Source organism: Nocardioides sp. Z24_21, assembly GCF_058134345.1.
Window position 1 is genome coordinate 615,509 of record NZ_JBYTTH010000001.1, and the last position, 55,911, is coordinate 671,419.

The 55,911-nt window shown below is 72.2% G+C and carries 53 protein-coding genes and 1 pseudogene (2 of these 54 only partly in view); 21 read left to right on the forward strand and 33 right to left on the reverse strand.

Annotation, left to right across the window (positions count from 1 at the left end; translation table 11 throughout):
- Together dapD and AC3X7Z_RS03010 are read left to right on the forward strand one after the other, a co-directional pair.
- A protein-coding gene (dapD, locus tag AC3X7Z_RS03005; RefSeq protein ID WP_489975379.1) for a 2,3,4,5-tetrahydropyridine-2,6-dicarboxylate N-succinyltransferase crosses the window boundary here: on the forward strand, window positions 1–697 show its 3' portion. It extends 242 nt beyond the left edge of the window; the window shows 697 of its 939 coding nt (coding positions 243–939); its start codon lies beyond the left edge, outside the window; its stop codon occupies window positions 695–697.
- Window positions 698–707: 10 nt separating this feature from the next.
- On the forward strand, window positions 708–1,673 hold the full coding sequence (locus AC3X7Z_RS03010; RefSeq protein WP_489974953.1) for a VldE C-terminal domain-containing protein: 966 nt from the start codon (window positions 708–710) through the stop codon (window positions 1,671–1,673).
- A gap of 126 nt (window positions 1,674–1,799) precedes the next feature.
- Here the strand turns inward: AC3X7Z_RS03010 and dapC are convergent, their stop codons facing one another.
- Window positions 1,800–2,891 (reverse strand): succinyldiaminopimelate transaminase, encoded by a 1,092-nt coding sequence (gene dapC / locus AC3X7Z_RS03015; RefSeq protein WP_489974954.1) that lies wholly within the window; start codon window positions 2,889–2,891, stop codon window positions 1,800–1,802.
- Window positions 2,892–2,933: 42 nt separating this feature from the next.
- A complete protein-coding gene (gene fdxA / locus AC3X7Z_RS03020; protein ID WP_056604759.1) occupies window positions 2,934–3,260 on the reverse strand; it encodes a ferredoxin in 327 nt (108 codons plus the stop codon).
- Between the two features lie 67 nt (window positions 3,261–3,327).
- Between fdxA and AC3X7Z_RS03025 the strand changes: the two genes are divergently transcribed.
- From AC3X7Z_RS03025 to aspS, 3 genes are all read left to right on the forward strand, one after another.
- Window positions 3,328–4,242, forward strand: coding sequence for a GNAT family N-acetyltransferase (locus AC3X7Z_RS03025; RefSeq protein ID WP_489974955.1), 915 nt, complete (start codon window positions 3,328–3,330; stop codon window positions 4,240–4,242).
- A gap of 34 nt (window positions 4,243–4,276) precedes the next feature.
- The gene (locus tag AC3X7Z_RS03030; RefSeq protein ID WP_489974956.1) at window positions 4,277–5,080 is read left to right on the forward strand and encodes a TspO/MBR family protein; all 804 of its coding nucleotides are present in this window, start codon (window positions 4,277–4,279) and stop codon (window positions 5,078–5,080) included.
- Window positions 5,081–5,347: 267 nt separating this feature from the next.
- Window positions 5,348–6,616, forward strand: a complete 1,269-nt coding sequence (aspS, locus tag AC3X7Z_RS03035; protein WP_489974957.1) for an aspartate--tRNA(Asn) ligase — start codon at window positions 5,348–5,350, stop codon at window positions 6,614–6,616.
- Between the two features lie 11 nt (window positions 6,617–6,627).
- On the opposite strand, the gene AC3X7Z_RS03040 is transcribed toward aspS, so the two are convergent.
- From AC3X7Z_RS03040 to AC3X7Z_RS03055, 4 genes are read right to left on the reverse strand one after another with little or no spacing between them, the layout of a single operon-like run.
- Complete coding sequence (locus AC3X7Z_RS03040; RefSeq protein ID WP_489974958.1) at window positions 6,628–8,379, reverse strand: VanW family protein; 1,752 nt, start codon at window positions 8,377–8,379, stop codon at window positions 6,628–6,630.
- 9 nt (window positions 8,380–8,388) lie between these two features.
- Window positions 8,389–8,751 carry a hypothetical protein gene (locus AC3X7Z_RS03045; protein ID WP_489974959.1) on the reverse strand — a complete coding sequence of 121 codons (363 nt, stop codon included), beginning with the start codon at window positions 8,749–8,751 and terminating at the stop codon, window positions 8,389–8,391.
- Window positions 8,748–9,650 carry an N-acetyl-1-D-myo-inositol-2-amino-2-deoxy-alpha-D-glucopyranoside deacetylase gene (mshB, locus tag AC3X7Z_RS03050; RefSeq protein WP_186340581.1) on the reverse strand — a complete coding sequence of 301 codons (903 nt, stop codon included), beginning with the start codon at window positions 9,648–9,650 and terminating at the stop codon, window positions 8,748–8,750. The genes AC3X7Z_RS03045 and mshB overlap by 4 nt, the downstream gene beginning before the upstream one ends.
- Window positions 9,647–9,934, reverse strand: a complete 288-nt coding sequence (locus AC3X7Z_RS03055) for a hypothetical protein (protein ID WP_489974960.1) — start codon at window positions 9,932–9,934, stop codon at window positions 9,647–9,649. Before AC3X7Z_RS03055 ends, mshB begins: the two co-directional genes overlap by 4 nt.
- A 41-nt stretch (window positions 9,935–9,975) precedes the next feature.
- On the opposite strand from AC3X7Z_RS03055, the gene AC3X7Z_RS03060 reads away from it, so the two are divergent.
- Complete coding sequence (locus AC3X7Z_RS03060) at window positions 9,976–11,082, forward strand: hypothetical protein (protein ID WP_489974961.1); 1,107 nt, start codon at window positions 9,976–9,978, stop codon at window positions 11,080–11,082.
- 192 nt (window positions 11,083–11,274) lie between these two features.
- Here the strand turns inward: AC3X7Z_RS03060 and AC3X7Z_RS03065 are convergent, their stop codons facing one another.
- The 3 genes from AC3X7Z_RS03065 to AC3X7Z_RS03075 are packed head-to-tail and all read right to left on the reverse strand — an operon-like array spanning window position 11,275 to window position 14,558.
- Window positions 11,275–12,081, reverse strand: a complete 807-nt coding sequence (locus AC3X7Z_RS03065; RefSeq protein ID WP_489974962.1) for an acyl-CoA thioesterase — start codon at window positions 12,079–12,081, stop codon at window positions 11,275–11,277.
- 25 nt (window positions 12,082–12,106) lie between these two features.
- A complete protein-coding gene (locus AC3X7Z_RS03070; protein WP_489974963.1) occupies window positions 12,107–13,180 on the reverse strand; it encodes a family 43 glycosylhydrolase in 1,074 nt (357 codons plus the stop codon).
- A gap of 28 nt (window positions 13,181–13,208) precedes the next feature.
- Complete coding sequence (locus tag AC3X7Z_RS03075) at window positions 13,209–14,558, reverse strand: cytochrome P450 (protein ID WP_489974964.1); 1,350 nt, start codon at window positions 14,556–14,558, stop codon at window positions 13,209–13,211.
- 32 nt (window positions 14,559–14,590) lie between these two features.
- Between AC3X7Z_RS03075 and AC3X7Z_RS03080 the strand changes: the two genes are divergently transcribed.
- The 4 genes from AC3X7Z_RS03080 to AC3X7Z_RS03095 are packed head-to-tail and all read left to right on the forward strand — an operon-like array spanning window position 14,591 to window position 17,968.
- Window positions 14,591–14,923, forward strand: a complete 333-nt coding sequence (locus AC3X7Z_RS03080) for a DUF3054 domain-containing protein (protein WP_186340575.1) — start codon at window positions 14,591–14,593, stop codon at window positions 14,921–14,923.
- Window positions 14,910–16,139 carry an MFS transporter gene (locus AC3X7Z_RS03085; RefSeq protein WP_489974965.1) on the forward strand — a complete coding sequence of 410 codons (1,230 nt, stop codon included), beginning with the start codon at window positions 14,910–14,912 and terminating at the stop codon, window positions 16,137–16,139. Before AC3X7Z_RS03080 ends, AC3X7Z_RS03085 begins: the two co-directional genes overlap by 14 nt.
- 30 nt (window positions 16,140–16,169) lie before the next feature.
- Window positions 16,170–17,066 (forward strand): carbohydrate kinase family protein, encoded by an 897-nt coding sequence (locus AC3X7Z_RS03090; RefSeq protein ID WP_489974966.1) that lies wholly within the window; start codon window positions 16,170–16,172, stop codon window positions 17,064–17,066.
- A complete protein-coding gene (locus AC3X7Z_RS03095; RefSeq protein ID WP_489974967.1) occupies window positions 17,060–17,968 on the forward strand; it encodes a pseudouridine-5'-phosphate glycosidase in 909 nt (302 codons plus the stop codon). The genes AC3X7Z_RS03090 and AC3X7Z_RS03095 overlap by 7 nt, the downstream gene beginning before the upstream one ends.
- Here the strand turns inward: AC3X7Z_RS03095 and AC3X7Z_RS03100 are convergent.
- Window positions 17,959–18,357, reverse strand: coding sequence for a YccF domain-containing protein (locus AC3X7Z_RS03100; protein WP_186340572.1), 399 nt, complete (start codon window positions 18,355–18,357; stop codon window positions 17,959–17,961). The two genes, AC3X7Z_RS03095 and AC3X7Z_RS03100, sit on opposite strands and share 10 nt — an antisense overlap.
- A 45-nt stretch (window positions 18,358–18,402) precedes the next feature.
- Between AC3X7Z_RS03100 and AC3X7Z_RS03105 the strand changes: the two genes are divergently transcribed.
- The 3 genes from AC3X7Z_RS03105 (at window position 18,403) to AC3X7Z_RS03115 (ending at window position 20,249) form a co-directional block, all read left to right on the forward strand.
- Entirely contained in the window at window positions 18,403–18,819 is a 417-nt protein-coding gene (locus AC3X7Z_RS03105; RefSeq protein WP_186340571.1) for a VOC family protein, read from the forward strand.
- Entirely contained in the window at window positions 18,816–19,394 is a 579-nt protein-coding gene (locus AC3X7Z_RS03110; RefSeq protein ID WP_241005182.1) for a GNAT family N-acetyltransferase, read from the forward strand. Before AC3X7Z_RS03105 ends, AC3X7Z_RS03110 begins: the two co-directional genes overlap by 4 nt.
- 87 nt (window positions 19,395–19,481) lie before the next feature.
- A complete protein-coding gene (locus AC3X7Z_RS03115; RefSeq protein ID WP_489974968.1) occupies window positions 19,482–20,249 on the forward strand; it encodes an NIPSNAP family protein in 768 nt (255 codons plus the stop codon).
- A gap of 61 nt (window positions 20,250–20,310) precedes the next feature.
- On the opposite strand, the gene AC3X7Z_RS03120 is transcribed toward AC3X7Z_RS03115, so the two are convergent.
- The 9 genes from AC3X7Z_RS03120 to AC3X7Z_RS03160 form a co-directional block, all read right to left on the reverse strand.
- Entirely contained in the window at window positions 20,311–20,757 is a 447-nt protein-coding gene (locus AC3X7Z_RS03120; protein WP_186340569.1) for an Rrf2 family transcriptional regulator, read from the reverse strand.
- A 53-nt stretch (window positions 20,758–20,810) separates the two neighbouring features.
- Window positions 20,811–21,680 (reverse strand): alpha/beta fold hydrolase, encoded by an 870-nt coding sequence (locus AC3X7Z_RS03125; RefSeq protein WP_186340568.1) that lies wholly within the window; start codon window positions 21,678–21,680, stop codon window positions 20,811–20,813.
- A gap of 92 nt (window positions 21,681–21,772) precedes the next feature.
- Window positions 21,773–23,464 carry a sugar phosphorylase gene (locus tag AC3X7Z_RS03130; protein WP_489974969.1) on the reverse strand — a complete coding sequence of 564 codons (1,692 nt, stop codon included), beginning with the start codon at window positions 23,462–23,464 and terminating at the stop codon, window positions 21,773–21,775.
- Window positions 23,461–24,825: a glycoside hydrolase family 36 protein gene (locus AC3X7Z_RS03135; RefSeq protein ID WP_489974970.1), complete on the reverse strand. Its 1,365-nt coding sequence runs from the start codon at window positions 24,823–24,825 to the stop codon at window positions 23,461–23,463. Before AC3X7Z_RS03135 ends, AC3X7Z_RS03130 begins: the two co-directional genes overlap by 4 nt.
- A complete protein-coding gene (locus AC3X7Z_RS03140; RefSeq protein WP_489974971.1) occupies window positions 24,822–25,910 on the reverse strand; it encodes a Gfo/Idh/MocA family protein in 1,089 nt (362 codons plus the stop codon). Before AC3X7Z_RS03140 ends, AC3X7Z_RS03135 begins: the two co-directional genes overlap by 4 nt.
- The gene (locus AC3X7Z_RS03145; RefSeq protein ID WP_489974972.1) at window positions 25,907–26,983 is read right to left on the reverse strand and encodes a zinc-dependent alcohol dehydrogenase; all 1,077 of its coding nucleotides are present in this window, start codon (window positions 26,981–26,983) and stop codon (window positions 25,907–25,909) included. Before AC3X7Z_RS03145 ends, AC3X7Z_RS03140 begins: the two co-directional genes overlap by 4 nt.
- A gap of 7 nt (window positions 26,984–26,990) precedes the next feature.
- On the reverse strand, window positions 26,991–27,866 hold the full coding sequence (locus AC3X7Z_RS03150) for a carbohydrate ABC transporter permease (RefSeq protein WP_489974973.1): 876 nt from the start codon (window positions 27,864–27,866) through the stop codon (window positions 26,991–26,993).
- On the reverse strand, window positions 27,863–28,876 hold the full coding sequence (locus AC3X7Z_RS03155) for a carbohydrate ABC transporter permease (protein ID WP_489974974.1): 1,014 nt from the start codon (window positions 28,874–28,876) through the stop codon (window positions 27,863–27,865). The genes AC3X7Z_RS03150 and AC3X7Z_RS03155 overlap by 4 nt, the downstream gene beginning before the upstream one ends.
- Before the next feature lie 2 nt (window positions 28,877–28,878).
- Window positions 28,879–30,276 (reverse strand): ABC transporter substrate-binding protein, encoded by a 1,398-nt coding sequence (locus tag AC3X7Z_RS03160; RefSeq protein ID WP_489974975.1) that lies wholly within the window; start codon window positions 30,274–30,276, stop codon window positions 28,879–28,881.
- A gap of 155 nt (window positions 30,277–30,431) precedes the next feature.
- On the opposite strand from AC3X7Z_RS03160, the gene AC3X7Z_RS03165 reads away from it, so the two are divergent.
- A complete protein-coding gene (locus AC3X7Z_RS03165) occupies window positions 30,432–31,586 on the forward strand; it encodes an ROK family protein (protein ID WP_489974976.1) in 1,155 nt (384 codons plus the stop codon).
- Window positions 31,587–31,956: 370 nt separating this feature from the next.
- On the opposite strand, the gene AC3X7Z_RS03170 is transcribed toward AC3X7Z_RS03165, so the two are convergent.
- From AC3X7Z_RS03170 to AC3X7Z_RS03180, 3 genes are all read right to left on the reverse strand, one after another.
- The gene (locus AC3X7Z_RS03170; protein WP_489974977.1) at window positions 31,957–32,382 is read right to left on the reverse strand and encodes a WhiB family transcriptional regulator; all 426 of its coding nucleotides are present in this window, start codon (window positions 32,380–32,382) and stop codon (window positions 31,957–31,959) included.
- Entirely contained in the window at window positions 32,379–33,497 is a 1,119-nt protein-coding gene (locus AC3X7Z_RS03175) for an aromatic ring-hydroxylating oxygenase subunit alpha (protein ID WP_489974978.1), read from the reverse strand. The genes AC3X7Z_RS03170 and AC3X7Z_RS03175 overlap by 4 nt, the downstream gene beginning before the upstream one ends.
- Window positions 33,498–33,590: 93 nt before the next feature.
- On the reverse strand, window positions 33,591–34,643 hold the full coding sequence (locus AC3X7Z_RS03180) for a PDR/VanB family oxidoreductase (protein ID WP_489974979.1): 1,053 nt from the start codon (window positions 34,641–34,643) through the stop codon (window positions 33,591–33,593).
- A gap of 131 nt (window positions 34,644–34,774) precedes the next feature.
- Between AC3X7Z_RS03180 and AC3X7Z_RS03185 the strand changes: the two genes are divergently transcribed.
- Complete coding sequence (locus AC3X7Z_RS03185; RefSeq protein WP_489974980.1) at window positions 34,775–35,434, forward strand: cupin domain-containing protein; 660 nt, start codon at window positions 34,775–34,777, stop codon at window positions 35,432–35,434.
- 133 nt (window positions 35,435–35,567) lie between these two features.
- Here AC3X7Z_RS03185 and AC3X7Z_RS03190 read toward each other — a convergent pair whose 3' ends face one another.
- Entirely contained in the window at window positions 35,568–35,942 is a 375-nt protein-coding gene (locus AC3X7Z_RS03190; RefSeq protein WP_489974981.1) for a cupin domain-containing protein, read from the reverse strand.
- 57 nt (window positions 35,943–35,999) lie between these two features.
- Window positions 36,000–36,518, reverse strand: coding sequence for a type 1 glutamine amidotransferase domain-containing protein (locus AC3X7Z_RS03195; RefSeq protein ID WP_489974982.1), 519 nt, complete (start codon window positions 36,516–36,518; stop codon window positions 36,000–36,002).
- A 132-nt stretch (window positions 36,519–36,650) separates the two neighbouring features.
- On the opposite strand from AC3X7Z_RS03195, the gene AC3X7Z_RS03200 reads away from it, so the two are divergent.
- Entirely contained in the window at window positions 36,651–38,288 is a 1,638-nt protein-coding gene (locus tag AC3X7Z_RS03200) for a BCCT family transporter (protein WP_489974983.1), read from the forward strand.
- 743 nt (window positions 38,289–39,031) lie between these two features.
- On the opposite strand, the gene AC3X7Z_RS03205 is transcribed toward AC3X7Z_RS03200, so the two are convergent.
- From AC3X7Z_RS03205 to AC3X7Z_RS03215, 3 genes and pseudogenes are all read right to left on the reverse strand, one after another.
- On the reverse strand, window positions 39,032–39,379 hold the full coding sequence (locus AC3X7Z_RS03205) for an imine reductase family protein (protein WP_489975380.1): 348 nt from the start codon (window positions 39,377–39,379) through the stop codon (window positions 39,032–39,034).
- On the reverse strand, window positions 39,361–39,678 hold the full coding sequence (locus tag AC3X7Z_RS03210; RefSeq protein ID WP_489975386.1) for a hypothetical protein: 318 nt from the start codon (window positions 39,676–39,678) through the stop codon (window positions 39,361–39,363). The genes AC3X7Z_RS03205 and AC3X7Z_RS03210 overlap by 19 nt, the downstream gene beginning before the upstream one ends.
- 34 nt (window positions 39,679–39,712) lie before the next feature.
- A pseudogene (locus AC3X7Z_RS03215) lies at window positions 39,713–40,420 on the reverse strand (NAD(P)-binding domain-containing protein); the annotation flags it as partial.
- Here AC3X7Z_RS03215 and AC3X7Z_RS03220 point away from each other — a divergent pair.
- Window positions 40,366–42,426, forward strand: a complete 2,061-nt coding sequence (locus tag AC3X7Z_RS03220; protein WP_489974984.1) for an MDR family MFS transporter — start codon at window positions 40,366–40,368, stop codon at window positions 42,424–42,426. The pseudogene AC3X7Z_RS03215 and the gene AC3X7Z_RS03220 sit on opposite strands and share 55 nt — an antisense overlap.
- Window positions 42,427–42,575: 149 nt before the next feature.
- Here the strand turns inward: AC3X7Z_RS03220 and AC3X7Z_RS03225 are convergent, their stop codons facing one another.
- From AC3X7Z_RS03225 to AC3X7Z_RS03240, 4 genes are all read right to left on the reverse strand, one after another.
- Window positions 42,576–45,182: a family 43 glycosylhydrolase gene (locus AC3X7Z_RS03225; RefSeq protein ID WP_489974985.1), complete on the reverse strand. Its 2,607-nt coding sequence runs from the start codon at window positions 45,180–45,182 to the stop codon at window positions 42,576–42,578.
- A 432-nt stretch (window positions 45,183–45,614) separates the two neighbouring features.
- Window positions 45,615–46,628: a LacI family DNA-binding transcriptional regulator gene (locus tag AC3X7Z_RS03230; RefSeq protein WP_489974986.1), complete on the reverse strand. Its 1,014-nt coding sequence runs from the start codon at window positions 46,626–46,628 to the stop codon at window positions 45,615–45,617.
- Window positions 46,629–46,767: 139 nt separating this feature from the next.
- Window positions 46,768–47,844: a redox-regulated ATPase YchF gene (gene ychF / locus AC3X7Z_RS03235; protein WP_186340545.1), complete on the reverse strand. Its 1,077-nt coding sequence runs from the start codon at window positions 47,842–47,844 to the stop codon at window positions 46,768–46,770.
- 109 nt (window positions 47,845–47,953) lie between these two features.
- Complete coding sequence (locus AC3X7Z_RS03240) at window positions 47,954–48,790, reverse strand: M57 family metalloprotease (protein WP_186340544.1); 837 nt, start codon at window positions 48,788–48,790, stop codon at window positions 47,954–47,956.
- Window positions 48,791–48,976: 186 nt separating this feature from the next.
- Between AC3X7Z_RS03240 and AC3X7Z_RS03245 the strand changes: the two genes are divergently transcribed.
- Window positions 48,977–49,480: a PH domain-containing protein gene (locus tag AC3X7Z_RS03245; protein WP_186340543.1), complete on the forward strand. Its 504-nt coding sequence runs from the start codon at window positions 48,977–48,979 to the stop codon at window positions 49,478–49,480.
- Entirely contained in the window at window positions 49,477–51,075 is a 1,599-nt protein-coding gene (locus AC3X7Z_RS03250) for a PH domain-containing protein (RefSeq protein ID WP_489974987.1), read from the forward strand. The genes AC3X7Z_RS03245 and AC3X7Z_RS03250 overlap by 4 nt, the downstream gene beginning before the upstream one ends.
- On the opposite strand, the gene AC3X7Z_RS03255 is transcribed toward AC3X7Z_RS03250, so the two are convergent.
- A complete protein-coding gene (locus AC3X7Z_RS03255) occupies window positions 51,072–52,877 on the reverse strand; it encodes an acyl-CoA dehydrogenase (RefSeq protein ID WP_489974988.1) in 1,806 nt (601 codons plus the stop codon). The two genes, AC3X7Z_RS03250 and AC3X7Z_RS03255, sit on opposite strands and share 4 nt — an antisense overlap.
- A gap of 397 nt (window positions 52,878–53,274) precedes the next feature.
- Between AC3X7Z_RS03255 and AC3X7Z_RS03260 the strand changes: the two genes are divergently transcribed.
- Entirely contained in the window at window positions 53,275–54,054 is a 780-nt protein-coding gene (locus AC3X7Z_RS03260; RefSeq protein WP_186340541.1) for an exodeoxyribonuclease III, read from the forward strand.
- A 13-nt stretch (window positions 54,055–54,067) separates the two neighbouring features.
- On the opposite strand, the gene AC3X7Z_RS03265 is transcribed toward AC3X7Z_RS03260, so the two are convergent.
- Window positions 54,068–55,381, reverse strand: a complete 1,314-nt coding sequence (locus AC3X7Z_RS03265; protein WP_489974989.1) for an MFS transporter — start codon at window positions 55,379–55,381, stop codon at window positions 54,068–54,070.
- 72 nt (window positions 55,382–55,453) lie between these two features.
- Between AC3X7Z_RS03265 and AC3X7Z_RS03270 the strand changes: the two genes are divergently transcribed.
- Window positions 55,454–55,911, forward strand: the 5' end (the start) of a protein-coding gene (locus AC3X7Z_RS03270) for a GlxA family transcriptional regulator (protein WP_489974990.1). 541 nt of this gene lie beyond the right edge of the window; the window shows 458 of its 999 coding nt (coding positions 1–458); its start codon is at window positions 55,454–55,456; the stop codon falls past the right edge of the window.

Below are 55,911 nucleotides of genomic sequence, written 5' to 3' on the forward strand. Positions count from 1 at the left end.
GCTCTCCACCCGGCTGGTCCGTCCCCACGGCACGTCGCTGGAAGGCGTGTTCGGCCTGCTCACCAACGTCGTGTGGACCTCGGCCGGCCCCTGCGCCGTCGAGGGCTTCGAGGCCACCCGCGCCCGGCTGCGCGCCGGCGGCCGGCACGTCACCGTCCTCGGGGTCGACAAGTTCCCCCGCCTCGTCGACTACGTGATGCCCAGCGGCGTACGCATCGCCGACGCCGACCGCGTACGCCTGGGCGCGCACCTCGCCGAGGGCACGACCGTCATGCACGAGGGCTTCGTCAACTTCAACGCCGGCACGCTCGGGGCGTCGATGGTCGAGGGCCGCATCTCCGCGGGCGTCGTCGTCGGCGACGGCTCCGACGTGGGCGGCGGCGCCTCGATCATGGGCACGCTGTCGGGTGGCGGCAAGGAGGTCATCTCGGTGGGCGAGCGCTGCCTGATCGGCGCCAACGCCGGCATCGGCATCTCCCTCGGCGACGACTGCGTCGTGGAGGCCGGCTGCTACGTCACCGCCGGCACCAAGGTCACCGTCACCGACATGGACGGCAAGCCGCAGGTCGTCAAGGCGGCGAGCCTCTCGGGCGTCGACAACATCCTGTTCCGCCGCAACTCGGTCAGCGGCGCCGTCGAGGCCGTGCCGTGGAAGGGCGACGGCGTCGCCCTCAACGCGGCGCTGCACGCCAACTAGCCCTCCGCCCGTGCCCGCCTCCCTCCGTACGGCCGCCATCGGCGTGGTGGTGGCCGTGGGCGCCGTCGCGACCGCCGTGGTGCTCGTGGACCGCGGCGCGGTGCCCCCGCTCCTCGACTCCAGCGGGTGCACCGCCGAGGTCGACGGCCACACCGTCGAGGTCGACCTCGAGCAGGCCGAGAACGCCGCCCTCATCACGGCCGTCTCCATCGAGCGTGGCATGCCCGCGCGGGCGGCGAGCATCGCGCTGGCGACGGCCTACCAGGAGTCCAAGCTCTACAACATCGACTACGGCGACCGCGACTCGGTCGGGCTGTTCCAGCAGCGCCCGTCGCAGGGCTGGGGCAGCGTGGCGCAGCTCACCGACCCGGTCTACGCGACCAACGCGTTCTATGACGCCCTGCAGAAGGTCGAGGGCTACGACTCGATGGAGATCACCGTCGCGGCGCAGGAGGTGCAGCGCTCGGGCTTCCCCGACGCCTACGCCGACCACGAGAAGGACGGCCGCGCGCTCGCCTCGGCCCTCACCGGCAACTCGCCCGGCGCCCTGTGGTGCGACGTCCCGGGCGACGCCGAGGAGGTCGACGACGCGCTCGACGAGTCGGGGCTGGTCTCGCGCGCGACGTCCGTGCGCCGTGCGCTGGAGGCGCGCTTCGGGACGCTGTCGCTGGGCGGGTTCGAGCCCGGCGGGGTCTCCAGCGGCCACATGGAGGACTCGGCCCACTACGACGGCCGGGCGATCGACGTCTTCTTCCGCCCCATCAACGCCGACAACACCAAGCGCGGCTGGGCGGTGGCGTCCTACCTCGTCGCCAACGCCGACCGGCTCGACATCAAGACCGTCATCTTCGACGGCCGCATCTGGCGCGCCGGGACGGACGACGGGTGGCGCGACTACCGCGTGCCGTCCTCCTCCCGCGGCGACCGCGCGATCCTCGAGCACCGCGACCACGTGCACGTCGACGTCTTCGACTGACGTCCTCGGCGGCGGCGGCGGCCGGGCGACTGCCGGCTGTCGGAGTCCCCGCTCGAGCGGGGACTCCGACACCTGGAGGCTGTTGCAACCCCCTCCGAGTGTCGGACTACGCCGACAAGTCGGGGCTCAGCCGGCGAGGCGAGCCACGGCGGCGGCGACCCGCTCGTCGGTGGCGGTGAACGCGACGCGTACGTGCTCGCGCCCCGACGGGCCGTAGAACTCGCCCGGCGCCACCAGGATGCCCTGCTCGGCGAGGTCGGCGACCGTACGCCAGCAGTCCTCGCCCCGGGTCGCCCAGAGGTAGAGCGAGGCCTCGGAGTGGTCGATGCGGAAGCCGGCGACCTGCAGGGCCTCCTTGAGCAGCGCCCGGCGGGGGGCGTAGGTCGCGTGCTGCTCGGCGACGTGCGCATCGTCGTCGAGGGCCGCGATCATCGCGTGCTGCTGAGGGCCGGGCATCTGGAGGCCGAGGTTCTTGCGGACCGCCAGCAGCTCGCCGACGAGGGCGGGGTCGCCGGCGACGAAGGCACACCGGTAGCCGGCGAGGTTGGAGCGCTTGGACAGCGAGTGGACCGCAAGGACGCCGTCGAGCGAGCCGCCGTTGACCTGCGGGTCGAGGATCGAGAGAGGCTTGTCGCCCTCCCACGCGCACTCGATGTAGCACTCGTCGGAGACGAGCACGGTGCCGCGCTCGCGGCACCAGTCGACGACCTTGCGCAGGTGGTCGAGGGGCAGCACGCGCCCGCTCGGGTTGGCCGGGCTGTTGAGCCACAGCAGGCTCGGGACCCGCGGTCCGAACGCGGTCAGCGAGTCGGTCGCCAGGCTCTCCGCGCCGGCCAGCGCCGCGCCGACCTCGTAGGTCGGGTAGGCGAGCGCCGGGTAGCCGACGAGGTCGCCGGGCCCGATGCCCAGGTGCAGCGCGAGGTCGGCGATCAGCTCCTTGGATCCGGTCACCGGCAGCACGCCGTCGAGCCCGAGGCCGCTCACCCCGTGACGTCGGGCGAGCCAGTCGATCGCGGCCCGGCGGGTGTCCTCGAGGCCGATCGTCGTCGGGTAGCCCGGGGAGTCGGCTGCAGAACGCAGCGCGTCCTGCACGACGGCGGGCGTCGGGTCGACGGGCGTGCCGACCGAGAGGTCGCAGATCCCGTCGGGGTGGGCGCGAGCCGTCGCGGCGTACGCCGTCAGCCGGTCCCAGGGGAAGTCCGGGAGGCGCGCGGACACGCGCGGTCGGTGCGCGTGCACCTCAGCCGCCGAGGGGGCAGGTCACTCGTCGTGCTCCTGCGGGGGCAGCGCGGCTACGAGCTCGTGGTCCTTGTCGATGACGCCCATCTTGGCCGCGCCACCGGGCGAGCCGAGGTCGTCGAAGAAGTGGACGTTGGCGTCGTAGTAGCCCTTCCACTCCTCCGGGGTGTCGTCCTCGTAGAAGATCGCCTCGACCGGGCAGACCGGCTCGCAGGCGCCGCAGTCGACGCACTCGTCGGGGTGGATGTAGAGCATCCGCTTGCCCTCGTAGATGCAGTCGACGGGGCACTCGTCGACGCACGCGCGGTCCTTGAGGTCGACGCACGGCTGGGCGATGACGTAGGTCACCTGGTCCTCCTGGAGGCGGGGGTGCTCGGGGTGGGGGAACGTGTCGGTTCACTCTAGTATCCGGCGGGTGTCCGACACGTCAGAACCCCGTGCCGACGAGACGACCACCGGCCGGCACGCCCTCGGCCCGCACGTCGTGGGCCAGCGCGTCGTCGTACGCCATCTCCTGCCGGACGGCCGGGCCACCGACGTGCTCGGCACCTGCACGTCGTGGGACGCCGGCTCGATGACCGTCGATCGGGAGGGGCACGGCCCGGTGGTGATCGCCCTCGCCGACGTCGTCACGGGCAAGCCGGTGCCACCACGCGCGTCGGTGCGCGCCCGGGTGTCCGCACAGGAGGTCGAGGAGCACGTCTCGGCGCTCTGGGACTCGATCACCACCGAGCCGCTCGGTCGGTGGCTCCTGCGGGCCTCGCCGCCGCACGGCGGTCGGCTGCGCCGCCGCGGCAACTCCGCGCTGGCGATGGCCGAGCCGGGCATCGGCTGGGCCGACGCGGCGTTCGGCGTACGCCGGTTCTACGAGGCGCTCGACCAGACGCCGATCGTGCAGGTGCAGCGCGGGTCGGACGTCGAGCGGACCCTCGCCCCGCTGGGCTTCCGGTCGATGGGAGACGGCGACGCGCACGCCCAGCTCGCGTCCGTGGCCCGGGCGCTGCGCTCGGCCCGGGCGGCGGCCCCGGACGTCGCCGCGACGTACGACGAACGGCCGGGCTCCGTGGTGGTGTCGCTCGAGGGCGGCGCCGCGACCGGACGGGGCGTCCTGTCGGGCGACTGGCTGCTGGTCGAGTCGCTCGCCGTCGACGCGGCCCACCGCCGCCGCGGCCTCGCCACGGCGGTCCTCGCGGAGGTCCTCGACTGGGGCGCGTCGTCCGGCGCGACCACCGCCCTGCTGCACGTCGAGACCGACAACGAGGCCGCGATCGCGCTCTACGAGCGGCACGGCTTCGTCACCCACCACACCAACCGCTACCTCGTCGCGTAGCCGGGTCTCACCTGCCGCCCTGTTGGATGGAGGGATGACCGTCACCGAGCGCACCACCGCCCCCGCCCCGACCGGAGCAGACCGCGGACGCCAGGTCGGCGTCACGGTCGCCGAGGTCCTGTGCCTGTACGGCACGCTCGTCGGGGTCGGCGTCGTCGGCACCAGCGTCGAGAGCTCCTCGGGCGGCGCGCTCTCCGCAGACGCCACCCTGCTGGCCCCGCTCGGCCCGGCCTTCTCGATCTGGTCGGTGATCTACGCCGGCCTGGCCGCCTACACGATCTGGCAGTGGCTGCCGTCCTCCGCCACCGACGCCCGTGCCCGCAGCACCGGCTGGCTGGCCGCGGCGTCGATGCTGCTGAACGCCGGCTGGCTGCTCGTCACGCAGCAGGGCTGGCTGTGGGCGAGCGTCGTCGTGATCCTCGCGCTGGTGGTCGTGCTCGGGCTGCTGGTGCAGCGCCTCGCCGACCTCGACCCCGCGCCGTCGCTGCTGCAGCGGGTGGTGGTCGCCGGCACCTTCGGGCTCTACCTGGGCTGGGTCTCGGTGGCCACCTGCGCCAACATCACGGCGACCCTGGTGGCGGAGGGCGTGGACTCCTCGACCCTGGTGGGCGAGCTGGTGGCCGCGCTGGTCATCGCCGTGGTGGTCGGCGTCGCCGCCGTGGTCGTCGCCCGCACCGGGCCGCGCTGGGCCTTCGCCCTCGCGGCGGCCTGGGGCCTGGCCTGGATCGCCGTCGGCCGGCTGACCGACGAGCCCGCCTCGACGCTGGTCGGCATCGTCGCCGCGGTCGCCGCCGCGGCCGTGCTCGCGCTGACCGCCCGCGCCGCCGTCCGCGACTGACCGACTGCGGCCGACCCCACCGGGTCGACCTGGCGGCCGCAGGCGCCGCGAAAATCGGTCGCAGTGGCGGCAGCCCGCGCCCTAGGCTCGCCGCGACGAGCGTGGGGCCTGACGAACCCCCTGCCTGCGGGCAGCGACGCGGTCGTCCGCGCGTCCGGCGTACCCGACGAGAGGCCGGCACCCCACGGGGCCGCCGGCGAAGGTGTGGTGGCACCGCGACCTTGCCCCCGCCCACACCTCCAGGGCCGACACCGACTGGAGGACATCATGAGATCGCTCTGCTCATCGCTCCCGGCCGCCGAGCCCGGCTCGACCGTGACCCTCGAGGGGTGGGTGCACCGTCGCCGCGAGCTGTCGCGCGTGACCTTCCTCGTGCTGCGCGACCGCAGCGGTCTTGCCCAGGTGGTGCTGCCACCGGGGGCGAGCGTGCCTCCTGAGGAGACGACCGTCCGGGTCACCGGCACCGCCACCCGCACGCCCCAGGCGCCGGGCGGGGTCGAGGTCACCGACGCCCGGGTCGAGGCGCTCACCTCGGACGCGGCCACCCCGCCGGCGGAGCTGTGGCGCCCCGCGCTCGACGTGTCGCTGCCGACGCTGCTCGACCACGCGCCCGTCCTCTGGCGCCACCCTGGCCAGCGGGCGCGCTGGCAGCTCGCCGCCGCCTCGCTGCGGGGCTTCCGCTCGACCCTGGACGCGAAGGGCTTCACGGAGGTCGCCACCCCCAAGCTGGTGGCGTCGGCGACCGAGTCGGGTGCGTCCGTCTTCGAGGTGGACTACTTCGGGCGCCCGGCCTACCTCGCCCAGAGCCCGCAGTTCCACAAGCAGCAGCTCGTCGGCGTCTTCGAGCGGGTCTACGAGGTGGGCCCGGTGTTCCGTGCCGAGCCGCACGACACGGTGCGCCACCTCGCGGAGTACCGCTCCCTCGACGTCGAGCTCGGCTTCGTGCGCGACCACCGTGACGTGCTGGCCGTGCTGCGCGACGTGCTCTCCGGGATGGTCGGGGCGCTGGGCCACGAGGACGAAGCGCTCCACCTCACCGGCGCTCGCCTGCCCGTCGTGCCGGCGCAGATCCCGGTCGTGCACTTCGCGGACGCGCTCACGATCGTCGGCGCGCCGGCCGACGAGCCCGACCTGTCACCCGAGCACGAACGGGCGCTGGGTGCGTGGGCGCTGGCCGAGCACGGCTCCGAGCTGCTCGCGGTGGAGGGCTACCCCATGACGAAGCGACCCTTCTACACCCACCCCCAGCCCGGGGACGAGCGCTGGTCCAACAGCTTCGACCTGCTGTTCCGCGGCCTCGAGCTGGTCACGGGCGGCCAGCGGCTGCACCGGCCGGCGGACTACGAGCGGGCCATCCGGGCGCGCGGCGAGGAGCCCGCGGCGTACGACGCCTACCTCCAGGCGTTCCGGCACGGGATGCCGCCGCACGGCGGGTTCGCGATCGGGCTCGAGCGGTGGGTGGCGCGCCTGGTGGAGGCGGCCAACGTCCGCGAGGTCACCCTCTTCCCGAGGGACCTGCACCGGCTGGCGCCCTAGGCGCGGTCCGGCTACTCGTCGACGGCGTCGGGGTTGGTGCAGATCACCGTGTCGCTCGGGATGTAGGTGGTGCTGAAGACCTCGTCCTCGCGCGTCTCGGTGTTGTCGCCGACCGGCTCGAAGCGGCGTACGACGTCGATGTCGAAGCCGCCGAAGCCCTGGTTGGCGTGACACGTCAGGGAGTCGATGCGACGGGTCTCGGGCTGGGTGAGGTTGTGGCGCTCGCCCGTGGTGGACGTGATCTTCCAGTGCTTGGTGGAGTACATCGTCACGGTCACCGCGCCCGAGGAGGACGGCGTGGAGTTGGTGAAGGAGGTGTCGATCAGCACGCCGTAGGGGGTGTCGTTGCGGAAGCGCAGGTCGACCGCACCCCAGGCCACGGTCGCCTCGCGGCCCACCGGGTAGCGGTCGATGTAGAACGAGTGGGGCTTGTGCTCGACGTCCTCGAGGCCGGCGAAGAACATCGCGTTGAAGAGGGTGGTGGCCATCTGCGACACCCCGCCGCCGAGGTCCTGCACGAGGATGCCGTCGTTGATCACGTAGCCCTTGGTGAAGCCGTTGGCCTCGGTGCGCTCGCCGACCGTGTCGTTGAGCGAGAAGGTCTCCCCCGGCTTGAGCAGGGTGCCGTCGATGAGCTCGGCGGCGCGGCCGATGTTGACGTTGCGGTACTCCGCGTAGGGGAAGTAGGTCGTGAAGGTCGAGACCCGCTCGCGGACGCGGAGCGCGCGGGCGTCCTTGGTCGTGAAGTCGGGCTTGGCGACCTTGGCAGTGAGGGCCAGGGTGCGCTCGCCCTGCGGCTTGGCGACGACGTCGAGGAAGCCCGCCTCGAGCTCGGCGGGGTCGAACGTGACGCCCGGCTTGGCCGGGACGACCCGCGGCTTGCCGCCGACCAGCGCGACGGAGGCGTCGACGGGCGCGCCCTGGGTGACCGTGCCCGCGACCACCTCCGACAGCACCGCGGCGTCGAGCGTGGGCACCAGCTCGCCGTCGGTCGGCACGAGCGAGAGGGCGCCGGTGTAGTCGGCCGGGAACACCTTCACGTCGGAGCCCTCGAAGCGCAGGACGACGGGCGCGGCGACGGCCGGCGAGGCGAACCCGTCGAGTGCCTCCTGCACGTCGGAGGCGTCGATGTCGGGCTGCACCTCGACCATCTCGAGGGCGACCACGTCGGGCTCCTCCTCGAGGAAGGCGGACTCGAGCGCCGCCAGCGTGTCGCTGGGGTCGAGCGCGCGACCGGCGCGGGCGTCGGTGGTCTCGAGCCGGTTGCCGGCGAAGGCGATCGCGCCGTCGCGCGGGGCCTCACCGTGCTGCTCGTCGAGCTCGGCGAGGAAGGCGTTGTAGGCGGCCTCGTCGACCTCGACCACCGCCTCGGAGGCGTCACCGCCGGTGAAGTAGTCCCAGAGCCGGACCGGGTCCCAGCTGCGCTCGCCGCCGGACTCGGCGACGGAGGCCTCGTAGTCGACCGACAGCCCGGCCGTGGCCGGGTCGACCGCCACCTGCTCGCCGTCGACGGTCGTGGCGATGTCGCGGGCGACCCGGTCGGCGAGTCCGGCGCGGAGCCGCTCCGCGGCCTCCTCCTGCGGGTGCCCGCCGATGCGCACGCCGGCGACGGTCGTGTTGCGCGGCACCTTGTCGCCGGCGACGTAGTGCGCGGCGGCGTAGAGACCGCCGAACAGCACCACGATCCCGACGAGGAGCCACAGCACGACGGACGCGCCGGCCTTCTCCCGGGGCTGCGCGGCACTGGTCTGGTTCTTCGGCACGCGGCGAGTCTAGGAGGGCAGGCCGCGAACCCCGGGATCGTCGGCGCGAGCCGCGGGCGTACGACGACTCGCCCCGACCGTGGCCAGCGCGACCCCGAGGAGCACCGCCGATCCGGCCAGGAACGACCACCCCGCCGCGTCCGCGGAGATCAGGTGGCCGCCGCCGGGCCCCTCGAGGGCGCCTCGCGCGACCGGTGCGCACCAGCCCAGCGCGAAGGCCACTCGCGGGGCGCCCGCCGGCAGCCAGCCGAGGACGGCCACGGCGGCCCCCAACGCGAGCAGCAGTCCCCACCAGCGCTGGTGCACGAGCGTCCCGGCTGCGCCCGAGACCAGACCGACCAGGAGGGCGACCGGGACGAGGAGCGCCCTCACAGACCCGCGAACAGGTCCTCCTCGAAGCCGTCCGGGCCCGGGGCGCCCGGCGTGCCCTTGGCGATGCGGTAGTACTCGTCGGACCACCACGAGTGCCCGCTCTCCGCGCCCGCGAAGAACCCGCCGTCCTGCTGCACCTGGGTGCGGTGCTGGGCCAGCGCGTCCATCTTGCGCTGCACCGTGGCCGCGCCGTCGACGCGCGCGCTGATCAGCTCGTCCGGGGTCACGAAGGGCGGCAGCTTGCCGTCGGGGTCCATCCCGGCGAAGGTCTCGGTGTCGCCGGACTCGCGCAGCTGGCGCAGGCTCTCGCGCATCCGCGACTCGCTCATCGCGGTCCAGTAGACCTTGGCGATGTCGTGGGGCTCGCCGAGGTCGAGCTTGTAGGACGGCACGGCCGCCAGCTGCGCGCCGTACATCGCGACGCGGTGGGCCTGGATGTGGTCGGGGTGGCCGTAGCCGCCGAACTGGTCGTAGGTGACGAGCACCTGCGGGCGGACCTCGCGGATCACCTTGACCAGCTCGTCGGCGGCCTCGGTGAGGTCGGCGTTCCAGAAGGCGTTGTCGGGCAGCGTGTCCGCGGCGACCGCGTGACCCTCCTCGTGCCAGGCCATGCCGGAGTCGTGGAAGCGGCCGAACCCGCCGAGGAAGCGGTGGTCGGTGACGCCGAGCACCTTCATCGCCTCGTCGAGCTCACCGCGGCGGTGCTCGCCGAGCCCGCCCTGCTCCTCGTAGGCGAGGTGGGAGAGCTCGGGCACGAGCACCTCCCCCATCTCGCCGGCGGTGCAGGTGACGAGGGTGACGCCGACGCCCTCGTCGACGTAGCGCGCCATGGTGGCGCCGTTGTTGATGCACTCGTCGTCGGGGTGGGCGTGGACGAGCAGCATGCGTCGGTCGGTCATGACTCAGAGCCTAGGTCGGGACGCTTGATCCGGCGGGGAGCAGTGGGCAGGTCGAGCGCGGGGGGCGGGGCGTCGTGGCCGTCCTCGTCGAGCCAGCCGTCATGGACGTCGACCAGGACCTCCAGCATGAACGCCGGGGCATCGCTGAGCACCGCCCAGGGATGGTCCTCGTCGTCGTCCTCGCCCGCGAGCCGCTCGCGCTCCACGTGCGCCTCGAAGCCGTCGGCGCGCAGCCGGGCGACGACCGCCTGCGCGTCGTCCTCGTCGAAGAAGATCGCCCTCACGCGAGCATTGTCCACCGCCCGCGGCTGGCTAGGGTCGGAGGATGACCACCGCCTCCGAGCCGCCCGACGTCGTGGGGGTGCACCTGAGGCGCACCGACGAGAACGTCCGCGAGATCGCGGCCCTCGCCGAGGTGCTGGGCGAGCCGGCCGGGCTCGACGGGCTGCTCGACGACCTGAAGTGGGACCTGCGCCGATCCCGGGCGCCGCGCCTGCTCGGCCGGGCGGTGCGCGAGGCGTACCGCTGGGACTCCTACGACGAGCGCGACGTGCAGTGGTACCCCCAGGGCATCTCGACCAGCGCCGACGCCTCCGACACCGAGGACATCGCCGGGCGCCGGGTCCTGGTGACGACCTGGTACTCCACCGGCCGCGACGGCGTGAAGCGCGGCTCGCGGGTCAGCGTCGTCGACCTCGACTCCCGTCGCTACCGCCACGTGCTGCTCGTGGTGCCGGTCCTCGACGAGTCCGGTGCGCTCACGCTGCGCCCGATGAGCATCCACGCCGGCGGCATCGTGTGGGCCGGGCCCTACCTCCATGTCGCCGCGACGGCCCGGGGGTTCGTGACTGCCCGCGTCGACGACATCATGCGGGTGCCCGGCGACGACGACCACCAGGACCGGTTCGGCATCGAGGGCGCCACCCTCCACTCCTACGGCCACCGCTACGTGCTGCCGGTGCGCTTCACCTACCGGGCCTCCGCCGACGAGGGGCACGAGAAGCTGCGCTACTCGTTCATGTCGCTCGACCGCCACTGCGACCCGCCGGCGCTGGTGGCCGGCGAGTACGCGCTGCACCGGGACGCGACGCGGAGGCTGGCCCGCTACGAGCTCGACCCGGAGACGTGGCAGCTCGCGACCGGCGAGGACGGCTCCTCGCGGCCGCTCGCGGTCGACGACGGCGGGGTGCGGCAGATGCAGGGGGCGGTGATGGCCGGTGGGCGCTACCACGTCTCGGTCTCGCGCGGTCGGCTGACGCCCGGCAGCGTGTGGTCCGGGCGCCCCGGCTCGATGCGCGAGCGGCGCTGGGCGCTCCCGATGGGGCCCGAGGACCTGTCCTACTGGCCCTCGACCGACCGGATCTGGTCGGTCACCGAGCATCCCCGCCGCCGCTGGATCGTGGCCATGGACCGGCGGTGGCTCGACCGCTGAGCCGGCCGCCGGTGCCCGGGGTCGCCGGGGTCGCGTTCCCGGGGTGCTGATGGTTCATCAAGGTATGCAGGGAAACCCGCACTTCCCACGGTGAGCTGACCGAGGGAAGTGCGGGTCCAGCGACATACCTTGATGAACCGTCGGTCGCCGGGAGCACCTGAGTCGCTAGGAGACTCAACGGACAGGGCGCGGTCAGCGGCGGGGCTGCATGGCGAGCTGGCGGCTCTGGGCGACGAGCCGGCCGGCGGAGTCCCAGACCTCGCAGTCCTCCTCGAACATCCCGCCCGCCACGTTGCGGGTGCGGTGGGAGACGGTGAGCCAGCCGGGCGCAGGGACGCCCCGGACGTGCACGGTGAGCTCGAGCGTCGGGGCCCAGCCGGGCCGGCCGAGGTCGAAGGTGACCGGCGGGAGGGCGTCGCACACCATCAGCAGACCCACCGGGTCGACGTCGTGGCCGTCGGCCATCCGGAACCACGCCTGGATGTGCCCCTTGCCGCTGGGCTCGCCCATCGCCCAGCCGACGCAGGCCGGGTCGAAGCGCATGTCGAAGCGCTCCATCATCGGCGCCAGGCGTCGTACGTCCTCCGGGGCGGTGGAGGCGGGCACGCACTCCTCGAGCGGCGGGAGCACCGGCTCCTCCGCCGTGGTGTCCACGTCGTCGGGCATCGCCCGGAGGTCGCCGTAGGTCGCCAGCACCGAGATGCGGGTGGTGCCCTCCTGGCCGAGCTCGGCGGCCACCGTCGCGACCGAGCCGCCCTCGCGGAGCACGCGGGTGGACACCTGGGCGGGCCCGGGCCGCGAGGCGGACACGTAGTGGGCGCTCACGGCGAGCGGGTGGGGCTTGGCGGGCACCGTCTCGGCGATGGCGCGGCCCACGACGCCGAGGAGGTAGCCGCCGTTGACCCCGCCCCCGACGATCCAGCCGGGGTCGAGCTCGGCGCCGAACAGGCCGTCGCCGGCGGCGGTCAGGGAGGTGTGCGCGTCCCACTCGGAGGCCATCCGAAGAGCCTAGGGCGGGCCCGCGTCAGCGGGCGCGGAGCCAGGAGGTGACCTGCGGCACACCGTCGGCCCAGCCCAGCCGGGCGGCGTACAGCGCCCGCCGGCCCCGCTGGCGCGGCTTGTGGTCCCACTTGCCCCTGCCGGCGCACGGGAGCGCGGTGCCGCGGCACGTCCAGCCGTGCAGGAACGCGATGAGGCCGCCGCGCCGGCCCTCGACCAGGTCGGCGCCACCTGGACCGCAGAGTCCGGTGGTCGTGGTGTCCAGGAACACCCCGCCCGTGGCGGTCGACCAGTCGAGCAGGGCGGGCGAGCGTCGCCAGGTGGTGCGGTAGCCGCAGCGCGTCCAGTCGCCCTCGGATGCGAACAGCACGTAGCCCTCGGGCCGCAGCGTGAGGACGGGGTTCTCCAGGACCCCCTCGGAGCGCAGCAGCTCCTGGCTCGTCGCGCCGCTCCTGACCGACTGCCCGTCACGGGTGAGCGCGACGATCCGGATGGTGGAGGGGATCCGGTCGGTCTTGTAGAACAGGTAGGACGTGCCGTCGACGTCGCGGAACCAGGACGGGTCGATCACCCCGGCCCGTGGCAGGGTCGGGTCGCGCGGCAGGAGCGGGTCCTGCGCCAGCGGCGTCCCGGCGTACGACGGACACACGAGCGGCGCGCTGCCGACGGGGCGGAACGGCCCGCGGGCCGAGCGTGACCGGGCCACGCCGATGCAGCGGCCGTGCTCGCCCATCCCCTTCACCGGCGTCGCGTAGTAGAGCAGCCACCGTCCGCGCACCCGCGCCACGTCGACCGCCCACACGCCGCCGGCGCGCGACCACGACGGCTTGTGCGTCAGCAGGCTCGGCCCGCGCCGCCACGGGCCGTCGGGCTGCCGCGACCAGGCGTGCGGCACGAGGTCTCCGGTGGCGTACGCGACCAGGCCGCCGGGGGTGGTGACCACCGCGGGGTCGGGGAAGTCGAGGTTGAGCACCGGCCGCGGCACCCACTCCTCCGCGGGGGCGGCGGAGGCCGGACCGGAGGCGGCCGGGCCGACGACGGACAGCAAGGTCGCGGCGAGCAGCAGCACGAGCAGGCGGGCTGCTCCTCGTTTCGGCACCGGGGGAACGTACCCGCCGACGGCCGGGTCAGGGACGCAACGTGGCCGGGAGCCGCTCGAACCCGCGCAGGATGCGGGTCTCGCGACGACCGGCGCCGGGCTCGAGCCGCAGGTCGGGGAACCGCTCCCAGATCGCCCGCAGGCCGACCTCGCCCTCCATCCGGGCGAGCTGCGCGCCGAGGCAGTGGTGCCGGCCGGCGGAGAAGGAGATGTGCTCGCGCGCGTTGGGGCGTGCGACGTCGAAGCGCAGGGGGTCGGTGAAGACGGCAGGGTCGCGGTTGGCGCCGCCCAGGATCGCGGTGACCATCGCGCCGCGGCGCACCGGAGCGCCGCCGACCTCGGTGTCGCGCACCGCCATCCGGCCGGTCAGCAGCACGGGCGGGTCGAGGCGCAGCGCCTCCTCGACCGCGTTGGGCCACAGGGACGGGTCGGCGGCGAGCGCGGCCCGCTGGTCGGGGTGGTCGTGCAGCAGCGAGATGCCGTTGCCCAGCAGGTTGACCGTCGTCTCGAAGCCGGCCGCCAGGACCAGCCCCGCCGTGGCCTTGAGCTCGGTCTCGTCGAGGCCGCGGCCCTCCTCGCGCGCGGCGACGAGCTGGCTGAGCAGGTCGTCGCCCGGGTCTCGGCGCAGCGACTCCAGGTGCTCGCCGAGCCAGTCGTCGAACCGGGCCAGCGCCCGGCTGACCGAGCGGTAGCGCCAGAAGCCCAGCCCGAGGTCGAGGCTCGGGGCAGCGGCCGAGCCGAAGGCGAGCACCTGGCCCCGGTCGCGCTCGGGCACCCCGAGGATCTCGGCGATGACGGTGACCGGCAGGACCGCGCAGTAGGTCTCGACGAGGTCGATCGGGCCGGTCGCGCGGGGCGCCAGGGAGTCGAGCAGGTCGGCGGCGATCTCCTCGGTGCGCGCCCGCAGCCGCTCGACGGCGCGCATGGTGAAGACGCGGGTGACGAGCCGGCGGTAGCGGGTGTGGTCGGGCGGCTCGGTCACCAGCAGCGACGGCGGCTCGACCGGGTGGAGCGAGTCGGGGGCGGCCCAGCGGGTGACCCGGCCGAGCGCACCCTGCGCGGTCGGCAGGCCCGTACGGAAGTCGTCACTGGTGAGCACGTGGCGCACGGCCGCGTGGTCGGTGGTGACGTGGCCGAGCCGGGAGCGGTAGAGCGGTCCGCGCGACCGGATCTCCTCGATGAGGTCGAACACCTCGTCGGCGCCCGTCGCGCCGACCCTGATCAGCCGGGCCTGCAGGTCGCCGCGACCGGCTGCGCGGCGCAGCACGAGGGTGGGCAGCCCGTGGGCCACGCCCCAGTGGACGCCCGACCTCAGCTCGCGTGCGACCCCCGGCCCCCCCGGCGTCCCACGGACTGGGCGGGACGCGGGCGAGGACATGCTCCGAGACTAGTGCTGCCTAGGCTGACGGCATGTGGCTCGTGATCGACCTCGTCCTCGTCGGCGTCTTCGCGGTCGTCGGGCGGCTCAGCCACTACGACACGCTCAGCGTCGCCGGCTGGTGGACCACGGCCTGGCCGTTCCTCGTCGGCACCCTCCTCGCCTGGGCCGCGCTGGCCGCCACCCGGCGACCGCCCTCCGCGATCTCGTCCGGCGTGCTCGTGTGGCTGGGCGCGCTGGCCGGGGGGATGGTGCTCCGTCAGGCCGGCGGCCAGGGCACCGCCCTGCCCTTCGTCGTGGTGGCGACCCTCGTCCTCGGCGCCCTCCTGGTGCTGCCCAGGATCGCTGCCCGTGCCGCGCGCTGACGACCGCGCTGACGACCGCGCCCGCGCTGCCCCGCGCGCCTCGGGGCTCGGGCTCGGCGTGCTCGTCGCCGCCGTCGTCCTCGTCTCGGTCAACCTGAGGCCGGGGGCGTCCTCGATCGGCCCGGTCCTGGAGGAGGTACGCGTCGGGCTCGGCATGGGTGCCGAGGTGGCGGGGGCGCTGACCGGGGTGCCCGGACTGGTCTTCGGCCTCGCCGGCGCCCTCGCGGTCGGCCTCGCCCGCAAGGTCGGTATCAGCGCGGGCATCGCGTTCGGCCTCGCCGTGGCGGCCGCCGGCCTGCTCCTGCGGGTGACCGTGGACGACGCCCCGCTCTTCCTGCTGCTCACCGTCGTCGGCCTGGCCGGGCTGGCCGTCGGCAACGTCCTCGTGCCGGCCTGGATCAAGGCCCGCGGGCACACCGTCGCGCTGATGACCGTCTACGGCACCGGGCTCGTCGTGGGCGCCACGTTCGCCACGCTGGTGACGGCCCCCGTCACCGAGGCCGCCGGCTCGTGGCGCGCCGGTCTCGGCACGTGGGGCGTCCTGGCCGCGGTCGCCCTTCCGCTGTGGGGCTGGCTGGCCCTGCGCGAGCGGCGCTCCCCCGCCGAGCATCGGGTGAGCGGCGACGCGCCGCCCGACGGCCGGATGATCCACTCCCCGACCGCGGTCGCCCTCACCGTCCTGTTCGGCGTGCAGTCGATGCACGCCTACGTGCAGTTCGGCTGGGTGCCGCAGATCTACCGCGACGCGGGCATCTCCGCCTCGCACGCCGGGGCGCTGCAGGCCCTGCTGTCGAGCGTCGGCATCGCCGGCGCGCTGGTGCTCCCCACCGTGATCGACCGCGGGCGGGGGCTCCGGGCGCTCGCCGTGTCCTTCGGCGTGCTCCTCGCCGGCGGCTACACCGGACTCCTCCTCGCCCCGGCCACGACCCCCTGGCTGTGGGCCCTGATGCTCGGCTACGCCGGGCTGGCCTTCCCCACCTCCATCGCGCTCATCACCGCGCGCACCCGCCACCCGTCGGTGACGGCGCAGCTCTCCGGGTTCGTCCAGCCGGTGGGCTACGCGCTCGCCGCGATCGGCCCGTTCCTGGTGGGTCTGGTCCACGACGCGACGGGCGACTGGACGCTCGTGCTGGTGCTGCTGGCGCTCACCGCCGTGCCGCTGACGCTGGCCGGCGTACGCGTGGCGCGGGCGACGTACGTCGACGACGAGCTCTGAGTCGGCCCCGGGCATGTCAGGATCTGCCCCGTGAGCCAGTGGGTGGTGGTCGTCGGCGGGACCAACATGGACGTCGTCGCGCGCACGTCCGCGCCGCTCGTCGCCGCGTCCAGCAACCCCGGCCGGACCCGGATCTCCCCCGGCGGCGTCGGCCGCAACATCGCCGCCTGCCTGGGCCTGCTCGGCGCTCCGGTGCGGCTGGTGTCGGCGGTCGGCGACGACGCGTTCGGCGACGAGGCGCTGCGGGTGACCGCCGCATGTGGCGCCGACGTGGGTGCCGTACGCCGGGTGCCGGGCGCGACCGGCACCTACACGGCCGTCCTCGACGACCGCGGCGAGCTCGTGGCCGCGGTCTCGGACATGGCGATCGTCGACGAGCTGGTGCTCGACACGGTCCACCTCACCGACGCCGCGCTCGTCGTGCTCGACGGCAACCTCGCCCACGCCCAGGCGGCCCGGGTCGTGGCCGCGGCGGCCGCGGCCGGCGTGCCCCTCGCGTTCGAGCCCGTCTCGGTGGCCAAGGCCGCGCGGCTGGCCGACCTGGTGCACGACCTGTTCCTCGTGACCCCCAACGCCGACGAGGTCGCCGCGCTGACCGGTCGCCCGGCCGCCGACTGGCGTGGGTCCGTCGCCGAGCTGCACGACCGCGGTGTCGAGCACGTGTGGCTGCGGCAGGGCTCGGCGGGCTCGTGGATGTGCAGTCGCGGCGCCGAGCCGGTCCACCTCGCGGCCACGCCGGCGACCGTGGTCGACGTGACCGGCGCGGGCGACGCGATGCTCGCCGCGTGGGTGGCGGCGTGGCTGCGCGGCGCCGATCCCGTCACCGCCGCCCGGCTCGGCCACCGTGCCGCCGCCGCCACCGTCGAGAGCCCGTCCACCGTCCGGCCGGACCTGGCCGACGCCCTGAGGGAGGAACCCCGATGCTGACCGTCACCGACGAGGTCCGCGACGCGCTCGCGTCCGGGCAGCCCGTCGTCGCGCTGGAGAGCACGATCATCAGCCACGGCATGCCCTACCCGCAGAACGTCGAGATGGCGCGGACCGTCGAGGGCATCGTCCGCGAGGGCGGGGCCGTGCCGGCGACGATCGCGGTGCTGCACGGCCGGCCGAGGATCGGCCTGTCCCCCGACGACCTCGAGCTGCTCGCCTCCGACGACTCGGTCGTCAAGGTCTCGCTGCGCGACCTGCCCTACGTCGTGTCGCGCGGCCTCCACGGCGCCACGACCGTCGCCTCCACGATGCGGCTCGCGGCCCTGGCCGGCATCAGCGTGTTCGTGACCGGCGGGCTGGGCGGCGTGCACCGCGGCGCCGAGACGTCGTACGACGTGTCGGCCGACCTGACCGAGCTGTCGACCACCTCGGTCGCCGTCGTCTGCGCCGGGGTGAAGAGCATCCTCGACATCGGGCTCACCCTGGAGAAGCTGGAGACCCTCGGCGTGCCGGTGCTGGGCTACGGCACGGACGAGTTCCCGTCGTTCTACTCGCGCTCGTCGGGCTTCGCCGCTCCGATGCGGGTCGACTCGCCCGCCGAGGTCGCGGACCTGGTGCGGGCCAAGTGGGACCTCGGCCTGGCCGGCGGTGTCGTCGTCGCCAACCCGATCCCGGCCGGGTCCGAGATCCCCGCCGACGAGATCGGCGCGATCATCGACCGCGCCCTGGCCGACATGGACTCGCTCGGCATCACCGGCAAGGACGCCACCCCCTACCTGCTGGGACGCATCGTCGAGATCAGCGACGGAGCCTCGCTGACGGCCAACATCGCCCTCGTCGAGCACAACGCGCGCCTGGGCGCGGAGATCGCGACGGCGTACGCCGCCCGTCAGGCGTAGGCGTCGAACTCGCCGCGCTGCGTGGGCACGATGTCCTTGCCGAGCGGTGCCAGCGAGATCGGGACCATCTTGAGGTCGGCGAGAGCGAGCGGGATGCCGACGATCGTCACCGCGAGCGCGACCGCCGACACGATGTGGGCGATGGCGAGCCACCAACCGGCCAGCACGAACCAGATCACGTTGCCCAGGAACGACCCGACGCCCGCCGAGGGCTTCGTGACGACGGTGCGGCCGAACGGCCACAGCGCGTAGACGGCGATGCGGAACGACGCGATCGCCCACGGGATCGTGATGATCGGGATGCAGAGCAGCACGCCGGCGACCAGGTAGCCGACGAACAGCCAGAAGCCGCCGAAGACCAGCCAGACCACGTTGAGGATGAGGCGCACCTCGTCATCAAAGCACGGCCGCCTCTGAGGTGCTTCAATCGCCAGATGGCCTCCCGACTGACCGAGATCTCCCTCGACTGCCACGACCCCGACCGGCTCGCCGACTTCTGGTGCGGCGTGCTCGGCTGGGACGTCCTCCACCGCGAGCCCGGCCTCGTGGAGATCGGCCCCGCGCGGGTCGAGGACCAGGCGCTGCTCGACGCCGTGCGCTCCGGACCGGTCTGCCCGACGATCTTCCTGGCGCAGGTGGAGGAGGACAAGGTGGTCAAGAACCGCTCGCACTTCGACGTCTCGCCGGTGGACGTCTCGCAGGAGGAGGAGGTCGAGCGCATCCTCGCCCTCGGCGCCACCCACGCCGACATCGGGCAGACGGGCGAGGAGTCGTGGACGGTGCTCGCCGACCCCGAGGGCAACGAGTTCTGCGTGCTGCGCAGCCTCGCGCCGGACCACTTCACGCTGTGACGCCTCTGGCCCTCGACCTCCCGGTCGAGACCGAGCGGCTGCTGCTGCGCCCCCACCGGATGGAGGACCTCGACGACCTTGCCGCGTTCCACTCCGACCCCGACGTCGTGCGCCACGTGCCGTGGCCGGTGCGCGACCGGGCCGCCACCGAGGAGACCCTGCGCGTCAAGCTCACCCAGACCGAGCTCCTCGCCCACGGCCAGTGGCTCGTCCTCGCCGTCGAGCTCCGCGAGACGGGGACCGTGATCGGCGAGGTGCTGCTCAAGTGGGCCTCGGACCGCCAGGGAGAGGTCGGCTTCGCGCTCCACGGCGACCACCAGGGTCGCGGCTACGCCGCCGAGGCCGCGACCGCGATGCTGCGCCTGGGCTTCGACGACCTCGGCTTCCACCGGATCACCGCGGTGGTGATCGACGGCAACGACGCCTCCGCCCGCCTGCTGGGGCGCCTCGGCTTCCGACAGGAGGCCCGATTCGTCGACGGTGTGCACTTCAAGGGCGAGTGGGCCACCCAGCTGGTGTTCGCGCTGCTCGCGGACGAGTGGCGGCGCGGCGCCGCCCCGCGCCCGCTCGCCTGAGGTCGCGCCTGGACCTACCCCTGGCGGGCCTTGCGCCGATGGCCACATCAGTGTGTAATCACTTTGGTTACGATCTAGCGAGGACACATGACCAAGCCACCGTCCAGCATGTCGGCCGCCGCCCTCGTCGAGCTCCGCCAGTACACGCTCAAGCCGGGAGCTCGTGGCGACCTGGTCGAGCTCTTCGAGCGGGAGCTCATCGAGCCCCAGGAGGCTGCCGGCATGCGCGTGGGCGGGGTCTTCCTCGACCGCGACGACGCCGAGCGCTTCGTGTGGTTCCGCGGCTTCACCGACATGGCGGCGCGCCGCCAGGCGTTGCAGGGCTTCTACCACGGGCCGACCTGGGCACGCTTCCGCTCCGCGGCGAACGACACCATGCTCGACAGCGACGACGTCCTGCTCCTCCGCCCGACGTCACCGGCGCACCCGTTGCGTGGCCCGGGTGCGCCGCGCTCGGCGCACCCGGGCTCGCCGCCGTCCGACGAGTGGGTGACCGTGTCGGTCTACGGGCACGACCCGGACCCCGAGCTCGCACGATGGCTGGCCACGGACGTCCACGCCGAGCTGGAGGAACGCTTGCAGGTCCCGGTTGCCACGTACCGGTCCGAGCCCGCGGAGAACGACTACCCGGCGCTGCCGGTGCGCGCCGACAACGTGTTCGTGTGGAGCGCGGTCTTCGCCGACGAGACCGCCTGTCGCGACGCGAGGCAGCGGCTCGAACGGAGCGCCACCTGGCGCAACGACATCTCCCCGGCGCTCGAGCGCCGACTCTCGACGAGGCAGCACCTCCGGCTGCAGCCGACGGCACGCTCGCAGCACCCGGCCGCGTCGCCCCACGAGGCGAGGCCGTCCTGACCGTGCCTGCGGCGGAGCGCACACCGAGGCCCGAGCGTCGGCTCGCCCGTCCGGAGGAGGATCACGCCGGGAGCGGCCGCTCCCGCAGGATCCGGTCGAGCACCTCGGCGACCGTGTGCCCCTGCAGCACCTGCGCGACCGCCTCCTCGGCGTCTCGGTAGACGCGGTCGAGCACGTCAGGGATGCCGTGCCCGACGGGGCAGTCCGGCTTGGGCGGGTGGGGGTGCAGGGCGAAGACCGGGTCCTCGCCCAGCACCCGGTGCACCTCGCGCAGCGTGATCTCGCCGGCCGGTCGGGCCAGCTGCCAGCCGGCCCCGGGTCCGCGCCCCACCACCCTCAGGAGGCCCGCGTCCCGCAACGGCGCGAGCGTGCGCCTGATGAGGACCGGGTGCGACTGCAGGCTGTCGGCCACCTGCGCGGACGTCAGCGTCGCGGTGCCGCGTCGCGCCGACAGCTCGAGCCAGCACAGCGCATGGATCGCCGTGGTGAGTCGGCTGTTGCTGCTCACGTGCCCTCCCGGGATCGCGTCCTCGCTGGCACCACGTTATGTAACAACGTCGGTTACGGACCAGGGCTGGTGTCGGCGTCGCCGTCTGCCATGAACTCGCGGAGCGCCCGTGCGAAGCGGTCGGGGTCGTCGAGGTGCGGGAAGTGGCCGGCGCCCTCGAAGAGCTCCACCCGGCAGCCCGGCAGTGCGCGCTGGGCGCTCAGCGCGTGCCAGGCGGGGATCATCCGGTCGCGCGAGCCCCACACGATCAGGGTGGGCGGCGGTGTCACGGCACCCAGGTGGTCGTGGGCACTGATGCTCTGGCCGCCGATGTCGATGACGGCCCGGGTGGTCGCGAGGAAGGACCGGCGGCTCTCGCGGTCGCCGAGCGAGGTGAAGCCGCGCCAGATCGCACCGATGTCGGCCCCGGGCCTCCAGCCGACCTTCCGAGCTCCGCGGCCCAGCGCCTCGACCCGCTCCAGGACGGGTGCGGAGGCGATCACCCCGAGCACCTGCGCGGCGCCGGGGAGCGTGGCCGAGCGCAGCACGAGGTGGACCTCGCGACCGAGGCCGCCGCTCGCCACGAGCACGAGCCTGTCCACGCGCTCGGGGAACAGGTAGTAGAACTGCATCGCGATCCCGCCGCCGAGCGAATGGCCCACGAGCGTGACCCGTTCGATGCCGAGATGGTCGAGCAGGTCGCGCAGCGTCGCGGCGTGCGAGCTGAGCGAGTAGTCGCCCGTCGGCTTGGCGGAGTCGCCGTGCCCGAAGAGGTCGGGCACCACCACACGGTGATCCTCGTCGACCGCGTCGACGAGGTGGGACCACTGGCGCTGCGAGCCCAGGATGCCGTGGATGAAGAGGACCGCGGGCCCCGAGCCACTGTCGACGTACGACAGCTCGTGTCCGTGGAGCACGACCGTCCGCGGAGCCAGGGGGGTCATCGTCGCTCCCGGGGTCGAGAGGGGGTGGGTTACCCCACGGTAACCCCTCGCGCGCGGGCAGCGGCGGGATCGGGCGAAGATCGTCCGTCGGGTCAGCGGTCCGGCCGCACCCACGCGTGGCCCCACGGGCCCAGCTCCAGCGGCTCGAGGCGACGGCCGGTGAGCACGTCGGTGCCGACCACGTCGGCGAGGCGGACGACGTCGGCGCTGACGTTGGTGACGCAGAGGAGCTCGTCGGGGGTACCCCGGCCACGACGGACCGCGAAGACGCGGTCGTCGGGCCGTTCGACGTGCTGGGTGCCGAACGGCGAGAAGGCGGGCTCGCTGCGGCGTACGTCGAGCAGCCGGCGGAGGCCGGTGAACACCGCGCGCCGCCGGGGGTCGTCGGCGAGCTCCGCCAGCAGCCGGTCCGCGTCGAGCACCGCCCGGTTGATCCGCCGGTTGATCCGGCTGGTGACCATCCCCTCGAGGTCGGGCGGGGAGCCGACGAGCGAGTGGAGGTAGATCGCCGGGACACCGAGGAACGCGAGCAGGATGCTGTGCGCGGCCAGCGACTTCCCGGCGAGCACGGACGGGTCGCGCGCCTCCTCGACGGTGCAGAGCGCGTCGAGATAGCTGAGGTTGAGCTCGTAGACGCTCCGTGAGCCGTCGGGCCGCTCCACCCACGAGACCCGGCCGCCGTGGGCGTGGGTCCGGTCGACCAGCGCCCTGCGCTCGGCCTGGTCGAGGATCCCCTCCGTGGCACGCATCCCGATCCCGTCGTGGCTGGCCAGGAAGTTGAACCAGGTGGCCGTGTCGCTGACCGGTCCGATCCCGGCGGCCCAGTCGCTGAGCCGCGACGTCGACCCGGCCACGAAGGAGTGCAGCACCAGCGGCGGGAGGGCGAACTGGTAGACGAGGTGGGCCTCGTCGTGACCGTCGCCGAAGTAGGAGACGTTCTCGGCGTGCGGCACGTTGGTCTCGGTCAGCAGCCGCGCGCCGGGCGCGACGTGGTCGACCAGCGCCCGCCACAGCTTGATCACCGCGTGTGTCTGCGGGAGGTGGAGGCAGCTGGTGCCGGACTCCTTCCAGAGGAAGCCGATCGCGTCGAGCCGGATGGCGCACGCGCCGCGCGCGAGGTAGCCGAGCAGCACGTCGGTCAGCTCCTCCAGGGCTCGCGGCTCCCGGACGTCCACGTCGACCTGGTCCTCACCGAACGTGGTCCAGGCCCGCGCCTCGGTGCCGTCGGGCCGCGCGAAGGCGTGGAACAGGGGCGTCGTCCGCGGTCGCGTCACGCGGGAGGTGTCGAAGTCGGGATCCTCCTCGAGGTAGAACCCGCGGCGGGCCGGGTCGCCCGCCAGCCAGCCGAGGAACCACGGACTGCGGCTGGAGGTGTGGTTGGCGACGAAGTCGAGCATCAGCCCGTGCTCGGCGGACAGGTCGGTGACGTCCTGCCAGTCGCCCAGCGCCGGGTTGACCGCGCGGTGGTCGACGACCGCGAAGCCGTCGTCGGACGTCCACGGGAAGATCGGCAGCAGGTGGACGTCGCTGACCACGTCGCCGACCGCGTCGTGCAGGAACCGGCCGAGCGTGTGCAGCGGCGCCTCCCCGCGCCTGCGGATCCCGTCGCCGTAGGTGATCAGGTAGGTCGTCCGATGGGTCAGCGGCGCGATCTCGCGCCCGGCGAGGAGCTCGGCGTACCGCTGCGCCAGGGCGACCAGGCGGGCGCCGACCTCGTCGGAGCGACCGGGGTAGAGCAGCGTCAGGTGCGGCGAGATCCTGGCCGCGAGGCCGTCGGCGCTCACCTCGTCACCTCGCGCTGCGCCACCTCGGCGCCGGACCGGATGCGCTCGAGCGGGAACGGGGTGCCCGCGTCGACGGTGTCGGCCAGCAGCCACCGCACGATCGCCAGGCCCGAGCCGTCGAGCTCGGCGACCCGGTCGGAGAACGAGCGGAGGCCGCCGTACTCGCGGGCGAGCGCCGCCCACCGCTCGCGGTGCGCGTACGTCGGGCGCGCGACCACGCAGTCGGGGTCGTTGACCCACAGCCGGCCGTGCTGCCACGCCCGCGCGGCCATCGGCATGAGCCCGCGCAGGCCGGTCGAGCCGTCCTCGCCGCCCTCGTGGAAGGTGTCCGGGGAGACTCGCATGGCGTCGACCAGGCCGACGCTCGGCAGCAGGGGTGCGCCGCAGCCGACCAGATAGACGTGCGGGCCGACCGCGTCCCGCACCAGCTCCAGCCCTCTCCGGTAGGCCGTGACGCCGTCGACGTCGTCGTGGCGCCGGCCGGGCACCGCGCCGCCGTAGAGGAAGTCGAGCTTGAGGTAGTCGATGCCGAGGGCGGTCAGTCGTCCGAGCGCGTCGACCAGCAGCTCCTGCACGCCGGGGTGGGTGAGGTCGAGGCCGGCCAGCGCCTGGCCCCAGTTGCGTCCGGCCGGGCCGACCAGCCAGTCGGCGTGGTCGCGGGCGAGGGTGGTCTCGACCCCCACCAGGAAGGGGGCCGCCCAGAGGCCGGCGCGGCGGCCGGTCGAGCGGATCTCCTCGACGAGCGCGGCCAGCGACCCGAACCGCGCGGACGGGAGCAGGCCCTCCCCCAGCCCGGCGCTCCACCCGTCGTCGACCTGGACCACGTCGACCGGCAGGTCGTGGGACTCGATCGCGTGGAGGTTGTCGCGGACGTCGTCGGCGGTGACCTCCTCGAAGTAGCGGTACCAGGAGCACCACACCGTCGGCGGCGCGCCGCTCGGGAGGGGGCCGCGGGCGGCGGCGAGCTCGTCGCCGTACGCCGCCAGGGCGGCCTCACCGCCGTCGACGTGCTCGGTCGTGGCGACGTCGCCGGTGGCGCGGACGACGACCCGGTCGTGCTCGAGGACGGCGTGGACGGTCGGCACGTCGTGGCGGCCGCCCGCAGCGGCGCGGTAGCAGTGGGCCGGATCGCCGGTCCCGGGGTCGACGACCAGCAGGCCCTCGCCCTGGAACGCCTCGCGGTGGACCGGGGTGCCGGGGCGGAAGCGCATCAGGTGCTGCCAGTGGTGCTCGGGACGCCGGGGGCTCGCGGTCACCGGGGACCACGTCGCGGGGCTCCAGCTCTGCCAGCCCTCGGCGTAGACGCGGCCGCGGACCGGGTCGACCGCGAGCTCGCCGACGACCTCGCCGCCCCGCGTCACGGCGCCACCAGGGGGTACGACGGCGCGACCGGGACGCCGCCGCGCTCGGCGGACTCGCGGGCGGCGAGCACCAGCGCCACGGACCGGGAGGCGTCGGCCGCGCTGTTCTCCGGCTGCCGGCCCTCGGCCACGGCGCACATCAGCTCGCCCATCGCGGCCGCGAACCCGTCCACGAACCACGCACCCTGCAGCGGGATCGGACGGCGCGACGAGCCGTCGTCGTGCTCGAGCCGGTCGGAGTCGAGCAGGACGCTGCCGCGCAGGGTGCCGGTCGTGCCGTGCACCCAGAACGGGCACCCGGGCTCGGCCGAGACGGCGTTCCCCGCGATCCGCACGACGGCGGAGGCGCCCGACTGGGCGGCCAGGGACAGCGTCGCCGACCACGGGTTGAGCGCGTCGGCGGGCTGCCCGGGGACCCGCGAGTCCACCGCCTGCACCGAGACCACCTCGCCGGCGCCACCGTCGCGGAGCCAGGTGCGGGTGATGTCCACCCAGTGCAGGAGGTAGTCGGTGAGCAGCATGTGCGGCACGTCGTCGAAGGGCGTCCCCGCCAGTGGGGGAAGCGGCTTGTCGTGCAGGTGGGTGACCCCGACCAGGTCGCCGACCGCACCCGCGCGCAGCAGCAGCGTGGCCGCGCGCCACGGCGGCGCCCAGCGCCCGTTGTGGTTGACCGCGACCCGGACACCGGCCGCGTCGGCGGCAGCGAGCAGGCCCGGCAGGGCGCGCAGGTCGTCGCCGGACAGCGTCAGCGGCTTCTGCGCGAGCACGTGCTTGCCGGCGGCGATCGCGGCCGCGATCCACTCCAGCCGGCCCTCCGGGCCGGTCGCGATGTCGACGAACCGCACGGCGGGGTCGGCGAGCAGGTCGTCGGCCGTGTCGTAGACACGGCCGACGAACGGGAACCGCTCGCGCACGGTCCGCGTGGTGCCGGGGCTGCGGCTCCACACGCCGGCCACCCCCACGCCGTACTGCTCGTAGGCGGGCAGGTGGGCCGACTGCGCGATGGCGCCGCAGCCGAGGATCGCCACGCCGCCGCGGTCGGCGGGGAACCGGGGGCCGGTCTCGCCCGGGGCCGGCGCGCTCATGCGTCGTCCGGGGCGGCCGGGAAGCGCAGCACCGCCTGGAGGATGTCGGGGTCTCCTTGGTCGAGGCGCGCGAAGATCGTGGCCACGTCGGCGGCGTCGACCACGTCGGTCACCAGCGACCGTACGTCGACCCGTCCCCGCCGGACCTGGTCCATGAACGTCCGCACCAGTCGCGGCTGGTCCCACCGCGAGCGCAGCTCCGCCGGCACGCCGGAGATCTGGCTCGCCACGATCCGCACCCGGTTGTGGTGGAACTCCTCGCCGAGCCGCAGGTGGGCCGCACCGCCCTGGTAGAAGCCGGCGGCGACGACTGTCCCGTCGACGACCACCGACCGCACCGCCTCGTGCAGCGCCCGGTCGCTGCCGCTGAGCTCGATCGCGGCGTCGACTCCGCCCCCGGACCACTCGCGGACCACGGCCCCGGCGCCACCGGGGGCGTCGGCCGCCACCACGGCCCCAGCGCCCATGGCGCGGGCCGCGTCGAGCCGCCGGTCGAGGGCGTCGACGGCGGCCACCTGCGCCCCGCTGAGGACGGCGACCCGGGTCGCCAGCAGCCCGATGACACCCTGGCCGAAGACCGCGACCCGGTCGCCGAGGCGCACGTCGGCGGCGAGGACCGCGTTGAGCGCGATCGCCCCGACCCGCGCGAACGTGCCCGACAATGCGTCCTGCCCCGTCCACACCCGGCCACGCACGGCCGCGGCGGGGACGACCGCCTCGCTCCGGTGGCCCCAGATGCCGTGGACGACGTCGCCGACGACCGGACCGCCCACGTCGCCGGGCACGTCGACGGGCACGTCGTCGGCCACCTCGACCACCTCGCCCACCTCGGAGTAGCCCCAGCCCAGGACCGGGTAGGCGAAGGTCGGTGCCCCGTCGACGAACAGTCGGCGCTCGGCGTCCCAGGTGCGCGAGAGATAGGGGTTGGACCCCCGGTAGGCCGTCAGCTCGGTGCCGGCCGAGATCCCGGAGTACCAGGTGCGCACCCGCACCGACCCGGGCACGAGCGGCGCAGCGTCACACGGAACCAGCGCGACGTCCCCCGGCGCGGTGAACGAGACGACCTCGGGCACCCCCGGCTCAGCCCTTCTCCGCGCCCGCGGTCAGCCCGCCCGCCAGCCACCGCTCGCTGAGGAAGAACATGACGACGATCGGGAGGGTCAGGATGACCGAGCCCGCCATCAGCACCGTGGTCGGCACCTCGATGCTCCCGGCCAGCTGGGACAGCCCGAGGGAGACGGTCCAGTTATCCCGACGCTCGACGAGGAAGAGCAGGGCGAAGAGGAACTCGTTCCACGCGATCATGAAGACGAACAACGCGTTGGACGCGATCGCCGGCAGCGCGAGCGGCAGGCTCACGTGCCGCATCGCCTGCAGGCGCGTGCACCCGTCGATGGCGGCCGCCTCCTCGAGGCTGGCCGGGATGGTGTCGAAGTAGTTGCGCAGCATGTAGATCGACACCGCCGCCACCTGGGCGACGTAGACGACGAGCAGTCCGGTGAGGGTGCCGCGCTGCCCGATGCGGGTGAAGAACACGAACAGCGGGATGGCGAGCAGGATCGCGGGGAAGAAGTAGACCGCGAGGAAGACCGCGCTGATCTGGCGCCGGCCGAAGAAGTCGAGCCGACTCACCGCGTACGCACCGGGGATGGCCACCAGCAGGCTCAGCACGACCGTGCCGACGGCGACGAGGGCGCTGTTCCTGATGAAGGTCAAGAAGCCCTGCCCCCCGTCCTGCGTCGAGGCAAGCACGTCGCGGTAGGTGCCGAGGTCGATCTCGCCCGAGGCCGGCCACAGCGCGCCGGGGTCCTGGAGCAGGCTCTCGAGCGGACGGAACGACAGGAGCACCATGTAGTAGAAGGGGAAGAGCGTGATCAGGAGGAGGAACGCGATCGTGAGCGGCCGGAGCACGCCCCACAGCCTGCGCTCGACCGCGTCGCGGCCGGTCGTGCTCATGCCACCTCCTCCGAACGGCCGAAGAGCCTGAGGTAGACGGTCACCAGCACCGCCAGGATCGCGGCCAGCACCAGCGCCTGGGCCGCCGCGGCACCGATGTCGCCGCGGTTGATCAGGTAGTCGTAGACGCGCACCGCGACCACCTGGGTGCCGGCTCCGCCACCGGTGAGCAGGTAGATGTCGTCGAAGTTGTTGAACGTCCAGATGAAGCGCAGCACCGTGAGCACGGCGATGGTCGGGAGCAGCTGCGGCAGCACGACGTGGCGGAACCGCTGGCTCGGGCTCGCGCCGTCCATCATCGCCGCCTCGTCGAGGGTGTCGGGGATGGCCTGGAGCCGCGCGGTGAGGAAGAGGAAGGCGAACGGGAACGAGCGCCACGCCTCGAACAGCACCACGCTGAGCATCGCCTGGCTGACCGGGAGCTCCGCGCCGAACAGCGAGATGGGCTCGCCCGAGCTGAGGAACGCGATCGGCTCGTCCCAGCCCAGCAGGGTGGTGCCGTAGTGGTTGGCCACGCCGAACTGCGGGTTGAGCATCGTGGCCCACACGAAGGTCGCGGCCACCACGGGCGCGACGTAGGGCAGCAGCATGCAGGCCCGCGCGAGCCCGCGCCCCCGGAACGGCCGGCGCAGCGCGAGCGCCGCGACCAGCCCGAGCGCGATGGCGCAGACCGTGCCGCCCACCGAGTAGACGAGGGTGTTGACCAGCGCGTCGAGGAAGCCCGGGGAGGTCAGGACGTTGCGGAAGTTCTCGAGGCTGTAGTCGCCGACCACACCGGTGGTGCTGAGGTTGAGCAGCCGCACCCGCTGGAACGCCAGGGAGATCGTCCAGAGGATCGGCAGCACCACCATCGTCGCGACGATGACGACCGTGGGGGTGATCAGCAGGTAGCCGGTGCGCCGGTCGTCCCGCGCGCGGACCGAGCGCACCCGCCGGTTGCGCCGGCCGGTCGGGGTGCTGCCGCCCGGGTCCGGTGCCGCGACCGTGGCCGGGGCGGCCGGCCCGCTCATCGTCACAGCGAGTCCTGCACCGCTCGGATCGCGTCGGCCGCCTGCTTCGCGGCCTCGTCGGGAGACGTGCCGTTGGCCGCCTCGTTGACGGCGTTGGCCACCGGCTGCTCGCCCTGGATGGCGCCGAGCAGGTCGCCCTGTCCCTGCGGGATCGCCCAGCGCTGGAGGGTGTCGGTGCCGGACGTCAGCGCCTCGAGGACGTCGGGGCCGTAGAAGTCCGAGAGCGGGGCCTTCGTGTCGACGCCGACCTTCATCTTCGCCCAGGCGTCGGCGTAGTCGGTGGCGCCGGCGCTGTCACCGGAGCGGACCGGGATCTTGCCCTCGGGGGCGATCGCGATCCAGGGCTCGTAGCCGTCGGTCATCATGTACTCGACGAACTGCGTGGCCGAGTCGGCCGAGTCGGGCGTGATCGTCCACGACGTGACCTCGCCGTACGTCTTCGGCTCCGAGCCCGACGGCCCCTGGATCGCGGTCACCACGCCGCTGTTCTCGGCCAGGAAGGCCTTGTCGCCCGTGCACTCCTCGCAGGTGGGCAGTGCGTCGTCGCGCAGGCCGGCCAGCTCGTCGAGGATGAAGCTCGACCAGATCAGCATGGCCGCCTGCCCCGCGAAGTAGGAGGCACGCGTGGTGTCGACGTCCTGGGCGCCGTTGACCGAGTAGTCCTGCTGCAGGGTGTTGTAGAACTCCAGCGCCTCGACGCACTCGTCGCTGTCGAGGGTGACCTCGCCGGCGTCGTCGACCATCTCGCAGTCGTTGCCGAGACCGATCTCCTCGAAGGTCTGCGCGGTGAAGGCGTCACCGGCGACGTTGGCGCCCACGAAGCCCGCCACGTCGCTGCTGTCGAGCTCCTCCGCTGCGGCCAGCACGTCGTCGTACGTCTCCGGCGCAGCCAGTCCGGCCTTGTCGAAGAGGTCCTTGCGGTAGACGAGCAGCTGCACCCACGACTCGCTGGGCACCGCGAGCTGCGAGTCGCCGTCGGCCGTCAGCTCGAGGGCGCTCTCGCTGAAGGTGGCGGCGTCGAGGTTGTCGATCACCTCGCCGACCGCGGCGGTGTCGACGAGCTCGTTGGCCGACAGGGTGCGCACCTGCCCCAGCGGGAGGGCGCCGATGACGTCGGGCAGGTCGCCCGCGGCGGCGTTGGAGGTGAGCACCTGGTTGAACTGGTCCTCGGCGACGGCGACCAGCTCGACGTCGACGCCGCTGTCGGCGGCGAAGTCGTCGACGACCGCCTGGGTGGCGGCCACCCGGTCGGGGAGGTCCTCGACGATCCAGACGGTGAGGGCGTCGGCGTCCCCGCCGCCGCCGTCCCCGTCGTCACCGCCGCAGGCCGCCAGCGAGGCGACCAGCGTCGTGGCGAGCACGGCGGCTGCCCGAGATCGGGACCGGCGGAACGTGGACATGGAGCCTCCCGATGTGAGCACGCGCACTTTTGCTCACACAATCGACCTATCATGTCTAGGTGTCAAGCAATTACTGCTGAGCGCTTGCGCATGTGGGATCATGGCCGACGCAACTGCGGCGCTCGCAGACAGTCGCAGGAGGAGGAGACCCGCCCGTGCCCACCGGACCCGGCGACATCCTCGACCTGATCCGGCACGGCCACGCCTCCACCCGGGGCGACGTCCTGGAGGCCACGGGCCTCTCGCGGATGACGGTCGCGCAGCGCGTGGACGCGCTGCTCGCCGCCGGCATGATCGTCGAGGGCACCACCACCGAGTCGACCGGCGGCCGGCACCGCCGCCGGCTCGCGTTCAACACCGACCAGGCCAAGGTGCTGGCCGCGGCGGTGGACACCACCCACACCCGCATCGCCGTCACCGACCTGGGCGGCACGGTGATCGGCGACGCCCACCTCGACGTGGCCGTCGACGCGGGCCCCTCCTCCGTCCTCGACCTCATCGCCGCCCGCGCCGGCGAGCTCCTCGGCGACCTCGGCGTCGACGCGACCGAGCTCTGCGGGCTCGGCCTGAGCCTGCCGGGGCCCATCGACCCGCGCTCGAGTCGTCCCAGCGAGCCGCCGATCATGCCCGGCTGGGACGCCTACCCGGTGGGCGAGCACCTGCAGGCGGGGATCCACGGCGTCCCCGTGCACGTGGCCAACGACGCCGACGCCGCTGCGCTGGGCGAGCTGGCCGCCGGCCACGGCGACGCGCGGGCGCTGTGCCTGGTCAAGGTGTCCACCGGAGTCGGCACCGGGATCGTGATCGGCGGCCGGCTCTACGCCGGCTCCGACGGGGGCGCCGGCGACATCGGCCACATCCGGGTCTCCCCGGCGTCCGACGCCCGCTGCCAGTGCGGGATGCAGGGCTGCCTGGCCGCGGTCGCCAGCGGGCGCGCCGTCGCGCGCCAGCTCCGCGAGCTGGGGGTCGAGGCGGCGTCCGGCCGCGAGGTGGGCGAGTTGCTGCGCGTCGGCAACCCCGACGCGGCCCGCCTCACCCAGGAGGCCGGCCGGCGCATCGGCGAGGTGATGGCCAGCCTGGTCTGCGTCGTCAACCCCGATGTCGTCCTCGTCGGCGGCGACCTGTCCTCTACCGCCCTGCTCGCCGGGATCCGCGAGACCCTCTACGCCATGGCGCTCCCCCGCGCCACCCGCCACATGCGGCTCCAGCGCGGCAGCCTCGGCGAGGACGCGGCGGTGGTCGGCATGACCCGGCTCGTGGTGGACCACGAGTTCTCACCGGGCGCCGTCAACCACAAGCTCCGCCGCTGAGCGTCCGCTCTTCCGGCCGCCGCCTCGGGTCCCCCGGCGCGTCGGGCAGGACGAAGTCGCGCCGGAGTCGGCTGCTCAGGCGTACGCCCGGGCCGGCGCGGCGACTTCGTCCTGTCGGACGCGCCCGTGAAGACCCCGGGGGACGGGCGAGAACCCTCAGACGTTGAAGCGGCACGAGAGCGGATCTCCATCGGTCGCCCCAACTGGTCTCGACTGGCCTTTGGACTGCGCGAACGTCGTTCCCGGTCCTTCGACCGTTCGTCCTCATATTGGGGTCGAATTCGGCTCCGGTGGGGCAAACTGAGGCATCGATGGTCCTCGACACGGGTCACACGACGTCTGACGACCCTCTCCGAGATGTCGCGATGCGCTATCCGCGACATGACCCTCGGTCACGGGTCTGGCTGCACCAGCCCGGCTGGAGGTTCGTATGCTCGGGCGTCGATGGCGAGGAACTTTCGCCGCAGCTTCTTGTGCCACTTGCGGGCCGGACTTGCGCACAGCCACGAACGCGTCTAGCGATCTGTCCCGTGCGGCACACGCTCGAACGTGACCGCGATCGTTGCAGCGCGCGTCCCGACCTCCTGCCACCAGAGGTCGCGACGACCGAGACAGGGCCACCGTCGTCGCGCTTGGGTCGCCAACGCCAGCTCGAGACAGGGTTGGCGACGGGGCAACCGAGGCAGACCAGGCGTGCGCGCTCCATCTGTTCGGAGGCCATGCGGAGGGATCGGGGCGGGAAGAACAGTTCCGGGTCTTCTCCGCGGCATCGCGCCCGTTCCATCCAGTCGGTCATGGCGTGGCCGCGGGCCTGTCGGTCAATGCGTCGAGGACCAATGCTTGGAACTGGCGAAGCAGCGCCTCGTTCTCAGCAAGAAGAACGCCATGGGACAGCATCCCCGAGGACAACCCCACCTGGACTTGCTCGAACATCTGCCAGTCCTCGCGCATGATCTGGTGAATCTCCCCGATCGCATCCTCGATCTGCTGGTCGTCCCAGGTCTCAGGGAAGAAGAAGTCGTTGCGCTGGAGCGTCGTGCCGGCGTCCACCGGGATGTAGCTGTACGTGTAGAAGTAGTCGTTGCCGCGGGCCGAGAGCATGAAGTTCGGCCACGCGTAGCTCAGATGGAAGTCCTCCCATCGGTTCTCGTCCGTGCTGCCGGACTCAGCAGCCTTGGAGGGTGAGATGTGAGAGAACGCCTTGGGGAACGTGGTGATCTCGTAGTTCTCCGCGTCGACGTGGTACTTGCTCGCAAAGGTGGGGTGAACCGTGCTGCAGTGGTAGCACTCGGTGTTGTTGTCCAGAGTGACCTTCCAGTTCGTGGCGATCGTGTACTCCCGGCTGGCCCGGAGTGGGTGCCTGTCGATGTCGAACCCACGCACCTCGGCGAGGTCCACCAAGCCACCGATCGTCTCGCCCAGGGGCGCGGCATCCGGATCGAGGTTGACGAACATGAGCGGACCCCAAGTCTCCAGCCGTAGTGGGCGGAGACCGAGCCCGGTCTTGTCGAATCCGCACTCGCTCTCCGATCGCGGCGCGTGCCGCAGCGACCCGTCGAGGTCGAAGGTCCAGCCGTGGTAGTGGCACTGGAGTACCCGACGTGATCCCTCGCCGTGCGCGACGATGTTCCCGCGGTGGGGGCAGACGTTGAGGTGGGCGCGCAGCTCCCCGCTCTTGGTCCGCGTGACCACCACCGGCACCCTGCCGATCCGGGTCGCGAAGTAGCTCCCAGGGCGCTGGACCTTCGCGGTCGGGCCGACGTACTGCCAGCTTCGCTCGAAGATGCGCCGCTGTTCCAGCTCGAACACCTCAGGGTCCGTGTACCAGTCCGCGGGCAGGGTCCAGGCCTTCTCAAGCGCTTCGCCCGGCTCGACTCGGATGTACTGCGGATGCAACGTCGTCTCGGTCATGGGGAACTCCATCTTCTTCGCGTGGGGTTTGGTGGCGATGCTTGAGCAGGCGGTGCGCCGAGGGCGTCCCGGCACGGGACAGGGAGTACGAGGTCAGAGATCGAGCACGACGTGGTCGCCACGCGCCCGGGAGACGCACGCCATCATGCAGCTGTTCTCAGCTCGCTCCTCCTCGTCGAGGACGCTGTCGCGGTGGTCTACCTCGCCTTCGAGCACACCGACCTCGCACGTGGCACAGGTGCCTTCCCGGCAGGAGAACTCGACAGGCACGTCGTTCTCGAGGAGAACCTCCAGCAACGACCTGCCGATCGGGACGTGCAGCACCTTCTGGCTCTGGGCCAGGGTGACGTCGAAGGGGCTGTCGGCAGCCTCGCTCGACGCTGCGGCCGATGGCGCGAAACGCTCGCAATGGAAGGTCCATGGTTGACCCACGACGAACTCCGTCAGGGCGTCGAGGAGCCCAGCCGGACCGCACGCCATGACGGCCGCGCCGACAGGGACGGGGCCCAGCAGCTCAGGGAGCGGGACCGGCTCGGCCGAGATGACACGCTCGACATCGGCGCCGTGGAGTGCCGGCCAGAGCCCCAGATCGACAGTGCGGTCCTCCGACCGCGCCAGCTGGACCAGCCGGACCGGCCTCCCCACCCGAAGGGCTGCCGCGGCCAAAGAGACGATCGGGGTGACCCCGATGCCCGCGGCCACGAAGACATATGCCGGAGCGTCAACGAGCGGGAAGTGGTTCGCCACCCGGCGAACCTCGATCGTCTGACCCTCGTGCAGCTGCTCGTGAATGGCACGGGAGCCGCCGCGGCCAGCGTGCTCGAGCTGCACTGCGATCTTCCACGTCGGTGAGGCCGCCTCATCCACCAGCGAGTAGTGCCGCAGCAAGGCCTCGCCCTCGGACTCGATCGCGACCTCGACGTGCGCACCGGGCTCCCAGGTCGGTAGCCGGCTACCGACCGGCGCCCCGAGCTCGAACAGTGCGATGTCCCTCGCCAGCTCCGTTCGCCGTAACACACGAGCGCGCAACGGGAGCTGAGCTTCGGCCTCAACGACTACCTCCTGACCGAGGCGGCAGGGGCCGCGTCCCGGCCGGTCGACCAAGGTAGACATCGGCACGCTGGCCGGGTTCGACTGCCTAGTCACGGCGCCTCCTTGTTGTGCGTTGGCAACGCACGTAGTGTGCACTCTTACCGCACGAGGAGTCAATGGGTCCCCGCACGCGGGTACAAGTTGTGGCACACCCTGTGCAGCGTGGCTTGGCGTACTATCGCGGCGTGACTCACTCAGAAGGTTTCGGAGCAGCCGAGACGCCAGGCATCGGCCCACGGATGCGTGCAGCGAGACAGTCGCGCGGCATCAGCGTCCGGGAGCTGGCGAAGCGCGTGGGTTGCTCCCCCAGCAACATCTCAGCCATAGAACGCGGCATCACACAGCCATCGATCAGCACCCTGACCGCTGTGGTGACCCAACTCGAGATTCCGATGGAGTCACTGTTCGGCGAAGGGCCGCTAGCGACGCGAAGCGAGGCCGAGAGCGGCGCTTCGACAGGCATGCCCCGTGGCGCCGAAGTGACGCCTCGACGGCCGCCGCCGCGCCGGCACGGCGTCATGCGGCGCGAACGCCGACCCCAGATCCGGATCGAGTCGGGAGTGGTCTCGGAGTCCCTGGTCCCGACGCACGAGGACGACGTGGACTTCTGCATCTACTCCTACGACCCCGGCGGGGCCTCCGTCGCCGATGCCCAATCAATCCGCCACCCTGGCCGGGAGTACGGTCTGGTCCTCGAGGGCACCTTGCGAGTGCAGATCGGCTTCGACGAGCTCACGCTCGAGGAGGGCGACTCGATCGCATTCGCCTCCACCACGCCGCATCGATTCTGGAACGACACGGACCGGGTCACTCGGGTCGTCTGGTTCTCGGGTGCCTCCCTCTGAATGAGGCGGCCGTCGAGGGTGCTGTGACCATGGCATGTCTTCGTACGACGACAGAGCGGTCGTCGTGCTGCTTGGTGTGCATCACGACGACCGCTCCAGCGGGAGCGTGCCGCTGACCTTGAGCCGTACGGGCTCAGCCCAGCGGCGGCGTTTCCACGTAGAAGAGCTCGGCCGGCTCCGTGCCGTCGTTTCGGATTCGGAAGCGACCCCCTGGAGGGAAGAAGATCGAGTCGCCAGCGCGGAACGAGAACCGCTCAGACTCGGTCTCCACCACGCACTCGCCGCGGGTGAGGTAGAAGATCTCATGGACTGGCCCGAGGTGGTGGTAGTCCCCCGACGGCGGAGGGGTGGTCTCGGTCGACCACCACGCGCTGATGTCGCCGGGGTTCATCCAGCTGACCCCGGCCATCAGCCGCGAACCGTGCTCGGCGTGGGTGATCGTCCGAGCCAAGGACATCCGCACTCGATTGGTCTCTCGAGTGGAGACCTGACAGTCGGCGATGGACACCACAGTGGGCTGGGCCAAGGCCGTGCGCTCAGCAGTCATCGTCTGGGCCGGCTCTCTTCAAGCGGGCTTGATGGCCTCGATCACGGCCTTCATCCAGGGACCCATGTCGGCCGGCACCCGCGCGGTGATGAGGTTGCCGTCGACAACAACGGGCTCGTCGACGAAGGCGACACCCGCGTTGACCATGTCGTCCTTGATGGCGGACACGGCAGTCGCCTTGCGGCCACTGACGATGCCTGCGGAGATCGCAACCCACCCCCCGTGGCAGACCGTCGCAACCGGCTTGCCGGCCTCGTTCATGACGCGGACGACATCCAGGGCCTGGGGGAATCGCCGGACCAGGTCGGGAGCGAAACCACCCGGGATCACGACGGCGTCGAACGCTGCTGCGTCGAGGTCGTCGTACGAAGCATCGACGGGGAAGGGGCTCATGTGGTTCTTCCCGGTCAGCGCTGCACCATCCGGTGAAGCGACGGTCACGTCGGCGTCCTCCTCCTTCAGTCGGTAGACCGCATAGATGAGCTCGGACTCCTCGAAGTAGTTCGCCGTGAGGATCAGGACCTTCTTACCAGTCAACGACATCGTCGACTCCCTTCGTGCAGTGATCGGAAGTTGTGCAGTGTCAACGTACACAGCGGACACTCGGGGCGCAATCGGCGCTCGATACTCGCTCGTTCGCCCAAATAAGTGCATCAATGCTTGACACGTATGTCATGTGGCGCTGAACATTGGCCGCCGACGGTGATCGCCGTCACACCGTGCGTGGCTCCGTCAGCACGGTCGTACACCGAGGAGGTGCTCGTGTCCCTTGCCATCAAGGATCCCGCCCAGCCGGACAGCGCGGAGCTCGAAATTGCGTCAGGCTTCCAGCCGAGGGTCTTCATTCCGTCGGCGGCAATCATCGTCGCCGTCGTGGTGGCCACTGCCTTGGCTCCCGACCGCATGTCGGCCTTCTTCGGGCGCGCACTGGAGGAGGTCGTCCACCTCTTCGGCTGGTGGTACATCCTGTTGGCTGCCGGGTGCATCTTGTTCACCCTCGCCTTCGGGGCGTCCCGGTACGGCAGGCTCACCCTCGGTCCCGACGGTTCCAGGCCCGAGTTCTCGCGGCTCTCCTGGTACACCATGCTCTTCAGCGCGGGCATCGGCATCGGCGTGCTCTTCTACGGCACTGCGGAGGCCGTCACCCACTTCACCTCTCCTCCGCCGCGGGGCATCGAGGCCGGCTCGATGGACGCTGCTCGTTACGGCGTCCACATCACCTGGATGGAGTGGGGGATCGGCGCGTTCGCGATCTACGTCGTGGCGGGACTCGCGATCGCCATGGCCGTTCACCGCAGGGGCCGACCCCTGTCCATCCGATGGGCTCTCGAACCACTCCTGGGCGACCGCGTGCGGGGCTGGATCGGCGACGTCGTCGACGTCATCGCGATCCTCGCTACCGTGTTCGGGCTCTCGACGTCCCTGGGGCTCGGGTCCCTCCAGCTCAACACCGGCCTCGACTTCCTCGGGTGGGCGAGCGTGTCGACGACCACTCAGCTGGTCCTCATCGTGGTGATCGGCGCGGTGGCCGCCGCGTCGGTCCTCTCCGGCGTCGACCGCGGGATCAAGTGGCTGTCCAACGTCAACGTCGGGTTGGCGATGCTGCTGCTGCTGTTCGTGCTGATCGCGGGACCCACCCTCTTCGTCCTCGAGGCCGCGGTGTCCCAGGTCGGGTACTACGCCCAGAACATCGTCCAGACGACCTTCGAGACCGACTTCTCCGAGGGCAACGCGTGGCAGAGCTACTGGACCACGTTCTTCTGGGCCTGGTGGGTCTCGTGGGGTCCCTTCGTCGGCACCTTCCTCGCCCGCATCTCACGAGGGCGTTCGGTCAAGGAGTTCTGCCTCGGCGTCATGTTGATCCCGGCCGGAGGCATCTTCCTGTGGTTCGGCATCATGAGCTGGTCAGCGCTCGAGCGAGAGATGTCCGAGCCCGGCAGCCTCAGCTCGCTGGCGACCGAGCACATCCTCTTCGAGTTCCTCTCTGGCCTGCCCTTTGGCACGATCAGCTCGGTGCTGGCGATCGTCCTCATCGTGACGTTCTTCGTGACCTCGGCCGACTCCGGCGCCCTCGTCATGGCGACCCTCTCCTCGGGTGGCTCGATCACGCCCTCACTGCTGACGCGTGCCGTGTGGATCGTCCTGCTGGTCGGCATGGCGAGCGTGCTCGTCATGGCCGGGGGTCTGAGCGCCCTCCAGACCGCGGCAGTCGTCGGCGGACTCCCCTTCACCATCGTCATGGTCCTGATGGCCGCGTCCGCGGTCCGCGGTGCTCGAGAAGCGAGCGACGACAGAGCAACGCCCTGACAGGCGGGCATTCGAGCGGTTTGCCGCTGGTCCCCCGTTTCGGCCGCACAGGTCCGGCGGGGGACCAGCGTCGTTCTGGGCGCTGTCGCTTCTTACTGGCCCGCATCTGTTGGGCCGCGCCGGCGAGTCGATCAGGCCACCTCGGCTGCGGCGGGCGGGCGTCATCACTTCGGAGAGGTCGGAGAGGACTGACATAGTGTGCATCGCTCCCCCGTCCGGGGCCTCCCATGGCTGAGGGAGTCAGCCGTCGTGGTGATTCGTGGCGGGCTCGGTGTCGCAAAGCGGAGACGGGTCGCCAGCACGAGCGGTCCGTCGATCGCCAGGACGATGCTGTGCTGTAGCGGCGCCAGTGGTTCAACGCGTTGGACCGCGGACGCGGGGATGACCCCAAGCCGGCAAGGTGTCGTTGATTGCTTACGCCGAGGCGTGGGGCGCCGATCAGCTCTGGACGGAGACACGCGGCAGGCGATGCCGTTGGCTGCGAAGTCCACGGCGTTTCGACGAGGTCGGCCTGCGCCCGATTCGACCCGCCCGGGCGCGCCCGCTCGCCCCCGGCGCGTCGGACAGGACGAACGTCGCCGGCGGGCGCGCGCTCAGGCGTACGCCAGGCCCGGAGCCGTGACTTCGTCCTGTCCGACGCGCCTGTGAAGGCCCCCGCCTGATCTTCTGGGCACACCGGCCGACCGGCGTCCCCAGCCGCGTCGCTGGATCGGCGGACCTCACCGCCAGGGCCTGCTCGACCGTCAGGAGCTCGGGTTCCTCAGCTCCTCCACGACACGGGACCCGTCCTCGCCATGGCCGCCGGCGACGGCGGCAGCCGCCAGCCCTTGCATCAGCCTCGGCAGCCGGCTGTCCAGGCCGAGCTCGTCACTGGTGTCCACGATGTGGTTGATCGCGGACAGCTCCATGGCCAGGTTGTCCTCCGTGCCGGGATAGTCGCCCTTGTCGACGTCTCGAGCCAGGCCGGCGAGGGTTGCGGGCAGGATCTCGACCATGATCGTGGCCAACGGCGCGAAGTCGCTCGCCGGGTAGGCCTGCGCCGTCACCATGGCCGACGCGTGCAGGAAGCTCGTCATTCCGGCGAAGAACACCTCGAGCATCCCGGTGTCCAGGAGCGAGGCCAGCCCGTGTCGTCGCCGAGGCAGCGGTTGTCTTCCCCGAGGAGCTTCGTCACGTCGAGGTGGGCCTCCATGGCGGCACGGTTGCCGCCGAAGAGGAACAACGCCTGCACCGCACCGATGAGGGGTGTCGGCACCATGATGGCCCCACGCAGCCAGTCGAGGCCGGCGTCCGTCGCCCTGGCGGCGAGGGTGCGCGCCTCGCGAGGTGTCGAGCTCGCGAAGTTGAGAACGGCTCGTCCCGATGCCACGTCCCGCGGCACCGACGCCATGACACTCCTGGTTGCCGACGGGTCGCGAGAGCACTGCGATCGTGAGGTCGGCGGCCGCGACCGCGGCCGCGGGGGTGTCGGCGATGGTCGCCCCCAGGTCGGCCGGTGGACTGCAGCGCTCCCGCGTTCGGTTCCACACGACGACCTTGGTGTCTCGCCCCAGCAGTGCCTGCGCCACTGCTGCGCCCATGGGCCCCTGGCCCAGGACGGCGATGGTTTCTGCGTCATGACGTCCCTCTCGGTCGGGCAACTCCCCTTGGAGACGACCCTGAGGGGCGCACGGTCGTGGCGACGAGTACGTACCTTCTCGTTCGGCACTTACCTGTGGTGAGGAGGCGCCGTGACCGGCGACAACGGTGGCGAGTTCCTGTGCGGGCTCGATGCGGCCGTCTCGGTGGTGGGCGGGAGTGGAAGCCGCCGATCCTCTGGGCACTGAGCGTCGAGCCGCGACGAACCAGCGAGCTGCGGCGGGACGGGCCCTCGAACGAGCGCTCGCACCCCTCGGTGACTGGAGCGAGGAGAATCTCGAACGCCTGACGGGGGCCCGTCGATCACGGTGAGCAGCCGCGGGGCTTCGCTGTCGCGCACGCCCCCCGGTCGTGGGGCGCAGGGACCCCGGCACAACGGCACTTCCTTGACCGGACGGAGGCTTGAACACTGTGGGTGCCCCGACCCGGAGGAGGCCCCTTGTCCGCCACCACCGCCACCACCGCCACACCGGCGCCCGCGCCGGTCGCCACACGGGCGCTCACCGGCTGGCACCGGATCGCGGCGTTCGCGACCATCGGCCTGGGCATGCTGCTGGCCGCGCTCGACGGGACGATCGTGTCCACGGCACTGCCGACCATCGTCGGCGACCTCGGCGGCGGCACGCACGTGTCCTGGGTGGTCACGTCCTACCTGCTCGCCCAGACCACGGTCACCGTGCTGGCCGGAAAGCTCGGCGACCAGTTCGGCCGCAAGCTCGTCTTCCAGCTCAGCGTCATCGTCTTCATCCTGGGCTCGGCGCTGTGCGGCCTGGCCGACGGCATGGTCTGGTTGATCGGCTCCCGGGCGCTGCAGGGGATCGGCGCCGGCGGGCTCACGGTCACGGCCACCGCGCTCATCGCCGACATCATCCCGCTTCGCGAGCGCGGCAAGTTCCAGGGCGCGCTCGGCGCCGTCTTCGGCCTCGCCACCGTGATCGGACCGCTGGTCGGCGGCCTGCTGACGGACAATGCCAGCTGGCGTTGGTGCTTCTACGTCAACGTCCCGCTCGCCGCCGTCGTGGTCGTCGCCGCACGCTGGACCATCCCCCACGTGGCCCGCGGGGCCAAGCCGCGCATCGACTACCCCGGCATGGCCGCGGTCGCCGTGGGCGCCTCGATGCTGATCCTGGCGACCAGCTTCGGTGGCACGACGTACGCGTGGAGCTCGTGGCAGATCATCGGCCTCCTCGTCGGCGGCGTCGCGGTCCTCGGCGTCTTCGTGCTCATCGAGCAACGGGCGGCGGACCCGATCCTGCCGCCGCGCCTGTTCGGTGCCAGGGTCTTCACCGTCTGCTGCGCCCTGAGCTTCGTCGTCGGTTTCACGATGCTCGGCGCGATGACGTTCCTGCCCACGTTCTTCCAGTACGTCGAGGGCGTCTCGGCGACCGAGTCAGGGTTCCGCCTGCTGCCGCTGGTGGTGGGCCTGCTGATCACCTCGGTCACCGCCGGCAACATCGTCAGCAAGACCGGTCGCTACAAGGTCTTCCCGGTCGTCGGCAGCCTGGTGATGGCTCTCGGTCTCTTCCTGCTCTCCCGGATGGATCCGTCGACCCCCCTCGGGGTCTCCTCGCTCTACCTGTTCGTCCTGGGCCTCGGCATCGGCATGAGCATGCAGGTCCTCACGATCGTCGTGCAGGGCTCGGTCCAGTACAGCGACCTCGGAGTCGCCACCTCCGGCGTCACCTTCTTCCGCACCATGGGCAGCGCCTTCGGTGCGGCCATCTTCGGGACCCTCTATGCCAACTTCCTCCAGGACCGGCTGCCCGAGGCGATCGCCACGTCACCCAGCGTCACAGCCGCCGACCGGGCGACGCCGGAAGCGCTGCACGCACTCCCCGCACGGGTGATCGCTCCGATCGTCGACGCCTACTCCGGGGCGCTGACCCAGGTGTTCCTCTGGGCGGTCCCGGTCGCCGTGCTCGCCTTCGTCCTGGCGCTCGTGCTGCCGCAGGTCAAGCTCGCCGACAACGTGGCCGACGCCGCGCCGGACCTCGGCGCCGGGTTCGGTGCCCCGCACTCGCCGGACAACGAGGAAGTGCTGTCGCGCCGGATCACGAACCTGCTCTACGGTCGGCACCGCGACCGGGTGCTGGACCTCCTGCAGTCCTCCGAGGAGGACCTGGACGCGGCCGGGCTCTGGGCGGTCGTCCAGGTCTACGGGCTCACCGCCGCCGGACATCGCGCCGACGTCGGTCAGATGGCGCGGTCCCGAAACCTGCCCACCGCGGTGCTCGAGCCGCCCTTCCGCCAGGTCATCGCCGCCGGGTACGTCGAGGGCGACCTCGACGACCTGACCGTGACCGCCCGGGGCAGGGGCGCGGTCGACCGGCTGCGCGACGACCTCACGGCGTGGATCAAGGCCCACCTGGAGGGGACGAGCGACAAGTCGCCCGAGGTGATCAGCACCGCGATCTCCTCCGTCGTCCGACGCGTCGTCGTCGAGCGCGCCGAGGCGGACGGCTCGCCGGCCGAGGAGCCCATGGTCGGCGCGGGCCGGTGACGCTGTCGTCCGGGACGCAGCACGAGAAGACCCGCAGGCCCCGTGAGGGACCTGCGGGTCTTCCGCTGGTGCGCGATCGTGCTGCGGAAGACCCGCAGGCCCCGTGAGGGACCTGCGGGTCTTCCGCTGGTGCGCGATCGTGCTGCGTGTCAGCGCCTGGCGCGCGCCTTGACCTTCACGCTGTCCGACCCGCCGGTGATCGCGGAGGAGCTGGGCACGACCACGGAGTAGCGGTGCGTGCCCGTGCGCTTGACCTTGACCGTGACCTTCATCGGTGCACCGGTCCAGGTCACCTCGCGCACCAGCTTCTTCCCGTCGCGGACCTTGAACACGGTGCCGACCGGCACGTTGTCCAGGGTGACCTTGAGCGCCAGCTTGGTGCCGACTCGCACCGCCTTGCCGCGGGCGGACCTGGGCAGCCGCACCACCACGCGGGTCACGGCCGGAGGTGTGGCGACCGGCGGCACCACCACGGGAGGGGTGACCGTCGGCGGGGTGACCGTGGGCGGGGTGGTGGGCGGGGTCGTTGCCGAGACGGCGGTGAAGGTCCAGGACGCCACGTCGAAGAGCTTGGTCCCGGCGGCACCGGCGTACGAGAAGTACACGTCCGACACGCCGTTCAGTGCGCCGGCGGTGATCGGGACCGTGACGTCACTCCACGTGGAGCCGTCGCCGGCCGGCACCTCGACGCTCCCCAGGACCGCCGCGGTGGCGGAACGGTCGGGTGAGGTGCTGACGGTGATCGTCCCACCGCTGCGCCCACGCACCTTGGCGACCAGTGACTGGGCGCCGCGGGCGCCGAAGTCGGCGTTCGAGATCGAGGTCCAGTCACCGTTGTCGATGCTGGTCAGGATCGAGGTCGGCACCGTCGTGCCGAAGGAGCCGTCCCCGTCGAAGCCCTGCCGGGTCCCCGCCTGCCACGCGATCGTCTCCGCGGAGACCGGGCCCGCGTAGGGGTCGAGGTCGGCCAGCTGCCCCGGACCGGTCCGGGTCCCCGTGGCCGGCGTGATCGTGCCGTCGGCTGCGATGGAGATCCTGTCGATGTGGGCGTTGCGGAACCCCTTGGTGCCGCTCGGGCTCTGCAGCGCCTGGTCCAGCGTCTCGGCGTGGTAGGTCAGGTACCACTGGTCGTCGAAGGAGAAGATCGCGTGGTGGTTGTTGCCGCCCACGCCGAAGAAGGCCGACTGGTTCTGGAACACCGGACCGACGTAGGTGTCCTCGGTCCACGGACCCAGGGGGCTGTCGGACTTCATGTAGTGGATGTTGCCGCGGCCCAGGGACCTGCCGTTGATCACGCGGTTGTTGGTGAAGTTCGTGCAGTAGGAGTAGTAGTAGGTGTCGCCGACCTTGTGGATGCCGGAGTCCTCGAAGACGGCGGGAGCGTCGACCAGGACGGCCGGGTCGATGGCACCGTCACCGTCGTCGTCGGCCAGGGACACCATGTCGTCGCCCAGCTTGATGGCCCGGGCGGTGCCGGGTGAGTCCGGGTTGACCTGCTGACCGTTGGCCTCCGGGACGCCACCACCGAAGTAGAGGTAGCCGCTGCCGTCGTCGTCGACGAGGACGGCCGGGTCGAAGAGCCACCACACGTCGGCGGCATCGGGGTTGCTGTTGTTGCGCACACCGGGAGTGTCGAAGGAGACCAGTGCGGTCTGCCGCGGCGCGGTGAAGGGTCCGACCGGGCTGTCACCCTTCAGCACCCAGATGCCCCCAGCAGAGTTGGCGAAGTAGAGGAAGACCTCTTCGTCGCCGTCACCGTCGGTGTCCTTCGCGACCACGGCAGGCGCCCAGGAGTTGCCCGGACGACCGGCGCTGGTGCCCGACAGGCCCGCAGGCCCGGCCGCGTTGATGCCGCCGTGGTTGGTCCAGTTGACCATGTCGGCGCTCGACCACACGTTGATCTGGTTGATCAGGCCGTAGTTGTTCGACTCGCCCTTGGTCAGCCAGTCGGACCACTCCTGGGTGTCGTTGGTCGTGTAGACGTAGACGCGTCCGTCGAACTCGAACGCCCAGGGATCGGCTCCGAAGTTCTGCGTCACCAGCGGGTTGCCGCGCGCGGCGACGCCGGTGGTCCCGGGGAGCTTGGCGAACGCACCGAAGGAGCCCGCCTCGGTGTTGTCGTTGCGTTCGAGGAGGTCGGGGCGGGTGACCGGCGTGGCGCCCTCCCCCGTCTTCGTGATGCTGACGTCGTCCAGACCGAAGGAGGCCGGGTAGGCGGTCAGGCCGAAGTCGTTCTCGAAGTAGACCTGGAAGTTGCCGACCGCACGATCGGCGGGGATGGTGAACGAGCCGGAGAAGGTCGCCCAGCTCCCTCGGGCGATGGTCGAGCTCGCCAGGACGACGTACTGGGCGCCGTCGGCGCTCGATCCGTAGTCCGCGGTGAGGTTGAACTTCATCGAGGCCGGCACGGGGTCGGCGTCGGTGTACTTGATCTTCGCGCTCACGCTGTAGGTCGAGCCGGGATCGACGGTGACCCTCTGGCTGATGCCCTGCACCGAGCTGGAGCGGTTGGCCGCCAGCAGGCTGGCGGTGCCCGTGGCCTTGTCGTCGGTGTTGCGGGTGACCGTCACGGTGCCACCGCCGCGGGCCTGCCACGGGGCGATCGTGGTCTCCTCGGCGCCGCCGTTGACGATCACCTCGGTGCCCACGGGAGCGGCTTGGGCGATGACCGCGGTGGAGGCCAGCGTGGCCGTGGCGGTGGTCGCAGCGACCGCGACGAATGCCGCCGCCACGCGTGTGAGTCGTCCTGGCTTCATGAGTCCTGCTCTCGGTGGGGTGACCCGACCGGGGAGGCCGGGGCGGAACTGGTGGCGCTCATCGCACGATCCGTACGGACCGTTCGGCGACGGTGGCGGCGTGGTCGTCGAGGGTGGTCGTCGAGGGTGGTCGTCGAGGGTGTGGACGAACGGGACGACCCGCGCCGGCCCCGCGTGCCCGGACCCGGCACCACCAGTCAGCAACACGCACGCTCGTGACCGCCCTGCCGCGAACAGTCGGACCAAGGCCTGGCGCACCATCGCGATCTCCCCGTTCCGAGTTCGGGCCGCAGTGACGATGATCACAGTGTTAGCGCTAACATGCGTTCCCGCAAGGGGCTCGGCACATCGACGACCTGCGGAGTGCCGAACGTCAGGACCTGCGAGCGTCTCGAGCGAGCGCACGGCCTCCGCGACGGGCGCTGCGGCGGCCTACCCGCCGAGCCGGCCCGCTGGCGCCGCGGTGCTGCGTCGCACGGTCAGCGTGGGCACGATGGGCACGATGGGCTCGATCGTGGCCTCGTCGTCACCGCGTACGGCCGCGAGAGCGAGCGCCAGCGCCCGTCGGCCGAGCTCGGCGAAGTCCTGCGCCACGGTGGTGAGGGCCGGCCAGAAGAACGCTGCCTCCGGCACGTCGTCGAACCCCACGACGCTGATGTCGTCGGGCACCCTGCGCCCTCGCTCGTGGAGCGCGTTCAACAGGCCGAGTGCCATCTGGTCGTTGCTCGCGAAGACCGCGGTCACGTCCGGGTCGTCAGCGATGAGCAGTCCGGCGCGGTGGCCGCTGGCCGGCGACCAGTCGCCCACCAGCTCCGGTCCGGGCAGGAGCCCTCGCGCCTCGTGGGCGTGTCGCCAGCCGGCGCGCCGCTGGTCGGCCTCGACCCAGTCGGCCGGTCCCGCGACGTGCGCCACACGGCGATGACCGAGGTCGAGCAGGTGGTCCACGGCGAGCGCCGCCCCGGCGTGCTGGTCGATGCCGGCGGACAGCGGCGCACCGGCTCGCACTCCCTGCACCGTCACAAGGGGGATGGAGAGCTGCAGCGAGCGCGTCATCTCGGCCGCCTCGCGGTGCGCGACCGCGACGACGATGGCCTCGACAGCCTGGTCGAGCAGGCGCTGGACTGCGTTGTCGAGCAGCTCGGACGAGAACTCCGGCAGTCCCACCAACGCGACGTCGTAGCCCGCGGAGTGGCCGGCCTCCTGCACGCCGAGGGCGATCATGCTCGGCCCGTGCAGTGCGAGGTGCGCGGTCACCATACCGATGCGGCGGGACCGGTTGGTCGCGAGAAGGCGCGCGGCGAAGTTGCGGCGGTAGCCGAGCTCCTCGATCGCCGCCAGGACCCGGAGCCGGGTCTCCTCCTTCACCAACGAGGCGTCGTTGAGGACGCGCGACACCGTCTGGTGGGAGACGCCGGCGCGCTCGGCGACCTGTGCCATGCTCGGCATGCGCGTTCCCGCCCGTTGCCGGGCGCCTCTCTCCCCCATGCGCGAATCCTAGGACCGCAGGCGCAGGAACCGCTGCCGATCACGTTCGAGGCAGGCGGGGGCGGAGCACCGCCTCTGACCTGAGAGAAACAGTGAACCGTCAGACATTGAAGCGGAACTCCACCACGTCGCCGTCGGCCATCACGTAGTCCTTGCCCTCCATGCGCACCTTGCCGGCCTCGCGGGCCTTGAGCATGGAGCCGGCGGCCATCAGGTCGTCGAAGGAGACGACCTCGGCCTTGATGAAGCCCTTCTGGAAGTCGGTGTGGATGACACCGGCGGCCTCGGGGGCGGTGGCGCCCTTGGGGATGGTCCAGGCCCTGGTCTCCTTGGGGCCGGCCGTCAGGTAGGTCTGCAGGCCCAGGGTGTCGAAGCCGACGCGGGCGAGCTGGTCGAGGCCCGACTCGGTGATGCCCATCTCGGCGAGCATCTCGTGCGCCATCTCGTCGTCGTCCATCTCGGCCAGGTCGGCCTCGAACTTGGCGTCGAGGAAGATCGCCTCGGCAGGCGCGACGATCTCGCGCATCCGGTCCTTGAGCTCCTCGTCGGCGAGCTCGTCGGCGTCGCAGTTGAAGACGTAGATGAACGGCTTGGCGGTCAGCAGCGAAAGCTCGCGCAGCAGCGACCGGTCGATGTCGGTGGCGATGATCGGGGTGCCGGCCTCGAGCGCCTCCTTGGCGGCCCTGGCCGCCTCCAGGTTGGCGACGAGCTCCTTGACCTTGCGCGACTCCTTCTCCAGCCGGGCGATCGCCCGCTCGACGGTCTCGAGGTCGGCGAGGATCAGCTCGGTCTGGATGGTGGAGATGTCGTTGGCGGGGTTGACCTCGCCGTCGACGTGCGTCACGTCCTCGTCGCGGAAGACGCGGGTGACCTGGCAGATCGCGGCCGACTCGCGGATGTGGGCGAGGAACTTGTTGCCCAGGCCCTCCCCCTGCGAGGCGCCGCGCACGATGCCGGCGATGTCGACGAACTCGACCGTGGCCGGCAGGATCCGGGCCGACCCGAAGACCTCCGCCAGGCGGGGCAGCCGCTCGTCCGGCACCCCGACGACGCCGACGTTGGGCTCGATCGTGGCGAACGGGTAGTTGGCCGCGAGCACGTCGTTCTTGGTCAGAGCGTTGAAGAGGGTCGACTTGCCCGCGTTGGGGAGACCGACGATGCCGATGGTGAGAGCCACGGGCGGGAAGTCTACGGGCGCGCGGCGCGCCGGGGCGAAACGAGGCGGGGCGACGAGAGAGGGCCCGGCCGCTCGGCCGGGCCCTCCTCGGTGCGGTGCTCAGCGCAGGTCAGGACCCGTAGACGGCGCGCACGCCGGTGCGGTCGGTGTTGGTCATCGACAGGTTGCTCGAGGACCCGTTGCACTGCGGGTAGTGCATGATCGACGCCGAGTCGTACGGGGTCAGCGGGCGCCAGTTGTTGTCCTCGAAGCAGGTGCGGGCCTCGGGCCGCGTGTGCTCGTGGCGGAAGCCGAGGGTGTGCCCGAGCTCGTGGGCCATGATGTTGGCCGGCGTCCAGGAGCCGCTGCTCACCAGCGACCTGGCGTTGACCAGCACGTTGCGCTGGCTGTCGGGGCTGCTGGGGAAGAACGCGCGGGCGATGTACTGGGTGGTGGTGGTCGGCTCCACGGAGAACAGCACCGCGTTGTTGGAGGTGCGGCAGTTGCTGTCGGCCGAGGAGACGTAGGTGAAGTTGACCCCCGACGAGGCGGCCTCCCACTGGGCGGCACCACTGGCCATCGCGTTGACGATGGTGGACTTCTGCGTGCCGAAGGAGTTCGACACGCAGTAGGTGAGGTTGCGTGCCTGGGTCGCCGACCACCGGTCGTCGCGACCGTAGACCCGGTTGATGATCAGCTCGCTGGACGGGCCGCCCTCGACCTCGTGCTCGTAGGCGGCGACCATCTCGTCGTAGTAGGCGACGAGCTCCTTGGTGTTGACGATCGTCTCGTCACCGTTGACGACGTACTGGCCGCCGGCGTCGACGTAGGTGGCGGCCTGGAACTCCTCGAAGGAGGGGACCTGGTCCCGGGCCGGGGCTGCGGTGGCGGGCGAGCCGAGGGTGACGGCGACCGCTGCGGCGGCGAGGACCGCGGTGGCGGTCCTGGTGATCCTGCTGTTCGACATGGGTGCGTCCTCTGGGGCAGGGAGTGGATGGAGTCCCTCCAGACCACACCCGGCGCACGTCGCCCGGGAAGCACACCCGGGCCGCAGGTGTGTGCACTGCAGGAACTTGCAATACCACGCCCGCGGCCCGTGCCGCCCCCGCTTGCACAAGTTCGCCGGGCCAGGTGGACCTGCAACACTCAGCGCATGACTGACGTGGGGGCTACACCGGTGCTGCGCGCGCCGGCCAACCGGGTCTCGCCGCGAGCGATCCCGTTCTGGACCGTGGGCGCACTGATGGGCGACACCGTGGTCGTCGTGGGCGCCGCGCTCGTGTGGCTGCTCGTCCCGGGCGTGCCGGGCTGGGCGGGCCTCGTCGTGCTCCTGCTCGCGGTCGCAGCGGTGCTCCACGTCGCGCTCATGCCGCGCATCCGCTACCGCGTGCACCGCTGGGAGGTCACCGACACCGCGGTGCACACCCGCTCGGGGTGGATCGGTCGCGAGACGCGCATCGCGCCCATCAGCCGGGTGCAGACCGTGGACTCGCGGCAGGGTGCGCTCATGCGGCTGTTCGGCCTCGCCTCGCTCACCGTCACCACCGCGTCCGCGGCCGGACCGATCACCGTCGACTGCCTCGACGCCGAGACCGCCCGCGAGGTGGTCGCCCGGCTGACCGAGATCACCGCCGCGACGGAGGGCGACGCGACGTGATCCCCGCCCCCGGCGAGGGCTGGGTCCGGCTCAGCCCGCGCAAGCTGCTGCTCGACCCCGTCAAGGCCGTCGGCCAGGCGATCGTGCCCGTCGCCGTCGCGCTGGTGGGCATCAGCCGCAGCGACACGAGGTTCTGGCCGATCATCATCCCCCTCGCGGTGCTCGGGCCGCTGGTCCTCGGCGCGCTGCCCTGGCTCACCACCTACTACCGCCTCACCGACACCCAGCTGCAGGTGCGCCGGGGCATCCTCAACAAGACCACCTCGACCGCGCCCCTCGACCGGGTGCGCAGCGTCGACCTCGAGGCCTCGCTGCTCCACCGCATCCTCGGGCTGCAGAAGGTCCAGATCGGCACGGGCGTCGACGACGACCGCATGACCCTCGACGCCCTGGCCGCCGCCGACGCCCACGCCCTGCGTACGACGCTGCTGAGGCGCCGCGCCGCGGACGGGTCGGCCCAACCGCCCCACGCCCCCGTCGCCACCCCCGTCGCCACCCCCGCCGCTGGCCCGGCTCCCGACGGAGCGCCGGTCGACCAGGCCGGCGCCCCGACGGCCGCGCCTCCCGCCACGCCTCCCGCTGCGCTGTCGTTCACGCCCCTGGCACCACCTGTCGCGCTCGCCGCGATCGACTGGTCCTGGCTGCGCTTCGCCCCCTTCAGCCTCGGGCGGCTGGTGCTGCTGCTCGGCGGCCTGGGCGTGCTGTCCCAGTTCGCCGACGACCTGCCCATCTGGAACGAGGACACGGCCACGTCGGTGTGGCAGTGGCTCACCCAGTTCGCGGTGCTCGCCATCGTGCTGGCGGTCGCGGTGGGCGGCACCGTGCTGTGGCTGGTCGTCTCGGTCGCCGGCTACGTCCTGCAGTGGTGGGGCTTCCGCCTGGTGCGCGAGCAGGGCTCGCTCCACCTCACGTCCGGGCTCGTCACCACCCGCTCGATCACGGTCGAGGAGGCGAAGGTCCGCGGGGTCGAGATGACCGAGCCGGCGCTGATGCGCCTGGTCGGTGGCGCCGAGCTCGCCACCCTGGCGACCGGCGTCGAGAACGGGGTCACCCAGGTCCTGCCGCCGTGCCCCCGCGACGTCGCCGTCGCGGTGGGCGAGGCCGTGCTCGACCGTCCCGGCCCCCTCACCGACCCGCTCGTGGACCACGGGCCCGCGGCTCGCCGCCGCGCTTGGTTCCGTCAGCTCCGCCACGCGCTGGAGGTCATCGCGCTGCTGGCCGTCGGCTGGTGGTGGTTCGACCTCGGCTGGTCGTGGCTGGCGGGCATCGCCGTCGTCCTGCTGGCGATCGCCGCGGCGGCCGGCGAGTCGTCGTACCGTCACCTCGGGCACGCCCTCACCACCGACCACCTGGTCGCCGGCAGCGGCACCCTCGCCCGCGTCCGCACCGTCCTCGAGACCGACGGCATCATCGGCTGGGTGGTCTCGCAGTCGTGGTGGCAGCGTCGCATCGGCCTCGCCGACCTGACCGCCACCACGGCGGCCGGCACCGAGCGGGTGGTCGTGCGCGACGTACGCCTCGACGTCGCCGTGGCACTGGCCGACCGGGCCACTCCCGGGCTGCTGACCCCGTTCGTGGAGCCGGCTCCGGCCTAGAACCAGTCGCCGCGCATGTCCAGCGTGGTCGTGTCGCCGCTCGCGAGGAGGTCGAGCATCGGGCCCACCTTCGGCAGCTCCCAGCGGTGGAAGAACCGGGCCGCGGCCCGCTTGCCGTCGTAGAAGTCGCCCTGCCGGTCGCCGACCGCGACGAGCTGGTCGAGCCACATCCACGCGACCACGACGTGCCCGGCGGCCTCGAGGTAGACCGTGGCGTTGGCCATCGTCCGCTCCGCGTCGCCGAGCCCGGCGAGGGCCGCGGTGACCGCGCCCAGCCGGTCGAGCGCCGCCGCGAGGGCGTCGGCGTGGGCCGCCGGCTCGCCGCCGAGGTCGCGCGCGCGGGCGACGGTGTCGCCGACCCGGGCCGCGAGGGTCGCCAGCGACGCGCCCCCGCCGCCGAGCACCTTGCGCCCGAGCAGGTCGAGTGCCTGGATGCCGTGCGTGCCCTCGTGGATCGGGTTGAGCCGCTGGTCGCGCCAGTGCGCCTCGACGTCGTGGTCGCGGGTGTAACCCGCTCCGCCGAGCACCTGGATCGCGAGGCTGCAGCCCTCCTGGCCCCACTGCGCCGGCCACGACTTCGCGATCGGGGTGAGCAGGTCGAGCAGGTGTGCCGTCTCGGTGCGCTCGCGCTCGTCGCGCGAGGTGGCCTGCAGGTCGAGCAGCCGCGAGCAGTAGAGGTTGAGCGCCAGCGCGCCCTCGGCGTACGCCTTCTGGGCGAGCAGCATCCGGCGCACGTCGGCGTGCTCGATGATCGGCACCTGGGGCGACGCCGGGTCGGCCGCCGTCAGCCGGCGGCCCTGCGGGCGGGAGCGGGCGTAGTCGAGCGACTTGAGGTAGGCGGTGTAGGCGGTGGTCGCCGCGGACATCCCGACCCCGAGGCGGGCGGCGTTCATCATGTGGAACATCGCGGACAGTCCCCTGCCGGGCTCCCCGACGAGGTGGCCGACGGCTCCCGGCGCCCCGCCGGGTGTGAAGGCGCCGCCGCCGAAGACGGGCGCGGTGTTGACCGTGCCGCGGTTGCCGAGCTTGTGGTTGATGCCGGCGAGCGCCACATCGTTGCGCTCGCCGACCGAGCCGTCCTCGCCGACGAGGTGCTTGGGGACGATGAACAGCGAGATCCCGCGCGAGCCGGGCGGGGCGTCGGGCAGCCTGGCCAGGACGAGGTGGACGATCGTGTCGCCCATCTCGTGGTCGCCGCCGGAGATCCACATCTTGGTGCCGAAGATCCGGTAGGTGCCGTCGTCGGCGGGCACCGCGCGGGTGACCACGTCGCCGAGGCTGGAGCCGGCCTGCGGCTCCGAGAGCGTCATCGTGCCGAAGAAGCGCCCCTCGAGCATCGGCCGGACGAAGCGGTCGACCTGCTCGCGAGAGCCGTGGGCCAGCAGCAGGCCGGCGTTGGCGACGGTGAGGAACGCGTAGGCCGCGGTGCCGATGTTGGCCGCGGTGAACCACGCCATGCACGCCGCGGTCACCACCTGCGGGACCTGCTGGCCGCCGACCTCCTCGTCGAGGCTCAGGGTGAGCAGGTCGGCGCGGGCGAACGCGTCGAGGGCCGCGCCGATCTCGGGGATGAGCCGCACGCGCTCGCCGTCGAAGGCCGGCTCCTCGGTGTCGCTCCTGCGGTAGTGAGGGGCGAAGTGGTCGGTGGCGAGCTGCTCGCACAGCGCGAGCAGGACGTCGTAGGTCTCGCGGTCGTGCTCGGCGAACCGGGGCCGCTCGCCCAGCCGCTCCACGTCGAGCCACTCGTACAGCATGAACTCGAGGTCGCGCGCGGAGAGGATCGTGGACGTCGACGGGGGCACGCGCCGACGCTACCCCGCAGCGCCCCGCGCAGAGGTCGTCCGGACAGGACGAACGCCCCCTCCGCTCGGGACAGAAGGGGCGTTCGCCGCCTGGTCCTCAGACGAGGCGTCCGGGGCGGGTCAGGAGCCGGTCACGGCCGCTGGCGGTCCGTCGCCGTCGTGCTGAGGTGGCTCGAGATGCGGCGCGAGGTGCCGAGGGCGGTCGCGCCGAGCCGACTGCGCTGCATGCTGCTCTTCTCTCGTGAGGGGGTGGCACTCGCCGTCTCGGAGGTCGCGCAGCGTCGGAGGTGGTCCGGGGGCCGGCGGAGAGCCGGTGCACGAGTGCCCGAGAAAGGTGCCCACCTACGAACGTCCCCCACGGATCGCGCCCTGTAAAGCCCCTCCTTAGGGTGGGGCCGTGCGCATCGCGACCTGGAACGTCAACTCACTCCGCTCCCGCATCGATCGCGTCGAGGCGTTCGTCCAGCGCCACGACATCGACGTGCTGGCCCTGCAGGAGACCAAGGCACGCGAGGACCAGCTGCCCCTCATGGGCCTGCAGGCACTCGGCTACGACGTCGCCGTCGCGGGGGTGAACCAGTGGAACGGCGTCGCGCTGCTCTCGCGCGTCGGACTCGACGACGTCGAGGTCGGCTTCCCCGACATGCCGGGCTACGGCGACCCGCTGGCGGCCGAGTCGCGGGCCATCGGCGCCACCTGCGGCGGCGTGCGGATCTGGTCGCTCTACGTCCCCAACGGCCGCAAGCCCGACGACCCGCACTACGTCTACAAGCTCGACTGGCTGGCCCGCCTGCGGGCCGCCGCGAGCGGCTGGCTCGACGGCGAGACGGCGCTGGTCGGCGACTGGAACGTCTGCCCCACCGACGACGACGTCTTCGACGTCAAGCAGTTCGCCAAGTCCACCCACGTCACCCCGCCCGAGCGGGCCGCCTTCCAGGCGTTCCTCGACGACGGCTACGCCGAGGTGACCCGCGCCCACGACCCCGGCTACACCTACTGGGACTACTACCGCCAGCGCTTCGAGCGCGACCGCGGGCTCAAGATCGACTTCGTGCTCGCCTCCCCCGCACTCGCCTCCCGGGTGACCGGCGCGTTCGTCGACCGCGACGAGCGCGACCCCGCCCAGGGCACCGGCTCACCGTCCGACCACGCGCCGGTGGTCGTGGACCTGGCCTGACCCGGCCCGAGCGTCACATCACGCCGGCGGACGGCTGTGCGGCCGGCTGCGGCGTGCGCCGGATGGCGTACGACATCACCGCGGCGACCGCGCAGAGGCCGGCCGCGGCATAGAACGCGGGGTCGTAGGCCCCGGTGAGGTCGCGCACCACGCCCGCGCTGGTCGCGGCGACGGCGGCGCCGACCTGGTGGCTGGCGAAGACCCAGCCGAAGACGATCGGGCCGGCGGCCGCGCCGAACCACTCGCGGCACAGCGCCACGGTCGGCGCCACGGTCGCCACCCAGTCGAGGCCGTAGACGATGATGAAGACCCACATGCTGGGCGCGACGTGCGGGGCCATCAGCGCGGGCAGCACCATCAGACCGACACCGCGCAGGGCGTAGTAGCCGACCAGCAGCAGCCGCGGGTCGACCTTGTCGGTGAGCCACCCCGAGGCGATCGTGCCCACGACGTCGAAGATGCCCACCACGGCGAGCAGTGAGGCGGCGGTGGTGGCCGGCATGCCGTGGTCGTGGGCGGCAGGGACGAAGTGGGTGGCGATGAGGCCGTTGGTGGTCATCCCGCAGATCGCGAACCCGCCGGCCAGCAGCCAGAACGTACGACTGCGCGCCGCGTCGCGCAGCACCCCGAGGGCGCGGCCGGCGCTCGAGCCGACCTGCTGGTGGGGCGGCGGTCCGGGCTCGGCGTCGGTGGCACCGAAGGCCCGCAGGCCGAGGTCGGCCGGGTGGTTGCGCAGCAGGAGCAGGACCAGGGGCACGACGGCGAGCGCGGCCGCGGCGGCCAGCAGCGCGGCGGTGCGCCAGCCGTGGTGGGTCGCGAGCCAGGCCACGACGGGCAGGAAGATCAGCTGCCCGGTGGCGTTGCCCGCGGTGAGGATGCCGCTGACCAGCCCGCGACGCGCGACGAACCAGCGGCTGGTGATCGTCGCGACGAAGGCCATCGACATCGAGCCGGTGCCCAGGCCGACGAGCAGGCCCCAGCAGAGGATGAGCTGCCAGGGCTCGGTCATGAAGACGGTCAGGCCGCTGCCGAGGGCGACCGTCAGCAGCGCGAAGGTGACGACCGGTCGGACGCCGAACCGGTCCATCAGCGCGGCCGCGAACGGCGACATCAGGCCGAAGAGCATGAGGTTGAGCGAGACCGCCGAGCCGATCAGCCCGTGCGACCAGCCGAACTCCTCGTGCAGCGGGTCGAGCAGCACGCCGGGCACCGAGCGGAAGGCGGCCGCGCCCACCAGCGTCACGAACGCGACACCCGCCACCACCCACGCCCAGTGCAGGCGCGGTGGGCGCTCGACGGCGGGCTCGGGAGGGGTCGTCGTGGTCACGCGCACCATTCTCGAGGCACCGCGGCCACGCTCACGAGTGGCCCGAATGCCAACATGTGAAAGGATTCGGCCATGACATCCCGGGCCCGCGAGCCGCACCGTGTCGTGGTGCTCGCGGTCGCACCGGTCATCGGCTACGACCTCACCATCCCGCCCCAGGTGCTCGGCGAGGCGTACGACGCCGCTGGACGCCCGCTCTACGACGTCCAGGTGGTGAGCCTCGACGGCGCTCCCGTGCGAGCCACCCGCGGCTACGCCATCGCCCCCTCGGCCGGGCCCGAGGCCCTCGCCACCGCGCAGACCGTGATCGTCCCCGGCACCCAGCTCGCGGGCCCGCGCCGCGACGGGACGCTTCCCGACGAGCTGCGCGCGGCCCTCGCCACGGTGCCCGCCGAGGCGCGCTGGGTCTCGATCTGCACGGGGGCGTTCGTGCTGGCCGCGGCCGGCGTGCTCGACGGCCACCGCGCGACCACGCACTGGAAGTACGCGGCCGACTTCCGCCGGCTGCACCCGGGCGTCGCGGTCGACGA

Bases quoted from the DNA above. Each gene is read 5' to 3' on its own strand.
- AC3X7Z_RS03210 (WP_489975386.1), bottom strand. From the start codon at position 39,678: ATGGCGTCGGTGCCGCGGGACGTGGCATCGGGACGAGCCGTTCTCAAC.
- AC3X7Z_RS03105 (WP_186340571.1), top strand. From the start codon at position 18,403: ATGGCCTCCCGACTGACCGAGATCTCCCTCGACTGCCACGACCCCGAC.
- AC3X7Z_RS03030 (WP_489974956.1), top strand. From the start codon at position 4,277: ATGACCGTCACCGAGCGCACCACCGCCCCCGCCCCGACCGGAGCAGAC.
- aspS (WP_489974957.1), top strand. From the start codon at position 5,348: ATGAGATCGCTCTGCTCATCGCTCCCGGCCGCCGAGCCCGGCTCGACC.
- mshB (WP_186340581.1), bottom strand. From the start codon at position 9,650: ATGACCGACCGACGCATGCTGCTCGTCCACGCCCACCCCGACGACGAG.
- AC3X7Z_RS03200 (WP_489974983.1), top strand. From the start codon at position 36,651: ATGTCATGTGGCGCTGAACATTGGCCGCCGACGGTGATCGCCGTCACA.
- AC3X7Z_RS03065 (WP_489974962.1), bottom strand. From the start codon at position 12,081: ATGGCCTCCGAGTGGGACGCGCACACCTCCCTGACCGCCGCCGGCGAC.
- AC3X7Z_RS03115 (WP_489974968.1), top strand. From the start codon at position 19,482: ATGACCAAGCCACCGTCCAGCATGTCGGCCGCCGCCCTCGTCGAGCTC.
- AC3X7Z_RS03155 (WP_489974974.1), bottom strand. From the start codon at position 28,876: ATGAGCGGGCCGGCCGCCCCGGCCACGGTCGCGGCACCGGACCCGGGC.
- AC3X7Z_RS03245 (WP_186340543.1), top strand. From the start codon at position 48,977: ATGACTGACGTGGGGGCTACACCGGTGCTGCGCGCGCCGGCCAACCGG.
- AC3X7Z_RS03175 (WP_489974978.1), bottom strand. From the start codon at position 33,497: ATGACCGAGACGACGTTGCATCCGCAGTACATCCGAGTCGAGCCGGGC.
- AC3X7Z_RS03060 (WP_489974961.1), top strand. From the start codon at position 9,976: ATGACCACCGCCTCCGAGCCGCCCGACGTCGTGGGGGTGCACCTGAGG.
- AC3X7Z_RS03125 (WP_186340568.1), bottom strand. From the start codon at position 21,680: ATGACCCCCCTGGCTCCGCGGACGGTCGTGCTCCACGGACACGAGCTG.
- AC3X7Z_RS03140 (WP_489974971.1), bottom strand. From the start codon at position 25,910: ATGAGCGCGCCGGCCCCGGGCGAGACCGGCCCCCGGTTCCCCGCCGAC.
- AC3X7Z_RS03160 (WP_489974975.1), bottom strand. From the start codon at position 30,276: ATGTCCACGTTCCGCCGGTCCCGATCTCGGGCAGCCGCCGTGCTCGCC.
- AC3X7Z_RS03075 (WP_489974964.1), bottom strand. From the start codon at position 14,558: ATGTCCTCGCCCGCGTCCCGCCCAGTCCGTGGGACGCCGGGGGGGCCG.
- AC3X7Z_RS03225 (WP_489974985.1), bottom strand. From the start codon at position 45,182: ATGAAGCCAGGACGACTCACACGCGTGGCGGCGGCATTCGTCGCGGTC.
- AC3X7Z_RS03170 (WP_489974977.1), bottom strand. From the start codon at position 32,382: ATGACCGACTGGATGGAACGGGCGCGATGCCGCGGAGAAGACCCGGAA.
- AC3X7Z_RS03240 (WP_186340544.1), bottom strand. From the start codon at position 48,790: ATGTCGAACAGCAGGATCACCAGGACCGCCACCGCGGTCCTCGCCGCC.
- AC3X7Z_RS03080 (WP_186340575.1), top strand. From the start codon at position 14,591: ATGTGGCTCGTGATCGACCTCGTCCTCGTCGGCGTCTTCGCGGTCGTC.
- AC3X7Z_RS03095 (WP_489974967.1), top strand. From the start codon at position 17,060: ATGCTGACCGTCACCGACGAGGTCCGCGACGCGCTCGCGTCCGGGCAG.
- AC3X7Z_RS03150 (WP_489974973.1), bottom strand. From the start codon at position 27,866: ATGAGCACGACCGGCCGCGACGCGGTCGAGCGCAGGCTGTGGGGCGTG.
- AC3X7Z_RS03230 (WP_489974986.1), bottom strand. From the start codon at position 46,628: ATGCCGAGCATGGCACAGGTCGCCGAGCGCGCCGGCGTCTCCCACCAG.